At 39.9% G+C, this 55,320-nt stretch carries 68 protein-coding genes, 4 tRNA genes and 1 pseudogene (1 of these 73 only partly in view); 56 read left to right on the top strand and 17 right to left on the bottom strand.

The window, feature by feature from the left end:
• From AC1M84_RS09745 to AC1M84_RS09600, 30 genes and pseudogenes are all read left to right on the top strand, one after another.
• On the top strand, positions 1-478 hold the 3' portion of the coding sequence (locus AC1M84_RS09745) for a type 1 glutamine amidotransferase (protein ID WP_481593797.1). Its footprint begins 281 nt before the window's first position; only the last 478 of its 759 coding nucleotides appear in the window; the start codon falls outside the window, past its left edge; the stop codon is at positions 476-478.
• Positions 479-713: 235 nt separating this feature from the next.
• The gene (rpsJ, locus tag AC1M84_RS09740; RefSeq protein ID WP_004725677.1) at positions 714-1,025 is read left to right on the top strand and encodes a 30S ribosomal protein S10; all 312 of its coding nucleotides are present in this window, start codon (positions 714-716) and stop codon (positions 1,023-1,025) included.
• Between the two features lie 59 nt (positions 1,026-1,084).
• Positions 1,085-1,723, top strand: coding sequence for a 50S ribosomal protein L3 (gene rplC / locus AC1M84_RS09735; protein ID WP_035265091.1), 639 nt, complete (start codon positions 1,085-1,087; stop codon positions 1,721-1,723).
• An 11-nt stretch (positions 1,724-1,734) separates the two neighbouring features.
• Complete coding sequence (gene rplD, locus AC1M84_RS09730; RefSeq protein ID WP_035265093.1) at positions 1,735-2,337, top strand: 50S ribosomal protein L4; 603 nt, start codon at positions 1,735-1,737, stop codon at positions 2,335-2,337.
• Complete coding sequence (gene rplW, locus AC1M84_RS09725; protein ID WP_035265097.1) at positions 2,334-2,654, top strand: 50S ribosomal protein L23; 321 nt, start codon at positions 2,334-2,336, stop codon at positions 2,652-2,654. The genes rplD and rplW overlap by 4 nt, the downstream gene beginning before the upstream one ends.
• 11 nt (positions 2,655-2,665) lie before the next feature.
• Positions 2,666-3,490: a 50S ribosomal protein L2 gene (gene rplB / locus AC1M84_RS09720; protein ID WP_035265099.1), complete on the top strand. Its 825-nt coding sequence runs from the start codon at positions 2,666-2,668 to the stop codon at positions 3,488-3,490.
• A gap of 19 nt (positions 3,491-3,509) precedes the next feature.
• Positions 3,510-3,785 (top strand): 30S ribosomal protein S19, encoded by a 276-nt coding sequence (gene rpsS, locus AC1M84_RS09715; protein WP_004281508.1) that lies wholly within the window; start codon positions 3,510-3,512, stop codon positions 3,783-3,785.
• A gap of 11 nt (positions 3,786-3,796) precedes the next feature.
• Entirely contained in the window at positions 3,797-4,126 is a 330-nt protein-coding gene (rplV, locus tag AC1M84_RS09710) for a 50S ribosomal protein L22 (RefSeq protein ID WP_035265103.1), read from the top strand.
• A gap of 1 nt (position 4,127) precedes the next feature.
• Positions 4,128-4,944, top strand: a pseudogene (rpsC, locus tag AC1M84_RS09705) (30S ribosomal protein S3).
• A complete protein-coding gene (gene rplP, locus AC1M84_RS09700) occupies positions 4,884-5,297 on the top strand; it encodes a 50S ribosomal protein L16 (RefSeq protein ID WP_035265110.1) in 414 nt (137 codons plus the stop codon). The pseudogene rpsC and the gene rplP overlap by 61 nt, the downstream one beginning before the upstream one ends.
• The gene (rpmC, locus tag AC1M84_RS09695) at positions 5,297-5,494 is read left to right on the top strand and encodes a 50S ribosomal protein L29 (RefSeq protein WP_035265113.1); all 198 of its coding nucleotides are present in this window, start codon (positions 5,297-5,299) and stop codon (positions 5,492-5,494) included. Before rplP ends, rpmC begins: the two co-directional genes overlap by 1 nt.
• The gene (gene rpsQ / locus AC1M84_RS09690; RefSeq protein WP_004691314.1) at positions 5,491-5,748 is read left to right on the top strand and encodes a 30S ribosomal protein S17; all 258 of its coding nucleotides are present in this window, start codon (positions 5,491-5,493) and stop codon (positions 5,746-5,748) included. The genes rpmC and rpsQ overlap by 4 nt, the downstream gene beginning before the upstream one ends.
• Positions 5,749-5,839: 91 nt before the next feature.
• A complete protein-coding gene (rplN, locus tag AC1M84_RS09685; RefSeq protein WP_035265119.1) occupies positions 5,840-6,208 on the top strand; it encodes a 50S ribosomal protein L14 in 369 nt (122 codons plus the stop codon).
• A gap of 11 nt (positions 6,209-6,219) precedes the next feature.
• Positions 6,220-6,537 (top strand): 50S ribosomal protein L24, encoded by a 318-nt coding sequence (rplX, locus tag AC1M84_RS09680; RefSeq protein ID WP_035265122.1) that lies wholly within the window; start codon positions 6,220-6,222, stop codon positions 6,535-6,537.
• Positions 6,538-6,553: 16 nt separating this feature from the next.
• Entirely contained in the window at positions 6,554-7,090 is a 537-nt protein-coding gene (gene rplE / locus AC1M84_RS09675; protein WP_004809796.1) for a 50S ribosomal protein L5, read from the top strand.
• 9 nt (positions 7,091-7,099) lie between these two features.
• Complete coding sequence (gene rpsN / locus AC1M84_RS09670; RefSeq protein WP_067731180.1) at positions 7,100-7,405, top strand: 30S ribosomal protein S14; 306 nt, start codon at positions 7,100-7,102, stop codon at positions 7,403-7,405.
• A 12-nt stretch (positions 7,406-7,417) separates the two neighbouring features.
• Positions 7,418-7,813, top strand: coding sequence for a 30S ribosomal protein S8 (gene rpsH, locus AC1M84_RS09665; RefSeq protein ID WP_035265132.1), 396 nt, complete (start codon positions 7,418-7,420; stop codon positions 7,811-7,813).
• 13 nt (positions 7,814-7,826) lie between these two features.
• Positions 7,827-8,360, top strand: a complete 534-nt coding sequence (gene rplF, locus AC1M84_RS09660) for a 50S ribosomal protein L6 (RefSeq protein WP_035265135.1) — start codon at positions 7,827-7,829, stop codon at positions 8,358-8,360.
• Positions 8,361-8,374: 14 nt separating this feature from the next.
• Entirely contained in the window at positions 8,375-8,725 is a 351-nt protein-coding gene (rplR, locus tag AC1M84_RS09655) for a 50S ribosomal protein L18 (RefSeq protein ID WP_035265138.1), read from the top strand.
• 2 nt (positions 8,726-8,727) lie between these two features.
• On the top strand, positions 8,728-9,225 hold the full coding sequence (gene rpsE, locus AC1M84_RS09650; RefSeq protein WP_035265141.1) for a 30S ribosomal protein S5: 498 nt from the start codon (positions 8,728-8,730) through the stop codon (positions 9,223-9,225).
• A 6-nt stretch (positions 9,226-9,231) separates the two neighbouring features.
• Complete coding sequence (gene rpmD, locus AC1M84_RS09645) at positions 9,232-9,408, top strand: 50S ribosomal protein L30 (RefSeq protein ID WP_004786899.1); 177 nt, start codon at positions 9,232-9,234, stop codon at positions 9,406-9,408.
• 3 nt (positions 9,409-9,411) lie between these two features.
• Complete coding sequence (gene rplO / locus AC1M84_RS09640) at positions 9,412-9,852, top strand: 50S ribosomal protein L15 (RefSeq protein WP_035265144.1); 441 nt, start codon at positions 9,412-9,414, stop codon at positions 9,850-9,852.
• A gap of 45 nt (positions 9,853-9,897) precedes the next feature.
• Positions 9,898-11,217 carry a preprotein translocase subunit SecY gene (secY, locus tag AC1M84_RS09635; protein WP_171076742.1) on the top strand — a complete coding sequence of 440 codons (1,320 nt, stop codon included), beginning with the start codon at positions 9,898-9,900 and terminating at the stop codon, positions 11,215-11,217.
• 20 nt (positions 11,218-11,237) lie between these two features.
• Positions 11,238-11,354 carry a 50S ribosomal protein L36 gene (gene rpmJ, locus AC1M84_RS09630; RefSeq protein WP_000867907.1) on the top strand — a complete coding sequence of 39 codons (117 nt, stop codon included), beginning with the start codon at positions 11,238-11,240 and terminating at the stop codon, positions 11,352-11,354.
• Positions 11,355-11,460: 106 nt separating this feature from the next.
• On the top strand, positions 11,461-11,817 hold the full coding sequence (gene rpsM / locus AC1M84_RS09625; RefSeq protein WP_035265156.1) for a 30S ribosomal protein S13: 357 nt from the start codon (positions 11,461-11,463) through the stop codon (positions 11,815-11,817).
• 19 nt (positions 11,818-11,836) lie between these two features.
• Positions 11,837-12,223: a 30S ribosomal protein S11 gene (gene rpsK / locus AC1M84_RS09620; protein WP_001040166.1), complete on the top strand. Its 387-nt coding sequence runs from the start codon at positions 11,837-11,839 to the stop codon at positions 12,221-12,223.
• Positions 12,224-12,235: 12 nt separating this feature from the next.
• Complete coding sequence (gene rpsD, locus AC1M84_RS09615; RefSeq protein WP_035265160.1) at positions 12,236-12,862, top strand: 30S ribosomal protein S4; 627 nt, start codon at positions 12,236-12,238, stop codon at positions 12,860-12,862.
• Positions 12,863-12,879: 17 nt separating this feature from the next.
• On the top strand, positions 12,880-13,887 hold the full coding sequence (locus tag AC1M84_RS09610) for a DNA-directed RNA polymerase subunit alpha (protein WP_035265161.1): 1,008 nt from the start codon (positions 12,880-12,882) through the stop codon (positions 13,885-13,887).
• Positions 13,888-13,905: 18 nt separating this feature from the next.
• Positions 13,906-14,271, top strand: coding sequence for a 50S ribosomal protein L17 (gene rplQ / locus AC1M84_RS09605; RefSeq protein ID WP_034587447.1), 366 nt, complete (start codon positions 13,906-13,908; stop codon positions 14,269-14,271).
• 179 nt (positions 14,272-14,450) lie between these two features.
• A complete protein-coding gene (locus tag AC1M84_RS09600; RefSeq protein ID WP_481594922.1) occupies positions 14,451-15,950 on the top strand; it encodes a flavin-containing monooxygenase in 1,500 nt (499 codons plus the stop codon).
• A gap of 47 nt (positions 15,951-15,997) precedes the next feature.
• Here the strand turns inward: AC1M84_RS09600 and AC1M84_RS09595 are convergent, their stop codons facing one another.
• Complete coding sequence (locus AC1M84_RS09595) at positions 15,998-17,170, bottom strand: acyl-CoA dehydrogenase family protein (RefSeq protein WP_481593796.1); 1,173 nt, start codon at positions 17,168-17,170, stop codon at positions 15,998-16,000.
• A gap of 179 nt (positions 17,171-17,349) precedes the next feature.
• Between AC1M84_RS09595 and AC1M84_RS09590 the strand changes: the two genes are divergently transcribed.
• The 5 genes from AC1M84_RS09590 (at position 17,350) to AC1M84_RS09570 (ending at position 22,800) form a co-directional block, all read left to right on the top strand.
• Entirely contained in the window at positions 17,350-17,610 is a 261-nt protein-coding gene (locus AC1M84_RS09590; RefSeq protein WP_035265169.1) for an FAD assembly factor SdhE, read from the top strand.
• Between the two features lie 61 nt (positions 17,611-17,671).
• Complete coding sequence (locus AC1M84_RS09585; protein ID WP_481594890.1) at positions 17,672-17,986, top strand: hypothetical protein; 315 nt, start codon at positions 17,672-17,674, stop codon at positions 17,984-17,986.
• Between the two features lie 536 nt (positions 17,987-18,522).
• Entirely contained in the window at positions 18,523-19,566 is a 1,044-nt protein-coding gene (locus tag AC1M84_RS09580) for a hypothetical protein (RefSeq protein WP_035265182.1), read from the top strand.
• 87 nt (positions 19,567-19,653) lie between these two features.
• A complete protein-coding gene (gene rrtA, locus AC1M84_RS09575) occupies positions 19,654-20,241 on the top strand; it encodes a rhombosortase (protein ID WP_035265184.1) in 588 nt (195 codons plus the stop codon).
• 339 nt (positions 20,242-20,580) lie between these two features.
• Positions 20,581-22,800, top strand: a complete 2,220-nt coding sequence (locus AC1M84_RS09570; protein ID WP_481593794.1) for a TRAP transporter large permease subunit — start codon at positions 20,581-20,583, stop codon at positions 22,798-22,800.
• Positions 22,801-22,854: 54 nt separating this feature from the next.
• Here AC1M84_RS09570 and AC1M84_RS09565 read toward each other — a convergent pair whose 3' ends face one another.
• The 3 genes from AC1M84_RS09565 to rnr form a co-directional block, all read right to left on the bottom strand.
• Positions 22,855-23,064, bottom strand: a complete 210-nt coding sequence (locus tag AC1M84_RS09565) for a YheV family putative zinc ribbon protein (protein ID WP_171076743.1) — start codon at positions 23,062-23,064, stop codon at positions 22,855-22,857.
• A gap of 40 nt (positions 23,065-23,104) precedes the next feature.
• A complete protein-coding gene (locus AC1M84_RS09560; RefSeq protein WP_035265188.1) occupies positions 23,105-25,144 on the bottom strand; it encodes a M3 family metallopeptidase in 2,040 nt (679 codons plus the stop codon).
• Between the two features lie 172 nt (positions 25,145-25,316).
• On the bottom strand, positions 25,317-27,755 hold the full coding sequence (gene rnr / locus AC1M84_RS09555) for a ribonuclease R (protein ID WP_180028268.1): 2,439 nt from the start codon (positions 27,753-27,755) through the stop codon (positions 25,317-25,319).
• Positions 27,756-28,017: 262 nt separating this feature from the next.
• Here rnr and AC1M84_RS09550 point away from each other — a divergent pair.
• The 4 genes from AC1M84_RS09550 to AC1M84_RS09535 all read left to right on the top strand — a co-directional run bounded on the left by AC1M84_RS09550 (position 28,018) and on the right by AC1M84_RS09535 (position 28,759).
• Positions 28,018-28,108: transfer RNA gene (locus tag AC1M84_RS09550), tRNA-Ser, on the top strand.
• 16 nt (positions 28,109-28,124) lie between these two features.
• Positions 28,125-28,201, top strand: a tRNA-Arg gene (locus tag AC1M84_RS09545).
• A gap of 43 nt (positions 28,202-28,244) precedes the next feature.
• Positions 28,245-28,321, top strand: a tRNA-Arg gene (locus tag AC1M84_RS09540).
• Between the two features lie 361 nt (positions 28,322-28,682).
• Positions 28,683-28,759 (top strand) — tRNA-Arg (locus tag AC1M84_RS09535).
• A gap of 74 nt (positions 28,760-28,833) precedes the next feature.
• On the opposite strand, the gene AC1M84_RS09530 is transcribed toward AC1M84_RS09535, so the two are convergent.
• Complete coding sequence (locus AC1M84_RS09530) at positions 28,834-30,141, bottom strand: SRPBCC family protein (protein ID WP_481593793.1); 1,308 nt, start codon at positions 30,139-30,141, stop codon at positions 28,834-28,836.
• 171 nt (positions 30,142-30,312) lie between these two features.
• Between AC1M84_RS09530 and AC1M84_RS09525 the strand changes: the two genes are divergently transcribed.
• Together AC1M84_RS09525 and AC1M84_RS09520 are read left to right on the top strand one after the other, a co-directional pair.
• On the top strand, positions 30,313-30,816 hold the full coding sequence (locus AC1M84_RS09525; RefSeq protein ID WP_481593792.1) for a YcxB family protein: 504 nt from the start codon (positions 30,313-30,315) through the stop codon (positions 30,814-30,816).
• Positions 30,817-30,861: 45 nt separating this feature from the next.
• Positions 30,862-31,500 (top strand): fumarylacetoacetate hydrolase family protein, encoded by a 639-nt coding sequence (locus AC1M84_RS09520; protein WP_092768064.1) that lies wholly within the window; start codon positions 30,862-30,864, stop codon positions 31,498-31,500.
• A 51-nt stretch (positions 31,501-31,551) separates the two neighbouring features.
• On the opposite strand, the gene AC1M84_RS09515 is transcribed toward AC1M84_RS09520, so the two are convergent.
• Complete coding sequence (locus tag AC1M84_RS09515) at positions 31,552-32,355, bottom strand: AraC family transcriptional regulator (protein ID WP_092768062.1); 804 nt, start codon at positions 32,353-32,355, stop codon at positions 31,552-31,554.
• 102 nt (positions 32,356-32,457) lie between these two features.
• On the opposite strand from AC1M84_RS09515, the gene AC1M84_RS09510 reads away from it, so the two are divergent.
• Together AC1M84_RS09510 and yddG are read left to right on the top strand one after the other, a co-directional pair.
• On the top strand, positions 32,458-33,399 hold the full coding sequence (locus AC1M84_RS09510; RefSeq protein WP_481593791.1) for a DMT family transporter: 942 nt from the start codon (positions 32,458-32,460) through the stop codon (positions 33,397-33,399).
• Positions 33,396-34,283: an aromatic amino acid DMT transporter YddG gene (yddG, locus tag AC1M84_RS09505; RefSeq protein WP_481593790.1), complete on the top strand. Its 888-nt coding sequence runs from the start codon at positions 33,396-33,398 to the stop codon at positions 34,281-34,283. Before AC1M84_RS09510 ends, yddG begins: the two co-directional genes overlap by 4 nt.
• A 37-nt stretch (positions 34,284-34,320) precedes the next feature.
• On the opposite strand, the gene AC1M84_RS09500 is transcribed toward yddG, so the two are convergent.
• On the bottom strand, positions 34,321-35,565 hold the full coding sequence (locus AC1M84_RS09500; RefSeq protein ID WP_481586800.1) for a YihY family inner membrane protein: 1,245 nt from the start codon (positions 35,563-35,565) through the stop codon (positions 34,321-34,323).
• 114 nt (positions 35,566-35,679) lie between these two features.
• Between AC1M84_RS09500 and wrbA the strand changes: the two genes are divergently transcribed.
• On the top strand, positions 35,680-36,276 hold the full coding sequence (wrbA, locus tag AC1M84_RS09495) for an NAD(P)H:quinone oxidoreductase (RefSeq protein WP_035265209.1): 597 nt from the start codon (positions 35,680-35,682) through the stop codon (positions 36,274-36,276).
• 50 nt (positions 36,277-36,326) lie between these two features.
• Here wrbA and AC1M84_RS09490 read toward each other — a convergent pair whose 3' ends face one another.
• Positions 36,327-36,701, bottom strand: coding sequence for a hypothetical protein (locus AC1M84_RS09490; RefSeq protein ID WP_035265212.1), 375 nt, complete (start codon positions 36,699-36,701; stop codon positions 36,327-36,329).
• Positions 36,702-36,972: 271 nt separating this feature from the next.
• Here AC1M84_RS09490 and AC1M84_RS09485 point away from each other — a divergent pair, with 271 nt between their 5' ends.
• The 4 genes from AC1M84_RS09485 to AC1M84_RS09470 all read left to right on the top strand — a co-directional run bounded on the left by AC1M84_RS09485 (position 36,973) and on the right by AC1M84_RS09470 (position 39,967).
• Complete coding sequence (locus tag AC1M84_RS09485) at positions 36,973-37,953, top strand: aliphatic sulfonate ABC transporter substrate-binding protein (RefSeq protein WP_092768056.1); 981 nt, start codon at positions 36,973-36,975, stop codon at positions 37,951-37,953.
• Positions 37,954-38,068: 115 nt separating this feature from the next.
• Entirely contained in the window at positions 38,069-38,203 is a 135-nt protein-coding gene (locus tag AC1M84_RS09480) for a hypothetical protein (RefSeq protein ID WP_481593788.1), read from the top strand.
• A complete protein-coding gene (locus tag AC1M84_RS09475) occupies positions 38,200-38,946 on the top strand; it encodes an isopenicillin N synthase family dioxygenase (protein ID WP_481594889.1) in 747 nt (248 codons plus the stop codon). The genes AC1M84_RS09480 and AC1M84_RS09475 overlap by 4 nt, the downstream gene beginning before the upstream one ends.
• Positions 38,947-39,112: 166 nt before the next feature.
• Complete coding sequence (locus AC1M84_RS09470; protein WP_481594888.1) at positions 39,113-39,967, top strand: MetQ/NlpA family ABC transporter substrate-binding protein; 855 nt, start codon at positions 39,113-39,115, stop codon at positions 39,965-39,967.
• A 37-nt stretch (positions 39,968-40,004) separates the two neighbouring features.
• Here AC1M84_RS09470 and AC1M84_RS09465 read toward each other — a convergent pair whose 3' ends face one another.
• The 7 genes from AC1M84_RS09465 to miaB all read right to left on the bottom strand — a co-directional run bounded on the left by AC1M84_RS09465 (position 40,005) and on the right by miaB (position 45,925).
• Positions 40,005-40,580, bottom strand: a complete 576-nt coding sequence (locus AC1M84_RS09465) for a xanthine phosphoribosyltransferase (RefSeq protein ID WP_035265221.1) — start codon at positions 40,578-40,580, stop codon at positions 40,005-40,007.
• Positions 40,581-40,662: 82 nt separating this feature from the next.
• Positions 40,663-41,376 carry a DUF3108 domain-containing protein gene (locus AC1M84_RS09460; protein ID WP_035265223.1) on the bottom strand — a complete coding sequence of 238 codons (714 nt, stop codon included), beginning with the start codon at positions 41,374-41,376 and terminating at the stop codon, positions 40,663-40,665.
• Positions 41,377-41,517: 141 nt separating this feature from the next.
• Positions 41,518-42,198, bottom strand: coding sequence for a hypothetical protein (locus tag AC1M84_RS09455; protein WP_179999309.1), 681 nt, complete (start codon positions 42,196-42,198; stop codon positions 41,518-41,520).
• Positions 42,199-42,456: 258 nt separating this feature from the next.
• On the bottom strand, positions 42,457-42,750 hold the full coding sequence (locus tag AC1M84_RS09450) for an antibiotic biosynthesis monooxygenase family protein (protein WP_481593785.1): 294 nt from the start codon (positions 42,748-42,750) through the stop codon (positions 42,457-42,459).
• 74 nt (positions 42,751-42,824) lie between these two features.
• A complete protein-coding gene (gene ybeY / locus AC1M84_RS09445) occupies positions 42,825-43,313 on the bottom strand; it encodes an rRNA maturation RNase YbeY (RefSeq protein ID WP_179999313.1) in 489 nt (162 codons plus the stop codon).
• 30 nt (positions 43,314-43,343) lie between these two features.
• Positions 43,344-44,429, bottom strand: coding sequence for a PhoH family protein (locus tag AC1M84_RS09440; RefSeq protein WP_092768044.1), 1,086 nt, complete (start codon positions 44,427-44,429; stop codon positions 43,344-43,346).
• A 38-nt stretch (positions 44,430-44,467) separates the two neighbouring features.
• A complete protein-coding gene (gene miaB, locus AC1M84_RS09435; RefSeq protein ID WP_179999317.1) occupies positions 44,468-45,925 on the bottom strand; it encodes a tRNA (N6-isopentenyl adenosine(37)-C2)-methylthiotransferase MiaB in 1,458 nt (485 codons plus the stop codon).
• A gap of 360 nt (positions 45,926-46,285) precedes the next feature.
• Between miaB and AC1M84_RS09430 the strand changes: the two genes are divergently transcribed.
• The 5 genes from AC1M84_RS09430 (at position 46,286) to AC1M84_RS09410 (ending at position 50,807) form a co-directional block, all read left to right on the top strand.
• Positions 46,286-48,199 carry a lytic transglycosylase domain-containing protein gene (locus tag AC1M84_RS09430; protein ID WP_481594921.1) on the top strand — a complete coding sequence of 638 codons (1,914 nt, stop codon included), beginning with the start codon at positions 46,286-46,288 and terminating at the stop codon, positions 48,197-48,199.
• 26 nt (positions 48,200-48,225) lie between these two features.
• Positions 48,226-48,888 carry a ribonuclease T2 family protein gene (locus tag AC1M84_RS09425; RefSeq protein WP_481593784.1) on the top strand — a complete coding sequence of 221 codons (663 nt, stop codon included), beginning with the start codon at positions 48,226-48,228 and terminating at the stop codon, positions 48,886-48,888.
• A gap of 173 nt (positions 48,889-49,061) precedes the next feature.
• On the top strand, positions 49,062-50,048 hold the full coding sequence (locus AC1M84_RS09420) for a malate dehydrogenase (RefSeq protein WP_035269892.1): 987 nt from the start codon (positions 49,062-49,064) through the stop codon (positions 50,046-50,048).
• A 148-nt stretch (positions 50,049-50,196) separates the two neighbouring features.
• Complete coding sequence (locus AC1M84_RS09415; RefSeq protein WP_179999322.1) at positions 50,197-50,436, top strand: DUF2789 family protein; 240 nt, start codon at positions 50,197-50,199, stop codon at positions 50,434-50,436.
• Positions 50,437-50,555: 119 nt separating this feature from the next.
• A complete protein-coding gene (locus tag AC1M84_RS09410) occupies positions 50,556-50,807 on the top strand; it encodes a DUF2789 family protein (protein ID WP_035269894.1) in 252 nt (83 codons plus the stop codon).
• A 25-nt stretch (positions 50,808-50,832) separates the two neighbouring features.
• Here the strand turns inward: AC1M84_RS09410 and AC1M84_RS09405 are convergent, their stop codons facing one another.
• Positions 50,833-51,360, bottom strand: coding sequence for a hypothetical protein (locus AC1M84_RS09405; RefSeq protein WP_481590846.1), 528 nt, complete (start codon positions 51,358-51,360; stop codon positions 50,833-50,835).
• Positions 51,361-51,418: 58 nt separating this feature from the next.
• Positions 51,419-52,021 carry a 2OG-Fe(II) oxygenase gene (locus AC1M84_RS09400; protein WP_481594887.1) on the bottom strand — a complete coding sequence of 201 codons (603 nt, stop codon included), beginning with the start codon at positions 52,019-52,021 and terminating at the stop codon, positions 51,419-51,421.
• Between the two features lie 117 nt (positions 52,022-52,138).
• Between AC1M84_RS09400 and AC1M84_RS09395 the strand changes: the two genes are divergently transcribed.
• From AC1M84_RS09395 to AC1M84_RS09385, 3 genes are read left to right on the top strand one after another with little or no spacing between them, the layout of a single operon-like run.
• A complete protein-coding gene (locus AC1M84_RS09395) occupies positions 52,139-52,996 on the top strand; it encodes a 23S rRNA (adenine(2030)-N(6))-methyltransferase RlmJ (protein ID WP_481594886.1) in 858 nt (285 codons plus the stop codon).
• A gap of 39 nt (positions 52,997-53,035) precedes the next feature.
• Complete coding sequence (gene pssA / locus AC1M84_RS09390) at positions 53,036-53,860, top strand: CDP-diacylglycerol--serine O-phosphatidyltransferase (protein WP_035269898.1); 825 nt, start codon at positions 53,036-53,038, stop codon at positions 53,858-53,860.
• Positions 53,861-53,878: 18 nt separating this feature from the next.
• Entirely contained in the window at positions 53,879-54,946 is a 1,068-nt protein-coding gene (locus AC1M84_RS09385) for a DUF6670 family protein (protein ID WP_481594885.1), read from the top strand.
• The last annotated feature ends 374 nt before the right edge of the window (positions 54,947-55,320 follow it).

The following is a 55,320-nucleotide window of genomic DNA, read 5'->3' as shown; positions in this document are numbered from 1 at the left end:
AATTGGTTTGTGTCTCGGAGGTCAGCTTATAGCCAATGCTTTGGGAGCAAGTGTACGTTTAAATGAGCAACAAGAGTTAGGTTGGACTAAAGTCTTCAGAACTCAACATGGTTTATCAGATTACTTTGAAATACCTAAAGAATTGGAAATAATGCAATGGCACAGTGAGACTTTTGAGATTCCTAAAGGAGGCGTCAGACTGGCTGAAAATAATGTGTGTGCAAACCAAATGTACCAAATTGGAAAGAATGTGCTGGGTTTTCAGTTTCATCCAGAAATAACGCCGAAAGTTTTACAAATGTATATTGAGAATGAAGAGCATGAGAAGGTATTTTCTGGCGCTTATGTACAATCTTTAGATACCTTAAAACAAACAAAAAAAACTAAGTTCCAAAAAGGGAATGAATTGCTGATCGATGCAATTAATTATGTATTGGGGTTCGGGCAGGGTGTACAAAAGAAAGCCGCCAACGCTTAACCGTAAATTGAGAAAAAATGATAAATAGGTTTGCTTAACAGTTAAACAATCGTTATAATGGGCGACCCTTTGATATTAAGGGCTAAACAACGTTGATTGTTGTTTAGATCGTTACAGTCGTGGCATCGATCACGACCTTAGTGATTTTCACTGCCTCTGACACTTGCCTTGTTTTCGGACAGGGGGAGATGCGTCATGGGTGATTCTTTATATATTTGGCTTGGAGTTTACTGGTATGTCTAACCAGAGAATCCGTATCCGTTTGAAGTCTTTTGATCACCGTTTAATTGATCAATCTTCTCAAGAGATCGTAGAAACAGCAAAACGTACTGGTGCACAAGTTTGTGGTCCAATCCCGATGCCAACTCGCATCGAGCGTTTTAACGTTCTAACTTCACCGCACGTTAACAAAGACGCGCGTGATCAGTATGAAATCCGCACTTACAAGCGTTTGATCGACATCGTTCAACCTACAGACAAAACTGTAGATGCATTGATGAAATTAGATCTTGCAGCTGGTGTAGACGTTCAGATCGCATTGGGTTAAGGCTTTCGGTTAATTAACACTCTAAGTTAATTAAGCCGCTTTTTTAGAGGTTTATGCACATGGCTATTGGTTTAGTCGGTCGCAAGTGCGGTATGACACGTATCTTTACAGATGCTGGTGTTTCTGTACCTGTTACAGTGATTGAGGTTGATCCTAACCGCATCACTCAAATCAAAACGCTTGAAACTGATGGTTATCAAGCGATTCAAATCACTACTGGTGAACGTCGCGAATCTCGCGTTACTAATGCTCAGAAAGGTCACTTCGCTAAAGCGGGTGTTGCTGCTGGTCGTTTAGTTCAAGAGTTCCGTGTTACAGAAGCTGATCTTGAAGGTCGTGAAGTTGGCGGAACTATCGGTGTAGATTTGTTCACAGTGGGTCAAATCGTTGACGTAACTGGTCAGTCTAAAGGTAAAGGTTTCCAAGGTGGTGTTAAGCGTTGGAACTTCCGTACTCAAGACGCTACTCACGGTAACTCTGTTTCTCACCGTGTTCTAGGTTCTACAGGTCAAAACCAGACTCCTGGTCGCGTATTCAAAGGCAAAAAAATGGCTGGCCATTTAGGTGCTGAACGCGTAACTACACAGGGTCTTGAAATCGTTGCTATCGATACAGAGCGTTCAGTTCTTGTAGTTAAAGGCGCGGTTCCTGGTGCTACCGGTGGTGACGTAACTGTTCGTCCTACTATCAAGGCTTGAGGGGAAATAACGTGAATTTAAATACTGTTTCCGGCTCTGCTGTTGAATTATCAGAAGTTGCGTTCGGTCGTGAATTCAATGAAGCTCTTGTACACCAAGTTGTTACAGCTTATTTAGCTGGTGGTCGTCAAGGTTCAAAAGCTCAGAAATCACGTGCAGACGTTTCTGGCGGTGGTAAAAAACCATTCCGTCAAAAAGGTACTGGTCGCGCTCGTGCTGGTTCTATTCGTAGCCCAATCTGGGTTGGCGGTGGTAAAACTTTTGCTGCTCGTCCACAAGACTGGTCTCAAAAAGTAAACCGTAAAATGTATCGCGGTGCTATGCAATGCATCCTGGCTGAACTTGTTCGTCAAGATCGCTTAGTTTTAGTTGAAGAGTTTGCTGTAGCTGCTCCAAAAACTAAAGAATTGCTTGCAAAACTTAACGACTTGAATGCTACTCGTGCATTAATCGTTACTGATGCTGTTGATGAGAACTTGTATCTAGCTGCTCGTAACCTTCCACACGTTGATGTGGTTGATGCTGCTGCTATCGATCCTGTTAGCTTGATCGCGTTCGATAAAGTTGTTATGTCTGTAGCTGCTGCTAAGAAAATTGAGGTAGAACTCGGATGAACAACGAACGTATCTATCAAGTCCTAAAAGGACCTGTATTCTCAGAAAAAGCACAAGTTTTAGGTGAAACTGCTGGTGTTCAAGTGTTTAAAGTTGCTATCGATGCAAACAAACTTGAAATCAAAAAAGCAGTTGAACAATTATTTGGTGTAGAAGTTGTTAAAGTTAACACGACTATCACTAAAGGTAAGACTAAACGCTTTGGTAAAACTATCGGACGTCGTTCTGATGTTAAAAAAGCATACGTCACCCTGAAAGCTGGCCAAGATGTAGAAATGGCTGACTTGGGCGATACCGCTGAAAGCACAGCGGAATAAGGACGAGAATTATGCCTATTCAAAAATGTAAGCCAACGTCACCAGGACGTCGCTTTGTAGAGAAAGTCGTTCACGACCATCTTCACAAAGGTGCGCCTTATGCTCCGTTGGTAGAAGCTAAAAAACGTACTGGTGGTCGTAATAACAACGGTCACATTACTACACGTCACGTTGGTGGTGGTCACAAGCAACATTACCGTATTGTTGACTTTAAACGTAACAAAGATGGCATTCCTGCGACTGTAGAGCGTATCGAATACGATCCTAACCGTACTGCACACATTGCATTAGTTTTGTATGCTGACGGTGAGCGTCGTTATATCATTGCGCCTAAAGGTCTACGTGCTGGTGATAAAGTTCAATCTGGTAACGATGCTCCAATTCGTCCAGGTAACTGCTTACCACTTCGTAACATGCCTATCGGTTCTACTCTTCACAATATCGAGCTTAAAATCGGTAAAGGCGCTCAATTAGTGCGTTCTGCTGGTGCTTCTGCTCAGTTATTGGGTCGTGACGGTTCTTACGCAATTATTCGTCTGCGTTCTGGCGAAATGCGTAAAGTACACGTTGAATGTCGCGCAGTTCTTGGTGAAGTTTCTAACCAAGAAAGCAACTTACGTTCACTAGGTAAAGCTGGTGCTTCACGCTGGCGTGGTGTTCGTCCTACCGTTCGTGGTATGGCGATGAACCCGGTAGATCACCCACATGGTGGTGGTGAAGGGCGTAACAAAGGTATTCAACCTGTAAGCCCATGGGGTCAAAAAGCTAAAGGGTACAAGACACGTACCAATAAGCGTACGACTAAGATGATCATTCGCGACCGTCGCGTTAAGTAACAAGTAAAGGAATCTGACAATGCCTCGTTCTCTGAAAAAAGGCCCATTCGTCGATGCGCACTTGTTCGCTAAGGTTGAAGCGGCTATCGCGGCTAATAACCGTAAGCCGATCAAAACTTGGTCGCGTCGTTCGATGATCCTCCCGGATTTTGTTGGTTTAACAATTTCTGTACACAATGGTCGTAACCATGTTCCGGTAATCGTATCTGAGCATATGGTTGGTCACAAGCTTGGTGAATTTGCACCGACTCGTACTTACCGTGGTCACGGTGTTGACAAGAAATCTAAACGTTAATAGGTGCTATGATGGAAGTAACTGCTAAATTACGCGGTGCCGCTATCTCGGCACAAAAAGCTCGTTTGGTTGCAGACTTGATTCGCGGCAAATCTGTTGCGCACGCTCTTAACATACTAAACTTCAGCAACAAAAAAGCTGCAGTTTTAGTTAAGAAAGCGTTGGAATCTGCGATTGCAAACGCTGAACATAATAACAGTTTAGATGTAGACGATCTTAAAGTTTCTACGATCTACGTTGATGAAGGCATGAGCCTTAAACGTATTTTGCCACGTGCTAAAGGCCGTGCAGATCGTATTACTAAGCGTACTTGTCACATCACCGTTAAGGTAGGGGTTTGATATGGGTCAGAAGGTTCATCCAATCGGTATCCGCCTAGGTGTTGTGAAACGTCATAACGCTAACTGGTATGCGAATCCGAAACAATACGCTGAATACTTGCTTAAAGATCTTCAAGTTCGTGAGTTTTTAAACAAAAAACTTAAGAATGCGATGGTGAGCAATATTCTTATCGAACGTCCAACAGGCGCTGCTAAAGTAACAATTAGCACTGCTCGTCCTGGTATCGTGATCGGTAAAAAAGGCGAAGACATTGAAAAATTACAGCGCGAACTTACCAATATTATGGGTGTTCCAGCGCAAGTAAGCATCAACGAAATTGATCGTCCAGATTTAGACGCTCGTCTAGTTGGTGAAGCAATTGCTTCTCAATTAGAAAAACGTGTAATGTTCCGTCGTGCTATGAAGCGTGCGGTTCAAAACACTATGCGTGCTGGTGCGAAAGGTATCAAAGTTGAAGTTTCTGGTCGTTTAGGCGGTGCAGAGATTGCACGTACTGAATGGTATCGTGAGGGTCGTGTACCTCTACATACTCTTCGTGCTGACATCGACTATTCAGCGGTTCGCGCAGAAACTACTTACGGTACGATCGGCGTTAAAGTTTGGATCTTCCGTGGTGAGATCTTGGGCGGCATGAAACAAGTCATGAACCCAGCTCCAGCTGAAGAACGTCCAGCTAAACGTGGTCGCGGTCGTGGTGAAGGTCAAGAGCGTCGTGGTCGTCGCAATGATCGTTCTGCTGAAAAAGGAGAATAATCCATGTTGCAACCTAAACGTACTAAATTCCGTAAAGTGCAAAAAGGCCGTAACACTGGTCTAGCACATCGCGGTAGCACAGTATCTTTTGGTACTATCGCACTTAAATCAGTTGAACGTGGTCGCATGACTGCGCGTCAAATTGAAGCAGCGCGTCGTACAATCAGCCGTCGTGTAAAACGTGGTGGTAAGATCTTTATCCGTGTATTCCCGGACAAACCAATTACTGAAAAACCATTAGAAGTTCGTATGGGTAAAGGTAAAGGTTCTGTGGAATATTGGGTTTGTGAAATCAAACCAGGTAAGATCCTGTACGAAATGGAAGGTGTGAACGAAGAATTAGCGCGTGAAGCATTTACGCTTGCTGCTGCTAAACTTCCGTTTAAAACCACTATCGTGACTCGGACGGTAATGTAATGAAAACTAAAGATCTACGTGAAAAGTCGGTAGAAGAATTGACAGCTTTGCTTGATGAGCAACAGTTGAACCAATTCCGTCTTCGCATGGCTAAAGCAACTGGTCAATTGGGTAAATCGCACGAAGTGCAATTAACTCGTAAAACTATTGCTCGCATCAAGACCCTCCTTACCGAAAAACAGGGGAACGCACAATGAGTGAGCAAACAGTTCGCACGTTAACAGGCAAAGTAGTAAGCGACAAGATGGACAAGTCTATCGTTGTTCTTATCGAACGCCGCGTTCAACACCCGTTGTATGGCAAATCAATCCGCCGTTCAACAAAATTACACGCTCATGATGAGAACAACACTGCTAAAACTGGCGATGTTGTAACTATCAAAGAAAGCCGCCCAATTTCTAAAACTAAGTCTTGGACTTTAGTTGAAGTTGTTGAAGCAGCTGCTGAGTAAATAACGTTCTTGTTGCATCATCGGTCAATTTCGAGTACTCTTTGAGCCTTTCGAAATTGTGACCGGTGATGCTCGGTTTTGGAGTAGGGCAATGATTCAGACCGAAACTATGCTCGACGTAGCAGACAACAGTGGTGCTCGCCGCGTACAATGTATTAAAGTACTTGGTGGTTCACATCGTCGTTATGCTTCAGTTGGCGACATTATTAAAGTTACTGTAAAAGAAGCAATTCCACGTGGCCGTGTTAAAAAAGGCGACGTAATGAATGCAGTAGTTGTACGTACAAAATTCGGTATCCGTCGTCCAGATGGTTCTGTTATTCGTTTCGATGATAACGCTGCTGTTATTTTGAACAACAACAAAGCTCCGATTGCTACTCGTATTTTCGGACCAGTGACTCGTGAACTTCGTACTGAACAGTTCATGAAAATCATTTCATTGGCTCCTGAAGTTCTATAATAGAGGCAATCATGGCTAAGATTAAAAAAGGCGATCAAGTAATCGTGATCGCAGGTAAAGAAAAAGGCAAACAAGGTACTGTTTTGTCTGTTTCTAATGACCGAGTTAAGGTTGAAGGTCTTAACTTAGTTAAGAAGCATCAAAAGCCTAACCGTGCAACAGGTGCTGAAGGCGCTATCGTTACACAAGAAGCTTTGCTTCATATCTCTAACGTGGCAATTTTTAATGCTACAACCCAAAAGGCTGACCGTGTTGGTTACCAAGTGATTGACGGCGTGAAAACTCGCGTTTACAAATCAAATGGTGAATCAGTGGCGGTAGCGAAGTAATAGGTTGAAATAGGCAATGGCCAGACTTAAAGCGCGTTACAACGACGAACTTAAAGCTCAATTACAAGAACAATTGGGCGTTAAGAATGTGATGGAGATCCCTCGCATCACTAAAATCACGATCAATATGGGTGTTGGTGCAGCTGCTGCTGACAAAAAACTCCTTGATGGTGCTCTTTCTGATATGCAAGCTATCGCTGGTCAAAAACCAGTTCTTACGTTAGCTCGTAAATCTATCGCTGGTTTCAAAATCCGTGATGGTTGGCCGATTGGTTGTAAAGTTACTTTACGCGGCGAACGCATGTACGAATTCTTAGACCGTTTGATCTCTATCGCGATCCCTCGTATCCGTGACTTCCGTGGTTTCTCTGCGAAATCATTTGACGGTCGTGGTAACTACTCTATGGGTCTTAAAGAACAGATTATGTTCCCTGAGATCGATTTTGATAAGATTGACCGTATTCGTGGTATGGATATTACCATCACTACGACTGCTCGCACCGATGACGAAGGCCGTGCGCTTATGCGTGCATTCGGCTTCCCGTTCAAATAAGAGGTCGATATGGCTAAGAAAGGTATGATTAATCGCGAATTGAAACGCGAAGCTACTGTTGCTAAATACGCTGCAAAACGTGCTGAATTAAAAGCTGTTATTGCAAACGTAAATGCAAGCGACGAAGAGCGTTTCGAAGCGATGATGAAGTTACAAGCATTACCACGTAATGCATCTCCAGTACGTCTTCGTAACCGTTGTGGTTTAACTGGTCGTCCTCATGGTTACTTCCGTAAGTTCGGTTTAAGCCGTAACAAATTACGTGACACAGTAATGCAAGGTGATGTACCGGGCGTTGTTAAGGCAAGCTGGTAAGGAGCACTATAAATGAGTATGCAAGATACCGTTGCCGACATGTTAACACGTGTTCGTAACGCACAAATGGCGAAGAAACAAACTGTTTCTATGCCAAACTCAAAGTTAAAAGTTGCGATTGCTAACGTTCTTCAACAAGAAGGTTATATCGCTGATGTAGCTGTTGCAGATGCTGAAGGCAAACCAACACTTACTTTGACTTTAAAATATTTCGAAGGCAAACCAGTTATTGAGACTGTGAAGCGCGTTAGCCGTCCAGGTTTACGTCAATATCGCGGTAAAGATAACCTTCCAAGCGTTAAGCAAGGTTTAGGTATTGCAATTGTTTCTACAAGCAAAGGCATCATGACTGATCGCGCTGCACGTGCTGCAGGTATCGGTGGTGAAGTTATTGCTTTTGTTTCTTAATAGGTGATTCCTCATGTCTCGTGTGGCTAAAGCCCCAGTAACTGTACCTAACGGTGTAACAGTTACTCAGAACGGCCGGCAGGTCGAAGTGAAAGGCAGCAAGGGTACTTTGTCTTTCAACCTGCATGCGCTGGTCGAGCTAAAACAGGAAGACGGTATTCTAGCTGTTGCTCCTAAAGCTGAATCTAAAGATGCTTGGATGCAAGCTGGTACTGCTCGCGCTGTGCTTAACAACCTTGTTAAAGGTGTTAGCGAAGGTTTCGAACGTAAGTTACAACTTATCGGTGTTGGTTATAAAGCTGCGGTTAAAGGGAACACAGTTCACCTTAACCTAGGTTTCTCTCACCCGATCGATTACAACCTTCCTGAAGGTGTAACTGCTGAAACACCTACAGCTACTGAAATCGTGCTTAAATCTGCTGATAAAGCAGCTTTAGGTCAAGTTGCTGCAGATATCCGTGGTTACCGTCCGCCAGAGCCATATAAAGGTAAAGGTGTTCGTTATTCTGATGAAGTTGTACTTCGTAAAGAAGCTAAGAAGAAATAAGGCGCGAGGTTCTTATGAACGAAAAGAAACAAACCCGTTTGCGTCGTGCGAAAAGCACACGCTTGCACATCCGTGCATTGGGTGCGACTCGTTTGTGTGTAAACCGCACTCCGCGTCACATCTATGCTCAAGTAATCTCAGCAGATGGTGGCAAAGTATTAGCGCAAGCTTCTACTTTAGATGCTACGTTACGTAGTGGTACTACAGGTAACGTTGAAGCAGCTACTAAAGTTGGTGCTTTAATCGCTGAACGTGCTAAAGCAGCTGGCGTAACTAAAGTTGCATTTGACCGTTCTGGTTTCAAATATCATGGTCGTATCAAAGCCTTGGCTGATGCTGCTCGTGAAAACGGCTTGGAGTTCTAATCATGGCTAAAGTTGAACAAAACGAAGGTCTTGTTGAAAAGCTGGTTGCCGTTGATCGTGTAGCCAAAGTTGTTAAGGGTGGTCGTATCTTCTCTTTCACAGCATTAACTGTTGTGGGTGATGGTAATGGTCGCGTAGGTTTTGGTCGTGGTAAAGCTCGTGAAGTTCCAGCTGCTATTTCTAAAGCACTTGAAGCTGCTCGTCGCAACATGATTACTGTTGAACTTGTTGATGGTACTGTTCAGCACCCTATCAACGCTCGTCACGGTGCTAGCCGTGTTTACATGCAACCTGCTTCTGAAGGTACTGGTGTAATTGCTGGTGGCGCTATGCGTGCTGTTTTAGAAGCTGTTGGTGTACGTAACGTATTAACTAAATGTTATGGTTCTACTAACGCTGCGAACGTAGTAAACGCGACTTTTAATGGTCTGCGTGATATGACTTCTCCTGAGAAAGTTGCTGCGAAACGTGGTCTTTCAGTAGCACAAATTCAAGGGTAATCAATCATGAAAACGATTAAAGTTACCCAGACTAAATCTGCATCGCATCGCTTGAAAAATCACAAGCTTAGCCTTAAAGGTTTAGGTCTGCGTCGTATTGGTCACACTGTAGAAGTTCAAGATACTCCTTCTAACCGTGGTATGATCAATCAAGTTTACTATATGGTTAGTGTAGAGGAATAAGCCATGACTCTGCGTTTAAATACAATTGCACCTGCAGAAGGTGCTAAGCGTGAAAACCTTCGTTTAGGCCGTGGTATTGGTTCTGGCGTTGGTAAGACTGGTGGCCGTGGTGTCAAAGGTCAAAACTCACGTAAGAGCGGTGGTACTCGTCCAGGTTTCGAGGGTGGTCAAACTGCGTTATATCGTCGTCTACCTAAGTTCGGTTTCACTAGCCAATTGGCTTTGAAAACTGCTGAAGTACGTTTGTCTGAACTTAACAAAGTTGAAGGCGATATCGTTACTCTTGAAACTTTAAAAGCAGCGAACGTTGTACGTAAAGATATGATTCGTGCTCGTATCGTTCTTTCTGGTGAAATCACTCGTGCATTCACTGTTCAAGGTGTTGCATTGACTAAAGGCGCTAAAGCTGCTGTTGAAGCTGCTGGCGGTAAAGTCGAGGAGTAATCGCGAGTGTCTATGTCTCCTAGTTCTACAGGTCATGTTCACATGATGAAAGGTCAACCATTTCACGTGAAATATCGTGAAATTATTCGCCGATTAATGTTTTTAATTGGTGCTTTGGTGGTCTTTCGACTAGGAGCGCATATTCCGCTGCCAGGTATTGATAATGTCGCTTTAGAACGTTTCTTTAATGCAAACCAGGGTACTTTCCTTGGTTTGTTTAATATGTTCTCAGGCGGGGCATTGGAACGAATGTCCATTCTTGCGTTGGGGATCATGCCGTATATTTCTGCATCGATTATCGTGCAGTTAATGTCAACGGTTGTTCCTTCGCTGGAAGCATTGAAAAAAGAAGGCGAGCAGGGCAAGCGTAAGATTAACCAATATACGCGTTACGGCACATTATTCCTTGCAATTGTACAAGGTATTGGTATGTGTGCGGGTCTGATCAGTCAAGGGATTACCTTTACTTCAGGTTTAGCATTCTATATTCCTGCATTAACGTCTTTAGTTGCAGGTACCATGTTCTTAATGTGGTTGGGAGAGCAAATTACCGAACGTGGTGTTGGTAATGGGATCTCTATGATCATCTTTGCAGGTATTGTTGCTGGTTTACCAAGTATGGTTGTGCAATCATTTACCCTTGTGGAAAATGGTCAATCAAGCTTAATTGGTATTGCTATATTTGGCTTATTGTCTTTAGCTGTTTTAGCTGCGATTGTGTTTATTGAAAAAGCACAACGTCGTATACCTGTTAACTATGCTCAAAAGCAGCAAGGTCGCCGAGTATTTACTGCACAGCAGACTCACTTACCATTAAAAATAAATATGGCGGGTGTAATTCCAGCAATTTTCGCAAGTTCGTTATTGCTGTTTCCTGCAAGTTTAGGTCAATGGTTAGGTAGTTCTGATCCTAATGCAGGGATCGTTAAGCGTACACTACAAGATTTGGCATTAGTTTTATCGCCTGGACAACCATTATATTTGGTGCTATTCGGTGCGCTTATTATTTTCTTCTGTTATTTTTATACGGCACTAGTTTTCAGTCCTAAAGAAGTATCAGAAAACTTAAAGCGTAGTGGAGCTTATGTACCTGGTATCCGCCCAGGTGAGCAAACTGCTCGTTATTTAGATCATATTCTTAGTCGTTTAACATTTATCGGTTCGATTTATATCACTGTTGTATGTTTAATGCCGATGGTGCTTCAAAGTTCTTTTGGTATTCCATTCCATTTGGGTGGTACATCGCTGTTGATCGTGGTTGTTGTAGTTATGGACTTTATGGCTCAGCTACAGGCACACCTCACATCGCGCCAATATGATAATCAAACACTAATGAGTAAAACGACTGCTCATCCTAAGGGATAAGCGCACTTAGAGGTTTCATCATGAAAGTTCAAGCTTCTGTAAAGAAAATTTGTGGTAGCTGTAAAGTTATCCGTCGTAATGGGGTAATCCGCGTGATTTGTAGCGCTGAACCTCGTCATAAGCAGCGTCAAGGTTAATCTGATCAAGACCTGTTGATTTCAGTAGGCTAATTAGGTTATTATCCGCCCCTCAAAGATTTTGTGGGGCGGTTGATTATCTCTACTGCCTTTTTGGAGAAAGTGAATGGCTCGTATTGCCGGTGTAAACATTCCGGATAACAAGCATGCTGTTATCTCTCTTACGTATATCTTTGGTATTGGCCGCCATACTGCTAAGCAAATCTTAGCTGCAACTGGTATTGCACCAACTACTAAGATCCGTGAATTAGATGACGCTCAGCTTGATGCGATTCGTGCAGAAGTTGCTAAGGTTCCGACCGAAGGTGACTTACGTCGCGAAATTTCCATGAACATTAAACGTTTAATGGATTTAGGCTGCTACCGCGGTCTTCGTCATCGTCGCAGCTTGCCTGTCCGCGGACAACGCACCAAAACTAACGCACGTACCCGTAAAGGTCCGCGCAAACCTATTAAGAAATAAGATTTCTGGAAGCTAAAAGATGGCTAAAGATACTCGCACACGCAAGAAGGTCACTCGTACCGTCTCTGAAGGTGTTGCACACATTCACGCTTCTTTTAATAACACCATTGTGACTATTACCGATCGTCAAGGTAATGCACTGGCTTGGGCCACTTCAGGTGGACAAGGCTTCCGTGGATCACGTAAATCAACTCCGTTTGCTGCTCAGGTAGCTGCTGAAGTTGCTGGTAAAGCTGCTTTAGATTACGGTTTGAAAAACTTGGACGTCCTTGTTAAAGGTCCTGGTCCAGGTCGTGAATCTGCGGTTCGTGCTTTAGGTGCAGTGGGTTATAAAATTAATAGCATTACCGATGTGACTCCAATTCCTCACAACGGTTGCCGTCCACCTAAAAAACGTCGCGTGTAAGGAGAAACATTCATGGCTCGTTATATTGGTCCAAAATGCAAACTCTCTCGCCGCGAAGGGACAGACCTGCAACTTAAATCAGGCGTTAAACCGTTTGATGTTAAGACAAAAAAACATGCTAAAGCTCCTGGCCAACATGGTGGAGCTCGTGGTGGTAAACAATCAGAGTACTCACTACAATTACGTGAAAAACAAAAAGTACGTCGTATGTACGGTGTTTTAGAACGTCAATTTAGTAACTACTATAAAGAAGCTGCTCGTGTTAAAGGCGCAACAGGTGAAAACTTGTTGAAATTGCTTGAAAGCCGTTTAGATAACGTTGTTTATCGTATGGGCTTTGGTTCTACACGTGCAGAAGCTCGTCAGCTTGTATCTCACCGTTCAATCACTTTAAATGGTCGTCGTGTTAACATCGCGTCAATCCAAGTTAAAGCTGGTGACGTGATTGCAGTACACGAAGGCGCTAAACAACAATTACGTATTAAAAACGCAATTGAATTGGCTGCTCAACGTGGAACTCCTTCTTGGATGGAAGTTGACCATTCTAAATTAGAAGGTACATTCAAATCTGCACCTGATCGTTCTGATTTACCTGCTGAAATCAACGAAAGCTTGATTGTTGAATTGTATTCTAAATAATCCTTGAGGTAGCAATAATGACGCGTACTGCAAACGAGTTTCTAACTCCGCAAGCGATCAAGGTCGAAGCGGCAAGCGGGACCTCGGCAAAAGTGATTCTAGAACCTTTAGAGCGTGGCTTTGGTCATACTCTAGGTAATGCTTTACGTCGCATTCTTTTATCATCTTTACCTGGCGCTGCTGTGGTTGAAGTTGAGATTGAAGGCGTCGAGCACGAGTACAGTACTTTAGAAGGCTTGCAGCAGGACATCGTCGAGCTCTTGCTGAACCTTAAAGGATTGTCTATTAAGCTGTTCGATCAAAATGAAGCATATTTGACATTAGAGAAACAAGGTCCTGGCGATGTAACTGCCGCTGATCTTCGTTTACCTCACAATGTTGAAGTGGTTAACCCTGAACATTTGATCGGCACGTTAAGTGCTTCAGGCTCATTGAAAATGCGCTTGAAAGTTGTTCAAGGTCGTGGTTATGAGACTTCTGATTCTCGCTTCCCAGAAGGTGAAACTCGCCCAGTGGGACGTTTACAATTAGATGCGTCTTATAGCCCGATTAAACGTGTTTCTTACACAGTTGAAAATGCTCGTGTAGAACAACGTACAGACCTTGACAAGTTGGTCATTGATCTTGAAACAAACGGGACTGTTGACCCTGAAGAAGCGATCCGCAAAGCGGCAACAATCTTGCAACAACAAATTGCAATCTTTGTTGATCTTCAGAAAGATCAAGCTCCAGTTGCTCAAGAACCTCGTGAAGAAGTTGACCCAATCTTGCTTCGTCCAGTAGATGATCTAGAGCTTACTGTTCGTTCTGCTAACTGTTTGAAAGCAGAAAATATTTACTACATTGGTGATCTTGTTCAACGTACTGAAGTTGAGTTGTTAAAAACTCCTAACTTAGGTAAAAAATCGTTGACTGAGATCAAAGATGTTCTGGCTTCAAAAGGCTTACAACTCGGCATGCGTTTAGAAAACTGGCCACCAGCTAGTTTACGTATGGACGATCGTTTTGCCTATCGTAGTCGTTAATTAAGTAGGACTATCACCATGCGTCATCGTAATAGTGGTGTGAAATTAGGCCGTACAAGCAGTCATCGTAAAGCGATGTTCCAAAACATGGCTAATTCTTTGTTTGAACACGAGTTGATCAAAACAACTGTGCCTAAAGCAAAAGAGTTACGTCGTGTAGCTGAGCCTTTAATCACTTTAGCTAAAGTCGATACAGTAGCAAACCGTCGTTTAGCGTTTGCTCGTACTCGTTCAGCAGCAACTGTTGGTAAATTATTTACCGTTCTTGGCCCTCGTTACAAAGAACGTAACGGCGGTTATCTACGTGTTCTTAAAGCGGGCTTCCGTGCAGGTGATGCTGCACCGATGGCTTACGTTGAGCTAGTAGATCGCGAAGTTAAATAATTTCGTGTAGAACATCGCAAGTTGTTCAAAAAAGGTCGGTTGAATAAACCGGCCTTTTTTTGTCTAACAATTGGCATTACTTGACCTGAATTGACATGTTTTTTGCAACTTTTAGTCAAACTTGACATTGTGTATTGTCAAAAATATGTTTTAATAAAAATGTTCTTATAAAAAGGTTAATAAAAGAAATGGATAAGCAAGTCGATATTCTTATTGTTGGTGCTGGTATCTCTGGAATTGGAATTGCAGCACATTTAATTAAAAATAATCCGAACCGTAAATTTGAAATACTCGAACGTCGTAAAAGTTTCGGTGGAACGTGGGATTTGTTTAAATACCCAGGTATTCGCTCCGACTCAGATATGTCTACTTTTGGCTACAATTTTAAGCCATGGCGTAAAGCGAATGTGCTTGCAGATGGCGCTTCGATTAAAGGTTACTTGGGTGAAGTTGTTAGTGAGTACAATATTAAAGAAAAAATTCATTTTGAGCATCGTGTACTTTCTGCGAATTACGATACTTCAATAAAAAAATGGATTGTAGAAATCGAAGATCAAAATCAAAAGAAACAAACTTGGCAAGCTAATTTCGTCTTAGGCTGCACAGGTTATTATAACTATGACCAAGGTTTCCAACCTGATTTTCCAAATCAAGATAAATTTAAAGGTCAATTGATTCATCCACAATTTTGGCCTGAAAATTTAGATTATACCGGCAAGAAAGTAGTTATCATTGGTAGTGGAGCAACTGCAATCACTTTAGTACCAGCAATGGCAAAAGGTGGGGCTGGGCATGTAACAATGTTACAACGTTCACCAACTTATATTGCTTCAATTCCTTCGATTGATTTTGTTTATGACAAAACACGTAAATTTATGACAGAGGACATGGCATATAAGTTCACGCGTGCTCGTAATATCGGAATGCAACGTGCAATTTTTGCTTTGTCAAAAAAACAACCTCAACTGGTTCGCAAGTTACTTCTTAAATCTATTGAAATGCAGTTGAAAGGTAAAGTGGATATGAAACACTTTACCCCAAGTTACAATCCTTGGGATCAACGTTTATGTGTAGTGCCAGACGGTGATTTATTCAAAATTTTACGTAGTGGTAAAGCAAGTGTTGAAACAGATCATATTGAATCATTCACTGAAAATGGTATTCAATTGAAATCTGGTAAACACTTAGATGCAGATATCATTGTTTCTGCGACTGGTCTAGAAATTCAAATTATGGGCGGTATCAAAGCGACTGTTGATGGTCAGCCGATCAAGACTAGCGAACATATGCTTTATAATGGTGTGATGGTAAGTGATGTACCAAATATGGCGATGGTCATTGGTTATGTGAACGCATCATGGACATTAAAAGTAGATGTCATTGCTGATTATATTTGCCGTCTATTCAAATTTATGGATCAGAACGGTTATGATGAAGTTGTCGCACCAACTGACCATTCTGCAATGCTCGATGAAACAGTTATGGGTGAAATGTCATCAGGTTATATTGCGCGTGCGGCTGATCAACTTCCAAAACAAGGTACTAAGGCACCTTGGATGGCAACGCATAACTATTTAGCTGATCGTAAAGATCTCAAAAATGCGACTTTTAATGATGGTATTTTAAAATTTGCGAAGGCTCCTGCACAGTCAGTAAAAAAGCCTAAATTAGTATCTTAATGAATAGCTATTAAAATAAAAAGGAAGCGAAAGCTTCCTTTTTCTATTTATAAAGAACGTGATATGAGTTCTTTCATGATTTCATTGGTGCCGGCATATATACGATTTGCACGGTTATCGATATATGCGCGTGCAATAGGGTATTCAAGCATGAAGCCATAGCCACCATGTAACTGTAAGCACTCATCAACGACTTTAGAGAACATATCAGAAATTTTATATTTTGCAGCTGCGGCCGCATCTACACCTAACGTACCCTCAAGTTGTAATTCCATACAACGATCTAAATAAGAACGACAGAAGTCTATTTCAGTTCGAAGTTCTGCTAGCTTAAAACGTGTATTTTGAAATGTGCCAATTGGCTTGCCGAATGCTTTACGATCTTTTGTATATTGTACTGTGTGTGCAAAGGCAGCTTCTGCACCTGCTTGGCAGATAATCGCAACAAGCATACGTTCCCAAGCGAGTTCTTTCATAAGCATGATGAAGCCCATGCCTTCCATACCAATCAAATTTTCCTTTGGTACACGAACATTATCAAAGAACAATTCGCAAGTATCTTGTCCTTTCATACCAATTTTATTGAGTGGTTTACCTTTGGTGAATCCAGCTCGATCAGCTTCGACAATAATGAGAGATAAGTTGGCTGAACCTTTATCACTATTACCTGTTTTGCACACAACAATTGCCATATCACATAGATAACCGTTGGTAATAAAAATTTTAGAACCATTGATGACATATTCATCGCCATCTAAAACTGCAGAAGTTCGTACAGCTTGTAAGTCTGAACCTGTACCAGGCTCAGTCATCGCAATGGCAGTGACAACTTCGCCAGAAGCCATTTTAGGGAGCCATTTTTTCTTTTGCTCTTCGTTGGCAAAATTATTCAGGTAATTCGCAACAATATCCGAATGCAATGAAAAACCAGTTGATGAATCCATTGCATAAGCTTGTTCTTCAATGAGGATCATACTGTAGAGTCGATCTACACCATATCCACCATATTCTTCAGGCATTGTGGTGCACAATAGACCCATTTCACCCGCTTTATTCCATAAGTCACGATCTACATGTTGTTGTTCTTCATATTTTGCAATATTTGGAACGACTTCTTTTTCATAGAATTTTCGGACAGTATCACGAAACGCTTCATGCTCTGCATTGAATAATTTTCGAGGTAACATATTAGGAATTGGTCGAATTGCGCCTGATTGCATATTTATATTTCCATAAGTGTTATTAGATTAGCCACAACATAAGAGAGCCTGAACATTGGTGCAATGTGTTGAATGCTCAAATCGCAAGAATTGCTGATGAATTTGGTCAATTGATATTTTTAAAACACAAAGCTCATGGCTTCAGTTAAAATGGAATGAACACAGATTAGGGGATAAAAATGTACGATGAATTAACGCTTGAAGAGCGTAAAGTTATCTATCGCGCACGTCGTGGTTTAAAAGAAATTGACGTGTATTTTGATCCTTATGTAAAGCAATACTATTTGCAAGCTGAACCAGAAGAGAAAGCAATGTTTGCTGAACTGGTTGAACAAGAAGATCCTGATTTATTGGATTGGTTTATGGAGGTTTCTGAACCACCTCGACCTGAATTGCGCCAATTTATTCAAAAATTAAAAGATTATGTCCATAATCCATGAGCGTTATTCACTGAAACACAGCTCTTATTCGGCTGTGTTTCATGTTTTCTCTATTTTCATCATGAGTATTACTTTATTAATCAGTATTAAGCTCATTTATGCTTTGGGCAGTATTATATTTATACTGATTATCTGGTGGAATTTTAGAAAAAAACCACAATTAAAAGAATTACAAAAAATAGACAAAGATTTATGGTCGATTCAAATGACTTCAAATCCAAAAATATACCAAGCAAAACTGAATCGAGTTTTTCATTTTCATTACTTCGTAATACTCAGTTTTAACGAAAATAAATTCGATTCTTTGGTGATTTGGAGAGATCAAATAGATGAAAAACAATGGAAAAGCTTGATTACTCATGCAAGTTTTGGCTAATTGTTAGACAATAAGTCTTTTATTTTTAAATTTAAAACATGATAAAAAACAATTATTTAAAAATATATTATATGAATAAAAATGAATTGTTTGACGAAAATGAAAGAAAATCAAATTGTTAGACAAAAACACGATGAAATCTTAATTTCTAAAGTACATTAAACATACCAACAGCTAATGAGGAATTTCAAAATGAGCGAAATTCATATGTGGTTGTTTCTAGTGGTTGCTGCTGTTATGGCAATTATAATTGGAAGACTAGGAACTGTGCTGAAGGAACGAATTGAACACCACAACAACGAACAAAATAAACTCTCTTGAGTTTACCATTTAATAAGTAGCATGTGCCGAACCGTCGCAATGCTACTTTTTTTTGCCCAAAATTTTAACAATTCAAAAAATAAGTCAATCATTTCAATTCAGATCAATGACAGACTAATTGTTAATGAAGTGCATTGCTGCACTTTTATTCAGCGATTGCATCTGATATTTTAAATCGCAAGGATGACAAAATTATAAAATTGAGGACAGGAAGTATGTCTAAATTAAAGACTCAAGGTCTTTTCACGGCAATTGCGGTTGTAGCAGCTACAACTTTATCTGGATGTTCATACGTAATCAAAACTGGTGCGAATGCATCACTTGCGTTTAGTGAAAAACACATCTTACCGCCAGTACTCTCAATGGGTGATGTGGATATGGTGTGTAATCAGGGCACAGCTTTGACTCCTGTGATTATGGCGACTAAAGATATGGGTGCTGATCCGACCCGTATGGCAGTTCTTTTATATTCAGCTTCAGGGATGTGCGCAGAAAATCGTGCCTTAGATGCAGAATTAAGATACCTAAGAGCATCAAAAGCAGGTCAAGTGACAGAAGCACAAGATGCGCGTATTGAACAAAAGCGCTGGGCTGCTGTTGCTGCCGAACGTCAATATACGGGTTATCAATTGTTTGCGGAGCGTTGGCAGTCTAAATATAAATATAATTTAGGTGACTCATGTCCAACTATGCGTCGTAATCTTGACCAAACAGTATATCTGTTAGGGATGTTAAGTGGCTTACAAGCGATGACCAATGATATTGCTTCTGGTGGTCAAGTGCATGTTCCTAAAGATATCGCAGCAATTGTTGAACGTGGCATGGTCTGTCTTGATAACAACAAGTTTTGGGGTGTACCGAATGCTACTCGAGCAGTGATTTGGACATTATTACCTGGAGCTGATGCAGGCAAACCAGATCCATACCAAACGCTTAAACAATCTATGCAAATTGGTGAGCAAAAAGGAGTACGCTTATCGCATGCCTTGTATGCTGTTGCAGCACAAGCCAGTGGTGACGATGCAAAAATACGTGATGCATTACGTTCTTATGCCGCTTCACGTGCTGAAGAAGTTCCTGTAAATCCAGAGTTTAAGTTATTGGATAATATGGCAGGACAAATGATACAAGCGATCTCAGACCGTTATTGGACGGAGAATACAGGTGTACGAACTGAAGCTGATGGAATGTCGAGCTTCTGGGATGATCAAGCGACCAATGAAGCCGATGATCTTTTCGAGAACACATTAGGCGAATAAGATTTTTTTAATTTTGTTCAAAATTAAAAAATGGAGTTATTCAAGAAAAAGAGCTTTTAAGCTCTTTTTCTTTTAGGAATACGAAAGATGAAAGATACTATCCTGATTCGAAAAATACTGTTTATTGCATGCTGTATCAGTATTTCCGCTAGTCTGCAGATTTTTCAGGAGTATTTTTTCTATTGGCGTCCTGTATTGGATGAAGAAATTTGGCGAGTATGGACAGCTCACTATGTACATGTGGGATGGATACACTATGCATTGAATATGGTGGGTTTAGCCTGTCTGCCTTTCATCTTCCCATATGTCAAAATTAGGTACATGTTGTACTTGTTGATCGCACTCCCGCCATTAGTTAGTTTAAGTTTTTATTATGTTTATCCTCACGTTGAAGCTTATGCAGGTCTATCAGGGGTACTACATGGTATGTATATGGCTTTGGCAGTTTATTTTTTAAAATTTGAAAAAGAACGTAAATTCTCGCTGCTTGTATTAGCTTTAATCACGGGCAAAATTTTGTGGGAAAATATCTTTGGTTCTCTCGATACTGCGCAAATGATTGGTAGCCCAGTATTGGTTGAAGCACATTTAACAGGTGCAATATGGGGGGCATTACTCAGCATGCTCTTTTTAATTTATCAGCACATCTCCGTGAAGGACACACACATCTCTTAATTACTCTGATACTTAATTATCACTTATTTTAATGTGTGATCAGATTCGAATCTTTTGCATTTATTTTTTTAAGGTCATATTTGTTTAAAAAAAGAAATACAGTATGGTATAGCCTACTGATTTAGTTGGTTTTTATCTCGCTCTTAAGAGGTGAATTGATGAAAATTGGCATAAATTTAAAAAAAATGGAAAAGTCAGTCATTCTTTTTTAAAAAAAAATCAGTCAGATTCATGTGATAAAAGAGGTAAGGAAATTAGGTAAAGGATTTTGCCTAAGCCCGAATTAGAAAAGATGAGCTGTACAGGCAATGTATAGCAGTATTAAATAATGGAATAACAATGCAAGAGCCTTCTAAAAAGAGATCTGGGTTAGGTCTACTTAGTTATATATGGACTGAGTGGATATCTGCGTTTACGATTTTGCTTCTACTGTTACTGACGCTCATCATCGGGACAGGAGAAATGATTCACGGGCAGATGTTACGTTTAGGTGAAAGTCTATACGGTGACGAAAAAATTGGTATGCAGTATTCATTCTTGCGTGCTGAACCTGAAAAGCCAGTCTGTGATCGAAATCCAAATATTGACCTTCTGGTTCAAAACCAAATGCAAGCCAATGCAAAGGATGAATTTGCAGATATTTTTGGCACAACATCTGAAGAAGATGTTCGTGCCTCTGTGTTGGCTGGTCAACAGTTATGTGAAGAAAAATATGCCTTCTACGATAAGTCAATTCAGTATTTAGAAGATAACCCTTCAATACGAACTTACCGAACCATGGAAACAACTTTCTTTGGTATTTTCCAATTTGGTACGGAAAATAAGGCAGTTCTATTGATTATCATGGTGGTACTTGCAGCGATCACTGCAACACTTAAAATCCACCACATTGGTCTACGCGGTCCAAGTTCTGTTTTAGATTATAGGGTTTACGCTGTCGCAATGATACTTGCGAACAGTTTCTTAACCAGTTCAGCGATCAGTCAGTATAGATCTGTATTGAACTCTGGTGTTCCGCCAACCAGTGAGATGACAATCATCTACTGGTTATGGATAATCTTGTTCAGTACACTGACATTAATTAGTTTGTACCAATTGTTCCGTGTACCAGAAAATGCGAAGCCAGGTGGTACGATTGGCATGGCATTATTGTCAGTCCCACTTTATGCCTATATGGCGATCACAACAGGATTTAACTTTACCTTTGTGATGGACTATCCAATGGGTCAAGGGATTTATTTAGGGCAGCTGGTTGAGTTCTCTACTATTTTCCTTAATTTATCACTGTTCATTTGGGCAGGTATGCTGTTAAAGCAGACATTAATTGTTGATAAATTCCTAAACATTTTACGTCCATGGAATCTAGCGCCTGAAACGCTTACCTGGTTAATCTTACTTGCTGCTGCATTACCTACAGCTTATACAGGTGCATCAGGTATTTTTGTAATCGCTGCAGGTGCGATCATTTATAAAGAAGTTTGGAATGCGGGCGGACGCCGTCAATTCGCTTTGGCTACGGCTGCAATGTCAGGTTCGCTTGGTGTGGTACTCCGTCCATGTCTATTGATTGTTGTTGTTGCATCGCTGAACAAAGAAGTGACGACTGACTTGTTATACCAATATGGTATTGGTGTTTTCCTCATCACTTCAACTTTGTTCTTATTAATTTCACTGTTCTTTGCTGAGCAAAAATTCCGTATTGCAGCGCCATCAGTTGCATTCCCGAATTCCGCTAAGGCATTAGTGGCAGTAGTTCCTTATGTGATCGTATTCCTGATTGTGTGGGCATTCTACAAGTATGCGTTAAATACCAACTTGAATGAGTTTACTGCACCAGTCATGATGCCAATCATCTTACTTGTCATGGTGCTTTATGAAAAATTACGTCATGAACCAGCACCGCTCGCACCAGTAGGACATTGGGATACGACATTAAGCCATACTTCGGTTGAACAAGAAGCAGCTAAGGCGCGAGTGTCAGCATCTGAAATTGCAGCACAGGATAGTCCAGACAATCCTGCACGTAAAGTGAGTTTCTGGAAGTCAATTCATGTATCTGCAAGTGAAACAGTCGGACATATCGGGGCGCTTGTGATCTTAATGGCATTGTCTGTCAGCGTTGGTGGATACTTAGAGCGTATCGAGTTGATGGAACACTTCCCAACGGATATTGAAAATATCTATATCGTGATTACCTTGATCGTATGTCTCATGGTATTCGTCGGGATGATTATGGATCCGTTTGGTGCTGTCATCTTAATTTCAGCAACAGTTGCGCCTGTCGCCTACGCTTATGGTATAGATCCTGTTCACTTCTGGATGATTGCTTTAATTGGTTTCGAATTGGGTTATGTATCACCTCCAGTTGCACTCAATCACTTGCTCGCAAGGCAGTCGATTGGTGATGAAGAGGTGGCTGCTGCCGATGCAGAAGTGAAAGATAAAACGTTCTACTACAAATACGAACGTTGGATTCTTCCTCTGATTGTGATGATTCCAGCTATGTTAATTATCGCCTATGTACCTTATATCTTTAAGTTATTCGGTTGGTATCAATAATTAAATAAAATAAGCACCTTCGGGTGCTTATTTTTTGTTGATTTTTAAAACATCTTAATTTCTTGGGCGCGGCTTAAATTGAATAACACCAATTTCGTCTGCAACCTCAGGCATTTGAGGTTCATCTATATGTGTCGGACGATTTTCAGAATAGTTACATTCAATACATTCGATCCATTCTGAATCACCTGAAGTGAGCATGACAATACGATCCATAGCTTCACATTTCGGACATTTTGCACCTGCAATGAAACGACGTTTGATCGACATAATGACACTCACCTTCAAAAATTAGTAGCGTAGTTTAAGCAGTTTTAGTGTCATTCGTCCAACCTTGATGGCGTAATAATGCATCAATTTTAGGCTCACGACCTCTAAATTTAACAAAGGCATCAAGCGCTGTATCTTTACCGCCTACAGCAAGCACTGCTTTGCGGAAAGCAAGTCCAGTCTCTTGGTTGAAGATGCCTTCTTGTTCAAAGCGATCGAATGCATCACTTGCCAAAACTTCAGCCCATTTGTAAGAGTAGTAGCCTGCGGCATAACCCCCTGCGAAAATATGGCTAAAACTATTTTGGAATCGGTTGTAAGGTGCTGTAGGGAGAACAGCATATTGTTCACGAATTTCGTTTAGAGTGTGTTGAATAGCTATTGCATCTAAAGCAGGAGATTGTTTATGTATATTCAAATCAAACATGGCAAACTCTAGTTGACGAAGGGTTTGCATGCCTGATTGGAAAAATCTCGCATCCAAAAGCGACTTAAGGAGTTCTTCAGGTAAGGGTGTTTTGGTCTCAATGTGTTGGCTGATTAAAGCCAAGCTTTCATTATCCCAAGTCCAGAATTCCATAAACTGACTTGGCAGCTCGACGGCATCCCAAGCGACACCATGTGTGCCTGCTACAGAGATATGATCTACTTCTGTGAGCATATGATGCAGACCATGTCCAAACTCATGGAAAAGAGTAACGACTTCATCATGTGTTAAAAGCGCAGGCTGTTGACCAATTGGTGGTGTAAAATTACCGACCATGTAACAAATCGGTTTCTGCATGCCATTGTTGGTTTGCATACGTGAGCGGAATCCGCTCATCCATGCTCCACCACGTTTCCCACTTCTAGCGTACAAGTCAAAATAGAATCCACCTATGACACTGCCTTGATCTTCAAGCTCATAATATCGTGCATCTGGATGCCATACAGGTGCTTCACGTTCAATGACTTGAATACCATATAAACGCTCCACAATTTTAAATAAACCTTGAACGACGACAGGGGTAGGGAAGTATGGCTTAAGTGCTTCCTGAGACAGATTAAACTGTTGAACTTTGAGTTTTTCCGAGAAATACGTCGTGTCCCAAGGTTGTAGTTCATCTACACCATGAGATTGAGCAATTGCTTTTAATGCCTCAATTTCTTGTAGGGCAGGTTTACGAGCATGTTCTGCCAACTCAATCAGGAATTGATCTACAGCTTCAACACTTGGAGCCATCTTACTTGCCAGTGAATATGCTGCATAATGATCAAAACCTAAAAGTTGAGCCATTTCTTGGCGCAATTTGAGAATTTCTTCCATCACCGCAGTATTGTCATATTCAGGGTGATCTGACTGATCCGACGCTCGCGTGGTATATGCTTTATATAAGGCTTCGCGAAGCTCTCGATTATCTGCGTAAGTCATGATCGCAAGATAAGAAGGGAAATCCAATGTCGCCACGGCTTGATCGAGTTCACGTTGTTGACCGTATTGCTTTAGCAGTTCGATACTGCTCGCAGGTAAACCAGCAAGTTCATCTTCAGTTAATGGTTTGAAATATGATTGTGTGGCATCAAGAACGTGGTTAGAAAAATCTGAAGAAAGCTGCGATAAACGAGCTGATATTTCTGCGTAGCGTTTTTTTGCTTCGCCTTCTAGAGCCACGCCTGAGAGTTTAAAGTCTCTAAGTGCAAGTTTAATCGCACTCTGTTGAGCTTCTGGTAAATCCGAAAAAATAGGTGCATCATGCACATATTGGTAGGTTTGATAGAGCGCAGTATGTTGCCCTAATTGTGTGTAGTATTCACTTAAGCTAGGTAAAAGAGACTGATAAATCTCGCGGGTTTCAGGATTGTTCATCACAGCATTTAAGTGAGACAAAATACCCCAAGATTCGCTCATTTGGTTTTCTAATTGATCGATTTGATCGAGCACATTTAATTGTAATTGTACCGTGTCTGGGACTTTCTCGAGTTGGTTTATAAAGTGTTGACCATTTTGAATCGCTTGTTCAATCTGTGCTTTAAGTTGATCAAGTGTAATTTGAGAAAAATCGGGTACAGGCAAAGTTGCCTTTTCTAAAGTCATTCAAGGACCTAATTGATTCATTTACTTCATTTAGATGTAGGGGTTTATGGACTTTAAATCAAGTGATACATTCAATTATTTACGTAAGTGCTAAATAAAGAATCGGTGCACTTGATTATAAATTAAAAAAATAAAGCTTAAAAAAAAGAGCGCCGTAGCGCTCTTTAAAGATTTAGTCTAATTTAGCTTTCGCATTCGACTTTTTCTTTTTTACTTTAGCTTTCTTTTTCGCTTTGTCTTTTACTTTTCCATCAGATTTTTTGTCTGATTTTTTAGTATAAGAGCTTGGTTTTGCCTTGGACTTTTTCTTACGAACAGGGCGTTCACCGCTTTCATCTTTATCTTTTAGGAGTTCGACAGGCTCATTCAACATGCGATTTAACGCTTCTTGCTTGGTGACCGGGTTTTCCTTCACGACACGTGGTGCTCGACTACGAATAGCGCGACCTGCATGGCTGAGTTGTTGAATCAATTCAAAATCAATCTTACGTTCTTCTAAATTGACACCTGCAACCTTGATGCGTACTTCATCACCCAAACCGAAGGTCTGACCACGATTTTGCCCAACTAAACTTTGACTCGCTTGATCGAAGACAAAGAAGTCATCGCCAAGCTGGCTTACATGGACCATACCATCGACATATAAATCTTTTAAAGTGACAAATAGACCAAACTCAGCCGTAGCACTAATGACGCCAACAAACTCTTCACCAAGATGCTGTTGCATATAATGGCATTTTAACCAAGTGGTCACTGAGCGAGAAGCTTCATCAGCTCGACGTTCTGTTGCCGAGAAATGATTACCGGCTTCTTCTAGTGCGCCACCTGAGACTGGTGCAGGTTTATTTTTGAGGTGTGCTTTGATAGCACGATGTAATAATAAATCTGGATAACGACGAATTGGAGAGGTGAAATGAGTGTATGCCTCATACGCCAAACCATAGTGACCAGCGTTATTTGGCCCATAATAAGCTTGCATCATGGAGCGAAGAAGCACAGCATGAATACTTGGCGCATCAATACGGTCTTTAGTGGCTTCAATGACCGCTTGGTAGTCCGCTTGCGTAGGTTGATCAGGGAATTTCAAACCTAATAACTTAACAAAGTCGCGAACTTTTTGAATGCGTGAGAATTCAGGTGGCTCATGCACACGATACAACATTGGAATTTCGTGTTTTAAAGCAAATTCAGCAGCAGCGACATTGGCTAACAACATACATTCTTCAATGAGTTTATGAGCATCGTTACGTGATCTTGGTAGAATTTCTTTAATTCCACCAAGTTCATCAAAGGTCATGTACGTTTCAACGGTTTCAAATTCCATTGCATGGCGTTCTGCACGTAAACCTTTTAATACTTGGTAAAGTTGGAATAATGTATTCAGTGATTTACGCACTGTACGATCTTCAGGTACAGCTTGACTATCACCTTCAAAATATTTTGCAACTTGGTCATAGGTGAGTCGTGCTTTAGAGTGCATCACCGACGGATAGAATTCAAATTTTGTGACTTTACCTGCGCGACTTAAATTCAAATCACAGACCATACATAGACGATCGACATTTGGATTGAGTGAGCATAAGCCATTTGAAAGTGCTTCAGGCAACATCGGTAAGACAAAGTGAGGGAAGTACACAGACGTACCGCGTTCTTGTGCTTCATCATCTAAAGGTTTACCAATACGAACATAATGACTGACATCTGCAATCGCAACCACGACACGATAGCCGCCACCAGGACGTTTTTCTGCATAGACAGCATCGTCGAAGTCACGAGCATCTTCACCGTCAATTGTGACTAAGGGTAAATCTCTTAAATCAATGCGTCCTTGACGATCTCGTGCTGTCGGTTCTTTAAAACTTTCAGCTTCTTGAACTACTGCTTCTGGAAATTCGTAAGGTAAACCATATTCTAAAATGGTTTGAGGAATAATAATTTCAGTATCAGATTTGTCGGCCATAGATTGAATAATATGGCCTGTAGCAAACTCTTCACGATTTGGAAAATCATCAATTTCAACTCGAAGAGAATCACCAACTTTAGCTTTCGCATGCGCAATGAGTTCTTTTTCTAAGGTAATCGGTTGATGCGCATTTGGATTTGCTGGTTGAATGAAGTATTCACCTTCATATTCTGCGAGTTTCCCAATGATTTGTTTGACGCGTCGTTGGGTAATTTCAGTAATGAAACCCCATGGTTTACCTTTACGGTCAACAGAGGTCTGTTGAACTTTAACTCGGTCACCATGGAAGACTTGACGTAATTCACGCTCAGGTAACAAATATTCTTCTTTCTTACCATCTATACTCGCAACCCCTAAACCTTTGCTATTGATATAGATGGTCGCATCATGAACAGGTTGATCTGCCATAAGCTGGAACTTATAACCTTCTTTCGTCAATTGACCATCACGAACCATCGCACTTAAACGGTGACTAAGTGCTTCAATACTTTTTTGATCCGCAATTTCGAAGTGTTCCACAAGGTCTGCATGAGACAATGCTTTTTTCTTATTCTCAATCGTTTCTAGAATCAGAACACGGCTTGGAATAGGATTATCGTAACGTTCAGCTTCCGCTTTGGCTTCAGGGTCGACCCAATTTTTCATAATGTCTTTGGCTTCATATCAGAAGATAAGTTTAGCATAAGACATGATAAGAAATACTGCACGTAAATGATTGCAATAAAGTGTTTTTAGTTCATAAATTATAAAAGAGATGCAGAATAGACAGTATTAAAGTGAAATTAATGCAGATTAAAGGTAAAAAACCTGAAAATTGTTTAAAAAATATATGATTGAACAAAAAACATAGAATTTTTTAAATTCTCACTTGAAGAGTAGGGACGAAGTTTGTATTATGGCGTCTCGTTACGGTGAGGTGGATGAGTGGCTGAAATCACTTCCCTGCTAAGGAAGCATACCTATTACTGGTATCGAGGGTTCGAATCCCTCTCTCACCGCCAACGATAAACTTGAAATGCGCTCATAGCTCAGCTGGATAGAGCACTTGGCTACGAACTAAGGGGTCGGGAGTTCGAATCTCTCTGAGCGCACCAATCAAGTTAATCGATGTAACGAAGTCGTAAAACACTCAAGTACGCGCTCATAGCTCAGCTGGATAGAGCACTTGGCTACGAACTAAGGGGTCGGGAGTTCGAATCTCTCTGAGCGCACCAACTTGATCATCTATAAAGATGTAAAAAAGAGAAGAAACCGCTTAATTGCGGTTTTTTTGTTTCTAGAATGAAGTGATGCTATAAATCATCATATTTTATTAGCTACTTAAGAAAGAAATAAATTTTAAAATTTCTACACATATTATTTTTAATTAATAGATATTAGCTCTTATAAAAACATCATCAATCCAACTCAGGATTGTTTGGAATTTGGATTGATCTTGTTGATCATCTCTTAAGTTGTTGATTATCTAGCCATAATTTACATTTACGTATAAATACTGTTCGCTTGATTTAAATTTTATTAAAAAGTACTTAACAAATAATAATATTCATATATAATGCACTCCATCAAGACGTCGCGCTCATAGCTCAGCTGGATAGAGCACTTGGCTACGAACTAAGGGGTCGGGAGTTCGAATCTCTCTGAGCGCACCAACTTGATCATCTATAAGATGTAAAAAAGAGAAGAAACCGCTTAATTGCGGTTTTTTTGTGTCTATTTTTTTATCTTATTTCTTCTGCTCTTCGTTTTTGACTTTCAATGCAAAGACGACATTCGCCCCAACTGTAGGGAGCACATCATGATAAGGCAAGCTCCGTGCTGCACGAATCAGGAACGGTGCTTTTTCATCTATTTTTCCAGCATTCGTCATTTTCAATAAAGTACCTTGTTGAAACTTATCAAATTGCATTTTTCCTTTAATGTATTTCAGATCACCGCCTTGAGCATAAAAACTATTCTGATTCGACTGAGGAAAGCTAAAATTTAGTTTAAATCGGAATGGAATTTGAATAACTCCTAACCCGAGTTCAACTTTAAAATCTGCCAATTGTGTTTGGTCTTTTAGGGTTTCGATATCAATAGATTTGAGTTGGCGGGGAAACAACTTTTTATAATGTACAGGCTGTGTCCATTTTTGTAATTGTTGCACTGGTTGGGAATAATACTGATACGTCGTCACAAAACGCATTGATTCTGCACCGTGTTGATAAGGCACGGTTGTCGGTGTATGGACAAAACTTACAGGGTGTTCGGTGATACGACTGATTTGTGCGATTTTGGCTATTTGATTTGTCGTTAATTGGTCGGATGGAAATTGTTCTGGTTTGAGCGCACTCGAAGAAGGCGCTGTTAATTTTTTTCGAATTGATTCAAGTAAAAATGCATGTGTACCACTTGGAATTCCCATTTTTGCTTCAGGCACTGCATTCAGAACTTTGCTAAATAGAAAACCTTTAGGTTGGTTCAAATCTCCCCATTGCGTTAGGGTCAGAAGAGTATGATTTTGATCCAATTTGAACCATTCAAATTTGCCTAGACCATAAGGAACAGGTGCATCCACAATCAAACTCGAAATACTATTGGCTTCAATATGATGCTGAAACACTATGGTCTCATTAAAGTTGAGCACTGGTATTGGTGTTGGAATGGAAATTTTATATTGAACCTGAGTGATATTTTTTTCTTGATTTAATATTTTAGCTGATTTCAATGTCGGGAATAATCCAACAAAATTTTCAAACTGTGAAAGCGTTTTGGCGACCTTTTCTTCATTAACAGGCAATACGATGGCAGATGATGTGAACTTCACATTTGGATTGGGTTGTTTTTTGCGTGTCGGAATAGATGTTTGGGTATTTGTGTGCGCATAGATGAGAATCTGATCTTTGGCGATGCTGGCGAGTTCGGTACTATTATTTTGAAATGGTTTTAACGCACTGGGTATATTTTCTTTCCATTCAATAATCGCGCTGTACGACAAGCTGGGTATAAAAATAAGGCTTAAGCACAATGCTCGATAGTTAAAGTATTTCATTTTCATCCTGAACTATGAATTTAGACTTTTTATTTTGTGTCATTGTAAATCGTGTGATGCTTTCATCAATAGTGCGATGATGTAATCAACAGTATTCATTAAAACGACAATTCGATTTCAGGTAAAGTGGTGTAATATCTTTGCTTAAGAAAATCGATTGTTGAATCCCCTATGTCTGATACTCAACCAGTTTTATCTGTCCGTTACTTCTTAAATTTACAAGAGTCTCAGGATGGTTTTGCATTAGCTACTTTTGGCAAAAAACAATTTACGCGTTTTTTAACGCCACTTGTCAGTATTGCGATCGTGATTTGGGGGCTTTATCTTGGATTAGAGGGAGTAGGGCGCTATTACATGGCTTTAGGCACGTTCTTTATCTTTTTACAAATCGTTATGCGTTACTGGTTCTTACCTATGATGTTCAAGCGTCAGTTTGAAAAATATCAATTTGGTAAGACTGAACAAGGTATTGATTTGTTTCAAAACTCTGCCGAGCTTTTTTCAAGTGGTCGTCCTAAACAAGCATTTGCCTACAGTGAAGTACAAAAATTTGTAGTGGGTAAATTGACCTATATGCTTGAACTCAAAAATCATACAGTGGTCATTATTCCAAAACGTGCATTTGAGTCTGATGTAGACAGAACACTGTTTGAAAATACATTCCAAAAACGTTAAGTTTTGATGAGTTCATTACTCAAACTATAAATAAGAGAGATTTTCATGAGTGCAGTTCCATCAAAAATTGTATGTGTCGGTCGCAGTTATGCTGCGCATGCTCAAGAATTAGGTAATGCGATTCCTGATCAACCTGTCTTATTTATCAAGCCGCCGAGTAGCTTGGTGTCCTTAGCAGAAGGGATTGATTGGAATCGTGCATTGGGACAGTGTCATCATGAATGTGAACTTTCATTGCGAATAGATCGACCGCTCAAAAACGTTACGGATCCTCAAGAGGCATTAGCAGCAGTAGGTGCAGTCACCCTTGGTTTGGATTTGACTTTAAGAGATCAACAAGATCAGCTTAAAAAGAAAGGACAACCTTGGGAACGTGCGAAAGCATTTGATGGATCTTGTATTTTGGCAGGTTGGATTTCGCTTGATCAGGTCCCAGCATTAGATCAAGTCCAGTTTAAGCTCGAAATTAATGATCAACTTAGGCAACATGGTGATACGGGGTTACTGATTTTTAAATTAGGAGCGCTTTTGGCAGAAATCAGTCAAAACTTTAGCTTAATGTCTGGTGATGTTGTCATGACGGGTACGCCTGCAGGTGTGGGACCATTAGAATCGGGTGATCAGCTCAAAATGACTTTGACTGGCTTAAAACAAGATTTTGTGTGGACTACGCAAGTGCATTAATGATGCATCAAGCTCAATTAAAAAGGATGATGGTTCATCCTTTTTTTATGGTTAGAGATTGTCTGAATTGATGTTTTTACGAAACTGTTGGGGCGTGATGTGCATCCAGCGTTTAAACATATTGATAAAGGCTGAGGCGTTGGCATAGCCCAAATCTAGAGCAATATGTTCAACGGTTTTATTTTCAGACAATAAGCTTAATGCTCGTGTAATTTTAAAGCGTTGACGCCATTCATTGAGCGACATCGAAATTTCAGCTTCACATAGGCGCGATAAAGTGCGCTCACTCATATTCACCATTTGAGCATAATCTCTCAGTGGACGCTGATCACTGAGATGCTCATGCATGTAGGTAAATATCGTTTGTAATGCAGGATGATCAGAATGGGGTAAGTAGCTTTTGAGCAGTGGTGAACTTTTTAATTGATCCAGCAAAACCATTAAGAGTCGTTGATATTCGGGTTGATCATATTTGAAATAAGTTTTTCTGAGTTCATTGAGTAGCGCCGTCACTAAGGGGGAGCTTAGTAAAATACCTGATTGTTTGGGCAGTGCATCACACAGGCTTTCATGCACGTATAAGGTGGCATGAGAAACAGCTGTGAGATTAATACTGCTGTGATGCAGATGCGGTGGTAGCCAAATTCCGTAGGGCGGAGGTGTTAAATATTGATTTTGATCAATATGAACTTCCATTACACCATCAAATGCATAGATAAATTCGCCCCATGCATGACCGTGTTTAGGATATTCCGAATGGGCTGGATCATTACGGAATGTTAGCCAAAGATTCTCTTGGATATGATCATAATTATCTAACTGAACGAATGATTCATGTGGATGGCGTTTTGGCATATTAAATTGCCTGAATAAATGTATTTGTTGTCTATTTTGAATTATATATTCTAATTCAGTCAGCAGTATAGTGACGACTTGTTTGTGTGAAGAGTGCCACTCATGGGTGAGCGAAGAGGTCTTGACCTTCAGGCGTCAAGCTTAATGATCGTATTGTGTTTAGTCTGGGGTTTACAGCAAATTGTCTTGAAACTTGCAGCTACTGATATTAGTCCTCTGATGCAAATCGCATTGCGCTGTGGTTTGGCAACCTTGCTTGTCGTTCCATTATTGTATCGACAACGAGTGCAACAACTGTTCAATTACCGTTATGTTGTTCCTGGAATTTGGTTAGCCTTTTTATTTTCTGCAGAATTTTATTTGGTTGCTGAGGCACTCAGGTACACCAGTGCTGCGCACACTGTTGTTCTGCTCTATACCGCGCCTATTTTTGTGGCTTTAGGCTTACATTGGAAAGTCAAAGCTGAAAAATTGAATAATCTGCAGTGGTTTGGTATTTGTTTCGCATTTCTTGGCATCGCTTATACTTTTTTAGTGCGTGATCAAGCTCAGAGCCAACTCAGCCTTATTTTATGGGGAGATTTTCTTGCTCTAATGGCGGGGATGATGTGGGCATTGACTACGATTTCTTTAAAATTTTCAACGCTTTCAGAGGCACCGCCTACTCAAACATTATTTTATCAATTGCTTGGGGGCTTTATTTTTTTATTACCCTTAGCTTTTTGGACTGGACAAGCAGATGTGCGCTGGTCACAACTGACGTTTCTGAGCTTAACATTTCATGCGGTGGTAATGTCTTTTTTAAGTTTGCTGCTATGGTTTTGGTTGTTACGAACTTATTTAGCAAATGGCTTAGGTGTGTTTTCATTTTTGACCCCCATGTTCGGCATGTTGTTTGGTGTATGGCTGTTAGATGAGGAGATCGAAACGAGTTTCTTGGTCGGTTCTTGTATGGTTCTTGCAGGGATTATGATTGTATCTTTGCACCGCTATTTGAGAATTTATTTTGATCGAATCAGCGCAAGAATTGGAGCATTCCATTGAATCAGTATACATGGCTGGGATTAAGCTCGATTTTAATTTGGGCCTCGTTGGTTGCGGTGGTGAAACTTGTAACTGAATCATTAAGCCCGGTACAGGCGGTGGCACTGATCTATAGTTTTAGTGCATTGTTCATGTTATGGAAAAATGGTTTTCCCAAGCTTTCACTCATGCCTAAAAAATACTTATGGGGCTGTGGTGCTCTTTTTGTGGGCTATGAGATCCTGTTTTTAATTTCGATTGCACTTTCAACGCATCGAGAACAGGTATTAATCATTGCAATGATTAATTATCTTTGGCCTCCTTTGCTGATAGTATTTTCGATTCTTGCACGGCAATTGAGCGCGAATATTTGGGTGATTGCTGGCTTTGCATGTGCCATTCTTGGGTTAATGATGGTTGTTAATCCAAATATTCTCGAGCCGAAACGCATATTGGTGGCTGTGCTTGAAAATCCATTCGCGTACTCATTTGCTTTTATTGGCGCCGTGCTATGGCCTTTGTACAGTATATTTACCAAGAAATATGCAGAAGGTCATAATGCTGTTCCGTTTCTTTTTCTAATGACTGCAGTTGGGTTGTGGGCTGTACATTTTGTGATGCGAGAACCCTTTGTTGAGCTGAATTTGATGACATGGCTGATGGTTGTAGTCATTGGCAGCTTAATTGGCTTGGCTTATAGCAATTGGAACCAAAGCATGCAATATGGACATCTCAAAATTTTAATTTTGGCAACGTATTTTATGCCCATTTTTTCAAGTCTGATGTCGATGCTGATTCTAGATGTGCAACCTCTAATGAGCTTTTGGATCGGTTGTGTCTTAGTGACCTTAGGCGCACTTATTTGTTGGCAATCTACACGTCCATATAATCCGTCTACGAAATAAGAAAAGACCTATAGAGGTCTTTTCTTATTGCAAGAGCTTACTTTTCTTCAAGTATGGTCGATAGCGGAACGGAGAGCTTCGCAGCAAGATAATCATCAGCTTCAATCAGTGCAGGGCCAATACGGTTCATCCATACGTCATCTTCATGGATTTGTCCGATATCATTTTTATCAGGTAGCGTATAAGGCAATGATTTATAAAATGACCAAAAATCAAGATGATCTAAATTTCTAACCAAAACATATTCATTATTATCTGTACGTTTAATAATATTCTGCTGTTCCAATAGATTGACATATTTAGGCCAGCGGCCAATTTCACCGCGTCCTAAAATATCAAGTGCCTCCAGATCGGTTACGGTTTTACCTTGTTTTTGTTTTTTATAGAATAACTCAAGCATATCTAGAAGCATGAGAATTGGATGGCGCGTTTCGGTCTTACCTGTATGAAATGCTGTGAGGGCATAACTTATCTCAACACCAAGCAGTACGATGTTCCAAGAGAGATAAATCCACAACAGGAAAATTGGAACTGCTGCAAAAGCACCGTAAACCAACTGATAACTGGTAAAGTTAGTCATCACGAAGCCGAATAAATTTTTCAGTAACTCGAAGGTAACAGCACTAAAAATCGCAGCAATCATGGCTGCTTTTATTGGAACAGAGCGGTTTGGAATCGTCCAATACAAGGCGAAAAAACCAAATGCGGTGAGTGCAAATGAGATGACCCATAAAATAAACGTGCCATTCAATTCATAACCTGCAAAATTATTGCTTAGGATGTTCATAGACGCTAAAGTCGATGAAATCACAAAAGCCGAACCCAGCAGGATTGGTCCCAGTGAAATGATGGTCCAATAGCGCATAAAACCAATAATGCCATTACGCGTTTCTGTCACACGCCAAATACGATTGAATGCTGTCTCAATGCTAGTGAGCATCATTACTGTGGTAAAGAATAAAAACAGCACACCAATAATGGTTAAGTTGCTCGAATTGTCAGTAAATGCATTCAATGCTTTGTCAAACGCGATACTGGTTTTAGGCAGAAAATTACTGTAGATCAATTGTTGTAATTGTTGCCGAGCAGGTTCTAATGCTTTAATCGATGAAATGATAACCAAGAATACGGTCAACATCGGCACGACAGCGAAAAGTGTGGTGTAAGTTAAAGAGCCTGCTTGCTCACGACAATTGTTAGCTTCAAAGCGTCGTAGTACAAACAAAATAAACTGAAACCATGTTTTATTGTAGAAAGGTAACTTTTTTAAGATTTCCGCCATAAATAATGAGTCTCGAGTATTTTTTAGTTAAAATTCTGTACGTTCGTTGCACAGCTTAACCAAATTTTAAAAAAAATACCGTATAGTTTTCTTTTTTCATTGGATGATCTTTTTATGCAAGCATATGTTCTGGTTCTGTATTACAGCAAATATGGTTCAACCAAGGAAATGGCACATTTAATTGCTCAAGGAATTGAATCTACTGGAATGCTTGCGAAAATTAGAACAGTCCCACAGTTGGCAACAGTGGTGACCGAAGCAGCACCGAGTATTCCAGAGGAGGGCGATATTTATGCGACTTTGGATGATCTTCAACATTGTTCGGGACTTGCATTAGGATCACCAACTCGATTTGGCAATATGGCATCAGAAATGAAATATTTTTGGGACCAAACAACGAGCTTATGGCTCAATGGTGCATTGCATAATAAACCTGCTTGTGTGTTTGGTTCATCGGGGTCTATGCACGGCGGGCAGGAAAGTACATTACTGACCATGTTGCCACCTTTGTTTCATCATGGAATGCTGATTTTGGGTTTAACCAATGCCAATCCAGCTTTATCAAATACAAAATCAGGTGGGACACCTTATGGTGCTACACATGTCAGTGGTCCTAGACACGATCAATCTCTAAGCCAAGATGAAAAATCACTATGTATCGAGCAAGGGAAACGATTAGGTGAAGTGGCGTTGCAAATGTTAAAGAAATAATTTTAAAGATTATTTTATCAGGCATAAAAAAGTGAGCTTCTCGCTCACTTTTATTTTGAAATATGTTTTTGTTCAAACCGGTGTTTGCACTTTTTGCATTGGTAATCGAGGAAAACATTCTTATCGACGATTTCACCCGCTTTTTTTCCAAAACGATGACCTAAAAAGCCACCAGTCACACCCACACTGATTGCACCAACAAAAGTGCCTATTGTGCCACCCATGATTACACCTAAAGGGCCCGCAACAGCACCAATGGAAGCACCAATAGAAGCACCTGATGCAGCACCACCCACAGTACCCGCAGTCGTACCCGCTGCGGAAAGAAGAACACCACCTGTTTTTTGCAGTAATTGTTCATGGTTGCGTTTTTCAATATCAGTTGAACCGCATTTTGGGCAGTGTATTTCTAAGTTTTCAGTCATTTAGGATTGCTCTAATCTATACATCCATTTATTTCAAAGATTCTAGCATTGCACTTAAAGTTGCAACATGGCCGAATGTAGAAAAACTGTAATGCCAGATAAAATAAAAAATTGATTTCAAAATAGATTAATTTAATTTTTAAGGATAAAACCGTATTTTATGAGCAGGATGGCTTAGATCTTGAACTGAATAACTAAGCGCAAATAGTGATTTAATTTTTTTCGAAGTTTGGCTTATTTTTTTATTCCAATCAAAAAAATTACCAAGACAATGAAAAAATTATTTGTACTAAGTACTATTGTGACATTGAGTTTTAGCCTCATTGCATGCTCAAAAGAAAAGCCTACTGATCTTAAGGGGCAAGATGAATCAAATGAAAAATTAACAACCTTGAATATTGGCTATCAAAAAGCGGCGCTTAAATTCATCGTTGCAAAACAAAATAAAACTTTTGAGCAGGCATTTCCTGGTGTGAAAATTCAATGGAAAGAATTCCCGGCAGGTCCTCAAACACTAGAAGCATTAAATGTCGGTGCTATAGATGTGGGGTATACAGGGGATACACCTGTAATTTTCGCACTTTCGGCAGGTAAACCAATTCAATATTTAGCTTATGAAAATGGATCTAAAAACTCACATAGCTTGCTGTTACCCAAAGACAGTACGATTCAAAGCTTAAAGGATCTAAAAGGTAAGCGCATTGGTGTTACACAAGGTTCAAGTGCGCATTACTTTCTCTCACAAATATTAGATCAAGCTCAATTGAGCTGGTCTGATATTCAACCCGTCTGGTTAACGCCTGCAGATGCACGAGCTGCTATTGATAAAAAATCACTCGATGCTTGGGCGATTTGGGATCCTTATGCAAGTGCTGCTTCGCTTAAAGGTGATACACGTGTTCTTATTGATTCAAAAGCTTTGCCATTGGCATATAGCTTCTATTTGTCTTCACCAAAATTTTTAAAACAACATGCGGTTGAAGCCCAAAAATTTGTGCAAACATTAAATCAAGTAGATGATTGGATCAATCAACACCCAGATCAAGCCGCAAAAATTTTGGCGCAAAGTACAAGCTTGGACGAAAATATTACCAAACTGGTTTTAGAAAAAAGAAATATTCCTGCTTATGCCAAACTGGTCGATACAGATACAGTCACGGCGCAACAAAAAATTGCAGATTTGTTTTATCAACTTAAACTCATTCCGAATGCCGTGTCTTTAAAAGATCATGTGTGGACTGGGCAAGACTAAGTGATTGAACGTGAATCATATTTTTATAGACGCATAAGTATCCAATTTAAATGATTTCAAAAGCATTCATCTTTCAGTCATTAATACAATGAAGTATTAGAAAGATGAGTGCATCATGACTCAACCATTAAAACAAAGCTTAAACGCATTTCCTATTCTGAATTTAAGTCAATTTGATCAATCATCAACTCAAGCAGATTTTCTGCAACGACTTGCACATATCGCCAAGGATATTGGTTTTTTTATTTGACGGGTCATGGCATTCCAACTGAAAAAATTTCAGAGATTCAGCGTATTACTCGGCAGTTTTTTTCGCTGCCACAAGAACAAAAAGATGAAATCGCTATGATTCATTCCCCGCATTTTCGAGGGTATAGTCGAGTAAATGCCGAAGTTACACGTCTGCACCCTGATTTTAGAGAACAAATAGACATTGGTTTTGAACTGGCAGCATTAGAACCTGAAACTGGACCGACATGGAGACGTTTACAGGGACCAAATCAGTGGCCTTCGAATTGGCCTGAGTTTCAACGCGTAGTCACCGCATGGCAACGAGATCTCAGACAAGTTGCAATTAAATTATTAAAAGCCTTGTTGCTTTCATTGGGGCAGCAGGCCACAGCACTTGATCAATTGATTACAGGTAGTCCACATGAACTACTCAAGCTGATTCATTATCCTCCAATTGATCAAATGAATCATCAGGGTGTAGGCCCTCATAAAGACTCCAATATTTTAACTTTACTTTTACAAGACCAGATCGGAGGACTTCAGGTCTTAAGTCAAGGCAAATGGATTGAAGTACCATTTGTTGAACACGCATTTGTCGTCAATATCGGTGAGGTTTTAGAGCTTGCCACAAATGGATATTTGATTGCGAATCTACATCGAGTCATATCTCCAACCAATGCAGAACGGTACTCGGTTGCTTATTTTCTTTCTCCAAATTTATTTGCTGGTGAAATTCCGCTTTTAAATCTTGCAATGATTTAAAAGCACTTGCACAAGGACCAGAGACAGATCCGCTGAATCCTTTACTGAGAAATGTAGGAGAAAACTGTATCAAAGGTCGACTTAGATCTCATCTAGACGTTACAGAAAAATATTATCCAGCGCAATTTAAACAACTCAAACAATCAACAACAATATCGAGTAAATCATGAAGTCAAAATATGCCCAATTTTTATTTATTATTTTTGCAATTCTCATTATCAGTGCATGTAGTGCTCAACCTGAACCTCAAAAAACAAAGCAAACACAACAAACAATCGTGATCGGATCACATGGATCGGATGTTGATATTTGGAGACATATCGCGGATTCTGATCAGGCGAAAACAGCAAAAGTTGACATTGAGGTGAAAGAAATTAATGACGGTGTGGCTTTGAATCAAGCTTTGCTCGATGGTGATATTGACGTTAATGCATTTCAATCTTGGGCATATTTCAAAGAATTTAATGACTTGAATCATCAGAAGCTTGCTGTCTTGGCGACCACTTATTTAGAGCCTATGGGTTTATATTCTCAAAACTACAAGTCATTAATTGCTTTGCCTGATCGGGCCTTAATTGCAATTCCAAATGATGTGGCGAATACAGCACGTGCATTAAGGTTATTAGAGCGTGCTCAGCTAATTATACTTAAGCCTGATTTTAATACGATTTCTGCAACTCTTGAAAGTATCCAGTCAAATCCGAAATCACTTCAATTTAAATTGGTCAAAGGTGCACAACTCCCACGTGTCTTGTCTGAGGTGGATTTAGCCGCAATTGGAAATACTATTGCTCTGGAAAGTGGACTAAATGTAATAACAAATGCGATATTTAAAGAAGAGGTCACTGATAAAGCTTTAGAAAATGTCAATATACTTGCAGTGCGTAAAGACCGATTGAATGATCCAAAATTTCAAAAACTTTCAAATCTTTACCATCAGCCTTACGTTGAGGATTATATTCAAAAGCATTTTGGTGGTACAAAATTGGGCATTCAACTAGATCCTGCCACATTAAAATAAAAAAAGCGCCGTTAGGCGCTTTTTTTAATGTTCAAAATTATTCTTGAACAAAAGTCACTGTCCCATTTGCAAGTGATTCAACACGAGCAAGTGACTCAACTCGGTAACCTTTTTCAAGTAAAAGATCACGGCCAGGTTGGAACGACTTTTCAATCACGATACCAATCCCGACAACCTCAGCTTCAGCTTGGTGAATCAAATCAGCTAAACCTAAAGCTGCTTGTCCATTCGCAAGAAAGTCATCGATCACAAGAACCTTATCTGTTGCTGCAATGTGCTTCTTAGAAATAGCAATTGTGCTTTCTACTTGCTTTGTAAAAGAGAATACTTTTGAACGATATAAATCATCTTTTAAAGTTAAAGATTGATACTTACGTGCAAAAATTACCGGTACACCAAGTTCCAAGCCAGCCATCACAGCAGGTGCGATACCTGAAGCTTCAATTGTGATGATTTTGGTGATGCCTGCATCTTTGAATAGACGAGCAAATTCTTGACCAATTTGTTGCATCATCACTGGGTCGATTTGGTGGTTTAGAAAAGAATCAACTTTTAAAACCTGATCAGATAGAACGATACCTTCGTTTAAGATTTTCTGTTCTAGTGCGTACACGGGAGAATCCTCTAGGGCAGGTGCCTTTTTAAGCAAAGACGTATTTTAAAAAGCATCTGCAAAAAAGCAAGTAAAAAATGCCTTAATTTTGTGGACCGTTATACCCTGTCAGTAAGAGCCCGTATGAAGATTTCTTATCTTGGTGTGTGACTTTCACTGGTAAATAGTCCAATTTCGGAGACAGCCAAAAAATCGTTTCACGACCTGGTTTATCATGCTTCATCACTACTTTGATGGTATCAAACGTACCGTACTTGGTTTCTACTTTTTCAGTGCCTTGTTTGACGAAACGACGTGATTCAACTTCTTTAGCATCTGCAATCCAATATTGCGATTTTAAACCGTTATTTTTTAAGTCTTCACGAATTTGCAATTCTGCATTTAACTCATCCAGTACACCAGATTTCCAAGCAAATGAACGTTGCTCTTTATCTTTAGTGGTGTTAATGGTTTTGGCACTTGGATTAAATTTAATGCTCATTGTATTGTTATGAACCAAAATTTTACTGGTGCGACTGAAATTGGATGATTGAATCTGATTATTGTTGAATGTGAAGTTACTGGTTTCAGTCGCTGAAGCAATACCACCTGCTTTAGCTGCAAAAACGTAATTCCATGTGTTACCTGATTTTTTCAAGGTTCGTGTTGCTGACCCCAAGTTTTTACCATTGTATGCAAACTGATAAGAGGCTTGGAAGGGCGTCATGGCAAGCGCTTGACTTGAATAGCCTGTGAAAAGCACGGCTGTACCTACACTTGCAATCACACTCAAAGTTTTAAACGATTTAAATGCCATAAATATTTTCCTTTACCTTCGTATCGAAGGATCACTTGAAGTTTTATTATCTCTGATAAATAAGGAGAAATAATCAATAATCACAGTGAAAATGTATTTTTCTGTAGCTTAAGCTTTATGACGACATCAAAACGCTGCGCTCTAGTCGTCCTTTTGTTTAATTGGTGTAATGTGATCACTTTCCACTTCATCAGATTTAGATTTGAATCGATCAGTATTCATTTTGCTGAATAAAGCCATCAAATTTACATTACCAATCACCACCAATTCTGTTTCACGAAGTTCTGCATGGTTGACGTGTACTTTGCCCAATGTTTCAATGATCGAGCGATTTTTTCCGAGCCACTGATTTAGATCGAGATGTAAGAGATCGTCTTTGACTTTAATGACATTAAACCGCTCTAAAATCATACCAAGTGGATCTTTACGAAGAATTTTTTGATAGAAAAATAGGGCAGAGCGGAATGCAATTTTCATCCAGAAGGTTTGAAATTTTGCTTCAATGACTTCGGTTTCACTAATTTGTTCAAATACAATCAGTTGTACATCTTTATTCAATTCCATTTGAATCAGCTTTAAATCTACAGAGAGAATGGTATAAAGCCCTTTCACATTCAAAGTGGCATAGAGTCGAAGCCAATCATCATGTAAATCTGCATGTAAGTCTTCAAGGATGCTGACATTGTCGGTCACAAAGCGCTTGAAAGTCGCATTTAAAAAAACTTGAGAGACAGGAAATTCACGTTCTTCTTCAATAAACCCTTCAGCCTTTTGATAGACTTTACGAAATTTGTTCGCGATATTTGAAATAATCGTTGGCATAAGTGAAGTTCCATTACCTCTAAATCTTGTGAGATGTCAGCTAGTATATATCTTGTAGGTGATTACTGCCGAAGGATAACAGCTTATCCAATTGCGATGTAATGTTTACAAAGACGTTTATTATGGTTTTGATGGTCAGGCGTTATTTAAGTTTAATCTATTGGTTTCGCATGACTTTATCTTATTTTATCTGAAGAACTTGCTCAATATTTAACTCATTTGTCTAAAATATGTCATCAATATAAAGATCAACTCGATTTATTCAGATTGATAAGCGCGCTGAATCTGACAGACCTCAATCGAATACGTGTCATACCATGATAGGCGACCTTTTTGTTGCGCATAAAGATGCTCAGTGTCCTGACGCCAAGCTTGAATATCTTCTAACCGACTCCAATAAGAAAGACTGACATCATTATCTTTCTCTTGATAGCTTTCAAACTTTGTACAATGATAATCATGCATCGCTTTATGCCGCATTTGGCTAGCCAATATTACATATTCATCATCAATATTTTTTATTTTAGCTTTGAAGATGACAACGAAGTTCATTTTTGAATACTCATTTATTATTTTAATTTGCTTCCCGAATAACGGGAAGCATAGACCGAAGTCATTGAGGAATGTTATTCGTCATCCAAAAGCAGGTAAGGATTTTCAAAACCTAGTTTTTGTAAAATCTCAATCTCAATAGCTTCCATTTCCTCAGCATCTTGTTCAGAAGTTTCATGATCATAGCCCATCAGATGTAAAGTACCGTGAACCAACATATGAGTGAAATGTGTTAATGGTGCTTTAGATTGTTCTTCTGCTTCACGAAGCACAACGGGAATACAAATCACCAGATCTCCGATAGGGAAACTGTCTAGAATTTCAGCCATTTCATCTGGTAAGTCGCTTGGAAAAGATAAAACATTGGTTGGCTTATCTTTACCACGATATTCAAGGTTAAGTTTGTGACTTTCTTCGACATCTACGCAAGCTATACCAATTTCACAATCGCTTTGTGTATCAATATGACGAAGTGTGGTTTCAATAATTTTTTTAACATACGCACGTTTGAGCACCAAGCTTGATGCTTCAAACGATTGTTGTAATGAGAGACTGAGTTTCAAAATCTTGCCTTGAGCGTGATTAGATTTAAATTACTCTGCATCTTGATGCTGAGCATCAGCAGCAGAATCATTTTCTGATATGAGTGCTTCTTGACGCGCTTTACGTTCCGCACGTGCTTCAGCGGTTAAACGATGTTGTTCACTGTCCCAACCTTCGTATGCTTCTACAATTTTTTGTACAAGCTGATGTCTTACAACATCACGTGAGTGAAAACGTGTGATATGGATTTCTTTAATCTTTTCAAGCACACGTAATGAATGTGCCAAACCAGACTGTTGTCCACGTGGTAAATCTACTTGGGTAATGTCACCTGTAATGACTGCACGCGAACCAAAACCAAGACGAGTTAAGAACATTTTCATCTGTTCTGGCGTTGTATTTTGAGCTTCATCTAAAATGACAAAGGAGTGATTGAGTGTACGACCACGCATATATGCAAGTGGCGCTACTTCAATAATTTGACGCTCAATTAATTTTGCCACTTTTTCAAAGCCAAGCATTTCATACAGGGCATCATAGAGTGGGCGTAAATAAGGATCAATTTTCTGTGATAAGTCACCTGGCAAGAAGCCAAGTTTTTCACCAGCTTCCACAGCAGGGCGAACTAAAAGAATACGTTGAATTTCATTGCGTTCAAGCATATCAACGGCAGCAGCTACAGCCAAATACGTCTTACCTGTACCCGCTGGACCAATCCCGAAAGAAATATCACTTTGAAGAATACGTTGTACATAGCGTTTTTGGTTGGCCCCCCGCGGATTAATACGGCCCTTGCGAGTTTGGAGCCAGACCTCGTCAAGTCCTGTGTGTTCTTGATTAGGATCCAATTGTAATTCATGATCAGTCTGGCTGCCTTGAATCATTAAATGAATCAAATCAGAGCTGATTTGTTGAGAAACTTCAGCTTCGGCGTATAAGCGCTGAAGTAAGCTTTCAACTCTCTCGACTTCATCAATTCCACCGTCAATAAAAAAACTATCACCACGCTGACTGATTTTTACATCTAAACGTTGTTCAATTTGTTTCATATGACCGTTGTACGCGCCAAGCATGGTTTGTAAACGGTCCATTGAAACACCGGGAAAAGCCACTGTACGTCGAATCGCTGCAGTCAAGAGATTTCCTTTAGAGTCTATTAATCTATACCTCTACATTACGCCACGTCAGGTTCAAGATTCAAGAGTTCACCGTAAACTAAATTCAAGGTTTTAATCTCTGTAATCTCAATCTCTGCAAAGCGTCCAAGCCAAGAGGCATCACCAATAAATGTTACTAAACGTGTATTGTCTGCGGTTCCTACCAATAAGTTTGGATCGTGCTTTGAAACGCTCTCAATGAGCACACGTTGGACAGTACCAAGCATAGCATCAGTTTTTTGGATACTTGACTGCTTAATCCATTGTTGAACTTTAGCCAAGCGCTCTTTTTTAACATCTTCAGGTGTTAAATCTTCCAGCTCTGATGCTGGTGTACCAGGACGTTTCGAGTAGATGAAACTATAAGAATGATCAAAATCTAAGTCTTGAATAAATTGATATGTCTCTTCAAAGTTAGCATCAGTTTCACCAGGGAAGCCAATAATAAAGTCTGAAGACAAATGCATATCAGGGCGTACCTGGCGTAATTTAGCAATCTTATCGATATAAACGTCAATCGTGTGGTTACGCTTCATCGCCTTCAATACATCATTTGAACCACTTTGAACTGGTAAATGAAGGTGAGAAACCATCTGTGGTAGGTCACGATAGCATTGGATAAGGTCATCATTGAATTCTAATGGATGAGATGTCGTATAGCGAATACGACCAATGCCTGGAATTTCCGCCACTAGACGAAGAAGATCAGCAAACGTACAGATTTCACCTTCGAATGTTTCTCCGCGGTAACCATTTACGTTTTGACCGAGTAAAGAAACCTCACGTACGCCCTTTTCCGCAAGACCAGCAATTTCAGCAAGTACATCATCTAGGGGACGAGAGACTTCCTCACCACGAGTGTATGGCACCACGCAGAATGAACAGTATTTTGAACAACCTTCCATAATCGATACGAAAGCTTTATAACCTTCAACGCGAGGTTCAGGTAAGAAGTCGAACTTTTCGATATCTGGAAATGAGATGTCTACCAGTTTGATTTTCTCTTTTTTCGGCTTTTCAATTTGATCCGTATGCTGATCAAGCATTTGTGGCAAACGGTGAAGTGTTTGTGGACCAAATACCATGTCGACATAAGGTGCACGTTTTTGGATATTGTCACCTTCTTGAGATGCAACACATCCACCTACACCAATCACCAAATCAGGATTTTTTTCTTTCAGCTTGCGCCAGCGACCTAATTCTGAAAATACTTTTTCTTGCGCTTTTTCACGAATTGAACAGGTATTCATTAAAAGAATATCTGCATCAGCAGGGTCTGTTGTTAATACATAACCGTGTGAATCACCTAGCAAGTCGGCCATACGATGACTGTCATACTCATTCATCTGACACCCTTGCGTTTCGATATACAGTTTTTTGACTGCACCATCGATGGCTGGGGTGTGCTGTGGCTGGGTAACAGTGTTTTCTGAGGCAGCTGGGGCACTATTCGGAATGAAGGTTTGAACCGTCATGAAGGCTCCTATCCTATAAAAAGGGATAAATATGTTCCGGTGAAGTATGGGGGAATCCCACACTCGATAAAAGCGAGCTATTTTACAGTATTTGTACTACGGGTTGAACAAATATATAAATCAGATCAAGTTTATGGATTTACAGTAAAAATACTTTAAAATAATAGTGGTTAATCAGCGCTTTACATAACAGAACAGTACTTGATCATTAGAGTATTTAAAATACATTTTAAAATTGCCAAGCGCTGCAAAAGAGTTGATCATGAAAAAAAGCATGTCCAAATGTAGCGACGAGTTAAAGTTGAGAAGAGAAGCGTGTTAAAAAAAGCAGTGAAGCAAAAACAGTTAAAACAATATTTAATGGGGCTGATAACACTAGGTTGTTTGCCCGTTGCTCATGCGGCTGAAGAGCAATTTAATGAGGCGATTAAATTTGCGAACTCGGGTAATACAGCTCAGCTCGAATATTATCGTTCTGCAATGCAAAATGATGCGCTTGGATATTATCCAGAATATTGGATGTTGAATAATAATTTAGGCTTCCAACCTGCAACGAATATTATCAGCTTTGCACAGCGCTATCCTCAATCTGCAATGGCTGAAAAATTAGCTGCTGATTATGTCGAAGAAAAGGTAAAACAAGCAGATTTCAAGACAGCTCAACCTGTTTTACCTTATGTCACCAATCCTGATCAAGCTGAAAGCTGTGCGGTTGCGCAAGTAAGAGCAAAAAATGGCGATACACTGGTATACGCTGAATATAAAGATGTCTGGCTTAAAACAGAATCACAGCCGGAATCGTGTAATGGTTTAGGTCGCTTAATGCTAAGTAGTCCCTTACTCACGACTACGGATCGTCAACAGCGCTTGTATGCGCAACTTAGAGCGGGCCAGTCTGGTCCAGCAATCGCAACAGCACAAACTCTGGGTTTAAACTTGTCATTAGCACAATTAAATCAAATTCAGGCAGATCCTTTGAATTATTTATGGTCTGCGACCAAAGGAACAACAGTAGATTATGCTTATTTGGTGTTTGCTTTAGGTCGTGCTGCAGATGCTGACTTGAACACGGCGCTTCAAAATCTTCCTCGTGTCGTGCAAGGTGTTCCTGCAGATGTTCAAAAGTATATGTACCGCACGGTGGCGTATATTGGAGGTACGACAGTGATGAAAAATAATTTTAATCCTGAAGTGCTGAAGAACTTTGATTACAGTTATGGCGTGCCTTTTACACCAGAAGAGGCTGAAATTTACGCGCGTCAAGCGATTCGTTTTGGTGATTGGGAAAGTGTGTTGCGCGCCATAGATAGTATGAGCGTTACGCAAAAACAAGAAGATCGCTGGCAATATTGGATGGCGAGAGCATATGAAAATCGTAAAGACCAAACTTCCAAGCAAGCTGCAAAAAGTATTTATCAACGATTAGCTGCCGCTGGCGATGATTATCACAATCTGTTGGCAAAAGACCATTTAGGTATTCGTTATAATGAAGCACATGATCGTGCTCAACCAAGCGCACAGGATATTCAACGTTTAGATCAAGATATTCACTTTAGACGTGCTTTTGCATTACGCAATATCAATGCTTCAGCAACTTACACAAATCGTGAATGGAATTGGGCTGTCCGCCAAGCTTATCTTAAGCAAGATGATGGTCTATTACTGGCTGCGGCAAAACGTGCCACAGAAATGGGGTGGTATGACCGTGCTATTTATGCGGCGGAAAGAACACTTAAACGTCATAACTATGCATATCGTTATGCGACACCACATCAAAATCTAGTGGTGACGCATAGTAAAAATGCAGGGATTGATCCTTCGTGGGCTTATGGTTTAATGCGTCAAGAAAGTCGCTTTGTAACCACGGCCCGTTCACATGTAGGTGCTGGTGGATTGATGCAAATTATGCCTGCTACAGCAAAAGATGTGGCACGAAAAATGGGTGAAACGTATAATCCTGCTGCATTATCAGATCCGAATACCAATATTCGTTATGGGACATATTACCTGTCAATGATTCAAGGTATGCTGAGTAACAGTCCAGTTCTAGCTACGGCTGGCTATAATGCAGGGCTGACTAGAGCACGTCGTTGGCAACCAGAGTTTAAAAGCATTGCGGCGGATCAATACACAGAGTCAATACCACTTCATGAAACACGTGACTATGTGAAGAAAGTTATGACCAATGCTGCTCATTATGGTGTTTTGCTTGGACAGGGGCCGCAAGCGATCGAAAGTCGTATGCCGCCTATTCCAGTAAGAAATACGCAATAGCATTTCAACTATTTTTGTGAGCTTTGATGAATCACACAAAACTGCTGTTTAGTCGTCAACACACTTACCTCCTCAGTAGTTTGAGCGTAGGGGCTTTGTTGTGTTCAGCAGATGTGATGGCATCAGGGAAAGGTTTACAAGGATATGTGCTTCAAGTACAGATGACACCTGCCATTTGTGCATTAGATCGAACAAAAGCGAAACACCGTAAATGCCTAGAAGGATATTCACTGACGATAAAGGGTCTTATCCCAGAAACCAGTCGTCATGATTGCCAAACGAGTTCATCTGCCACCTTGGCACCGCTACAGAAGAAGGTTGTTGCTAGGGTGATGCCTGATGAGCAGGCTAGAATTAGGCTGTGGGCCAACTATGGTGGTTGCGTTCCAATGAATGCCAGTCAGTATTTTCGTACCATTATTAATCATGCAGACCAATTAAAAGTTCCTGATTACTTAACAGGAGTGGATCGTAAAACAGTCTCTATCGCGACATTACGATCGCAATTCATCAAACTCAACCCAAAATTACCCAGCCAAGGTATTGAATTTCAATGCCAAAGTTTAAATGGTCGCCCGGTGTTAACGGGGGTTGAAATCTGTTATCGCACGAATGGTCAATTCAAGTCATGTGCGTCTGATATTGTCTCGACCTGCCCAAATACATTTGACATAGAGGGCGCCTACTAATTTATTTCCGCGAAGTTAATTTATATTTCCTATCAGACTTTTGTTGAAATTCATTCTCTTTTCAATGCATCTGTCAAAGTATTGGAGTACAATCTTCGCCGTTTATGATTATTAAGATTAGATAGAACAGCTATTTAATCGCATTGACTATCCTCTCAACTGGAGATAATTACATGAAGCAACCTGTTCGCGTTGCCGTTACTGGCGCTGCTGGTCAAATTGGTTACAGCCTTTTATTCCGTATCGCTAGCGGTGAAATGTTGGGTAAAGACCAACCAGTTATTCTTCAATTATTAGAAATTCCTGTTGAGAAAGCTCAACAAGCGCTTAAAGGCGTGATGATGGAACTTGACGACTGTGCTTTCCCATTGTTGGCTGGCATGATCGGTACTGATGATCCTAAAGTTGCATTCAAAGATGCTGACTACGCGCTTCTTGTTGGTTCACGTCCACGTGGTCCTGGTATGGAGCGTGCTGACCTTCTTAAAGTCAACGGTGAAATCTTCATCGGTCAAGGTCAAGCGCTTAACGAAGTTGCTAGTCGTGACGTTAAAGTTCTTGTTGTAGGTAACCCTGCTAACACTAACGCTTATATCGCAATGAAATCTGCTCCAGATCTTCCAGCGAAAAACTTCACAGCAATGTTACGTCTTGACCACAACCGTGCGTTAACTCAACTTGCTCAAAAAGCAGGTGTTGCAGTTTCTGACATCAAAAACATGACAGTTTGGGGTAACCACTCTCCAACAATGTATGCTGACTACCGTTTTGCTAACGTAAACGGCGAAAGCTTAAAAGACAAAATCAACGATGCTGCATGGAATAAAGACGTATTCCTTCCAACTGTTGGTAAGCGTGGTGCTGCGATCATCGAAGCGCGTGGTCTTTCTTCTGCTGCTTCTGCTGCAAACGCTGCAATCGACCATATGCGCGATTGGGCTCTTGGCACAAACGGCGAATGGGTAACTATGGGTATTCCTTCTGATGGTTCTTACGGTATCCCTGAAGGCGTAATGTTCGGTTTCCCTGTAACTTGTGAAAATGGCGAGTACAAAATCGTTCAAGGTCTTGAAATTGACGAATTCAGCCGTGAGCGTATCAACTTCACGCTTAATGAGTTAGAAGAAGAACGTGCAGCGATTGCTGACATGGTTAAATAATTTAGTTTTCAACTAAATTAAAAAAGCACTCCATTGGGAGTGCTTTTTTTATGCACAAAACTTAACAATGCTTAAGAAATCCTTCTACATTGAACTTAGTATTGACATGTTATCTTGAACAAAATCATGAAAATTCAAGGAGCAATCCATGTTAGATATGGAAGTAAATCAAGAATTACTTTTTGAGCAATTGGGCTTAGATAGCTCACCTGAAGGGATTGATCAATTTATACAAACACATCGGCTTGATCCCAATACGCCGATGCATGAAGCTGATTTTTGGAACCCATCGCAACGCGATTTTATTATTAGTCATTGGAAAAAAGATAATGAATGGGCCATTGTCATTGACCAATTGAGTGAGCAGCTCACAAACGATACAAAGTGATGAAAATATAATCACAAATTGAAACAATAAACCCAGACCAAAAGCTGGGTTTTTTCATGGATTTCTTATAAGTTATTTAAATAATAATTTTATTAAAATCTGATAAGGGGAGTCTCTTGATGGAACATAAACCTTCCTTAGCGTTATTGTTTTCTCAATTGGGGTTGGCAAATAGTCCAGCGGCAATTGAACTCTATATCCGTACACATCAGCTTTCCGCTCAACAAAATTTACATGATGCACCATTTTGGAATAAAGGTCAGCGCGACTTCTTAATTAGTCATTTAGTACAAGATGATGATTGGGCAATATGGATAGATGAACTTAATCAACAGTTACATATGGATGCATATAAATTAAAAATGGCCTAAAAAAGCCCCTTTCATGGGGCTTTTTTTAATGCATCTTAGGTTTGGTTAACTGGATAAACCACTCTTGGTCATGAAATTGTTTGAAAGCAGGGTGAGTTCTTATCACCTCTAAATCATGATCAATAGTTTTAAAATATTTATTTAGCCAATGGCGTGTAAGTGCTGACTCTTTACGAGAAGCGCAAGCATAAGCCAGATTAAAATAAACATCACTATGATTGGTCGATGTTAATGATTTTAAAATTTGCTGAGTGATGATCGCAAATTTTTCATCTTGAGTAATCTCAAAATACATCATGTAGGCTCTAGCTAACATCAGGGTAAGATTAATATACAAATGCATTGGCATTTCTTCGAAATCTACTCGACCTTGTTCAAGAAGAACAATCGCTTCTTGAAGAAAATGAATTTGTTCCTGACGAAGCTTACTCATACTGACCAGCTCTAAACGCAATTCGGCACGTTCAAAGGCAAGCTCAGGCGTATTTTTTTGTAAGTAAAGTTGGTCTGTTTCACCAATGCGTTGAATAATTAGCTTGGTATTTGATTGCATGGATGAGTCCTCATCAGGTTTAAAACCTATATGGAGGCAACTTCGAAAAAATAAAGCGCTAAATTAAAGTTCGTGCGGTCCTTAACCAAGCTGTAATCGAAAGACGTTGATGGTGTGCAACAAGAACTTCATGTAATAAATCGCTTTGAAACAGAGCGATGCGATTAGGTCTGGGTTCAATAATATGCCATTGATTATTCTTATCTTGTAGTCTTAATTGGCCACCCCAATGCTGATGCCATTCCTCATGCAGATAAAAAACTGTCGACATCACACGACCATTTTTGCCTTGAGGGTTGTCTCGATGTAAAGCATAGAAATCACCAGGATTATAACAAGCGAAGTGGGCTTCGACTTCTTGAATGCCTAAATAAAATGCACGATTTAATTCCTGAGAGAGTAAATGTAAGGTTTTTATATGTTGATGGGAAATTGATAGTTTTGGATCTAACCACAAAATGTGATCGCTGCGGATTGTGCTGACAATGCCATTTTGAATTGCTGCATTTCGAAAATCATCGAGATGGATTTGGCATTCATTTACAACGTTTTTTAAATAGTTTGGTGGGTATGCATGATCGATGATACTGAAGCCATGTTGATCTAAATCATCAAGGATTTGATCAACATTCCAATCCCCTGGGATGACAACTGCTTCCATATTTATCTCGCTATTTACTGTATAAAAAAAAGGTCAGCTATTTTAGAGTAATAATCGATTCTGAATGAAACACTTTTTCATGTTAAAATGATTGTTGATCTTAGGAATAATTGAAACATGAATTACCGTCACCATTTCCATGCTGGAAACTTTGCCGATGTCATGAAGCATGTATTGTTGCTTCAGATTTTGTCACGTCTTAATCAAAAAGATAAGCCGTATCGTTACATTGATACACATGGTGGTGCAGGTAAATACGATTTATCAACGGCTGCAGCACAGAAGTCGGGAGAGTTTTTAAATGGTATTCACCGTTTAGTTAAACTCGATGACTCAATTAAGCGTAATGCCCCTGAAGGTGTTAAGCAATATCTTAAAGTTGTAGAAGATATGCGTGCAGGTGCCGGAAAAGGCGCTTATCCGGGTTCGCCATGGTTCGCTTTGGAAGGAATGCGCGAAACAGATAAAGCAACAATTTTTGAGATGCAACGAGATGTATTTCAGCAACTTTATATGAATGTGCGTGATCGTCGTGCAGGTTTGCATGAGCGTGATGCTTATGAAGGTTTGCTCGGTGTGATTCCTCCTAAAGAAAAACGTGGATTGGTCATGATTGATCCACCATATGAGGTGGAGCGAAAGGATTTTCCACAGTTGGTTGAACTCATCGCTACGGCATATAAGAAATGGCCTACAGGCGTATTTGCAATTTGGTACCCAATTAAAGATCGCGCAATGATTGATCGTTTTGAGAAAAAAATGATTAAGACTGGTATTCGCCGTCAATTGGTTTGTGAAGTATGTGTATGGCCAGACGATACACCTGTAGGATTAAACGGTTGTGGTTTATTGGTGATTAATCCACCTTGGAAGTTTTCTGAAGATGCAGATGAAGCATTGCAATGGCTTTTCCCGCACTTAAGAATGAGTGAAAATGGTGGTCATGCTGCCGTTCGTTGGTTGGTCGGCGAATAAGAATATTGAGAGATAAGGCTACAGTTAGGACGAATGACAATGACAAATATAAATAAACCTGAAACTGAATCTTCTCCAAGAAATGTTCCGGGCTTTGATGGTATTACTTTCGAAGTTGAAGAAGAGGAACATACACAAGAAGGGCAAAAGGTTAAGCGTCGTGGGATTTATCTGTGGCCAAATCTGATTACTACTGCGGCATTGTTGTCAGGGTTTTACTCAATTATTGCAAGTATGAATGGCGAATTCACACAAGCCATTTATGCCATTTTTATCGCTGCTTTATTTGATGGTTTAGATGGTCGGGTCGCACGAGCAATTGGAGCGCAAAGCCCTTTTGGTGAGCAGTTTGATTCATTATCAGATATGTTGGCATTTGGTGTTGCGCCTGCAATTTTGATGTATAGCTGGAGCCTCCATGATCTAGGTCGAATCGGTTTGGCTGCATGTTTTGTCTATACTGCTTGTGCTGCATTCCGATTGGCACGTTTCAATGTGCAAATAGGTGTGGTTGATAAACGCTATTTTATTGGTGTAGCTAGTCCTCTAGCCGCAGTAATGATCATTTCTTTGGTTTGGGTGGGGCGTGATTTCCCTGAAATTTTTGTCCTATCTGATCCAATGATTCAGACGATAAATGCAGTCATTATTATTGCAGTTGGCTTGCTGATGATTTCGAATATTAAATACTATTCGTTTAAAACCGTAGATCGTAAACGTGTGCCGTTCGCAGTCTTGCCTATTGTTGTGTTTATCTTTGCTGCGATTACATACAATATTCCTGTCGGTATTTTAGTGCTCTCGATAATTTATGCACTTTCAGGTTTCGTCACTACATTTTTGGCTCGAGAAAAAACAATATAAATAAAAAAGGAGTTTGGTATGCAGTTGTTGATGAGTTTAGCGGACGATTCAAAACAGCTGAATCAGGCTCCTTTTCCTCTTCGGTTGGATTATCACGGTCCACGAGGAATCTATAAAATTATTCATCAAGGATTGATGATTCCAGGATTACCATCTCCACTTCATTATTTTAATTTTTTAACCATTATCGGACAGCCGAATGTTCCAATGCTGCGTAATGATTATGCAATTAAAACAAAAGCCTTGGATACTGTTTCACTCATTACGAGCATTAGTCCACATATGGTTGGACATTTTAATGGCTATTCAATCATCAATGATTGCGAGATTAAAGAGAATAAATTTGTATTTGGACAAAAAGAACAACTAGAAGGCTCAATTCCAAACTTCAAATTAATAAGAAAGGACAATGAACTTTCCGTTGATCTGAATATTCAAACTCAACCAATTATTTCGCACTTTACCAAACTAAAATTAGGTTTATTTGATCACTGGTCATTAGTGTGTCAATGCAAAGGAACAGTAACCTATAAAGAACAAACATATAAAATTGACCAGTTAGGATCATTTGAATTTGCCAGAGCGATCAATATTCCTTATCTACCGCTTCATTTTTTTACCTATCAAATAATTAACTTAATCGACCAAAGACAGTTACTTCTTGCTCATATACGCAATGGTTTAAATCAAATTGTGCAATCAAGGATGTATTTAAGAGATTTAAAAGCTCAGACATCTGAAATGTTTGATGATGTTTATTTCAAAGTTCATCGGGTATACCCAAAAGTAAAAACCCCTAATGGGCATGAAATGTATTTAGCGCGCGTATTTGAATGGTCATTTGAAAATAAAAAAAGAAAAATAATCGTGAAAGGTGAAAGTCGTGGAGATTTTAAATTCGGTCTTGCCGCAGGTTATGTAGGTAGTTTTAGTTATCAGGTGCAGATTGATGGAATTAAAGAAGTGGGACAATCTGGGTATTGTGAATATATAGATTGCCGTAGTTTAAAGTGGCAAGAAATTAATAAAGATGAAAAATTAATGGATAATTTTGCAAGTATTGTGCCATGCACGCTTAAAAAATAGCTCAAAAAGCATAAAAATCACGTAAATTGAACAATAAATATTCAGTTAATCATATTTTTTTTAAATATTTAAAAAACATGGTTGCATTGGGGGAGGAATGCTGTAGAATGCACATCCATCGGCGGTGATGTTGATTAAAACTTGTTGAAAAACAAGGATTTAGCTGAATAGGTTGGATCTAGGTTTTGAGAATGAGTTAGAAAATAAATTAACATTGCTAGTTGACTTTCTGAAAAGAAAGGGTAATATAGCCGACCTAGCTTGATGCTGACGAAGCATTGAGAAGATCATTAAGAGATTATGAAGAACAACTTGTGTGGATTTTTACTGGTTGATTGATCGATATATATTATCATTGATAATTGGTAGAAATT

The sequence above is a fragment of the Acinetobacter sp. 24-47-66 genome (assembly GCF_056779755.1).
This window is presented reverse-complemented; position numbering and strand designations above follow the sequence as displayed.

What these genes read in the sequence shown, in the direction of transcription:
- rpsJ (WP_004725677.1), top strand. Translation starts at nt 714, where the DNA reads ATGTCTAACCAGAGAATCCGTATCCGTTTGAAGTCTTTTGATCACCGT.
- rplC (WP_035265091.1), top strand. Translation starts at nt 1,085, where the DNA reads ATGGCTATTGGTTTAGTCGGTCGCAAGTGCGGTATGACACGTATCTTT.
- rplW (WP_035265097.1), top strand. Translation starts at nt 2,334, where the DNA reads ATGAACAACGAACGTATCTATCAAGTCCTAAAAGGACCTGTATTCTCA.
- rplB (WP_035265099.1), top strand. Translation starts at nt 2,666, where the DNA reads ATGCCTATTCAAAAATGTAAGCCAACGTCACCAGGACGTCGCTTTGTA.
- rpsS (WP_004281508.1), top strand. Translation starts at nt 3,510, where the DNA reads ATGCCTCGTTCTCTGAAAAAAGGCCCATTCGTCGATGCGCACTTGTTC.
- rplV (WP_035265103.1), top strand. Translation starts at nt 3,797, where the DNA reads ATGGAAGTAACTGCTAAATTACGCGGTGCCGCTATCTCGGCACAAAAA.
- rplP (WP_035265110.1), top strand. Translation starts at nt 4,884, where the DNA reads ATGTTGCAACCTAAACGTACTAAATTCCGTAAAGTGCAAAAAGGCCGT.
- rpmC (WP_035265113.1), top strand. Translation starts at nt 5,297, where the DNA reads ATGAAAACTAAAGATCTACGTGAAAAGTCGGTAGAAGAATTGACAGCT.
- rpsQ (WP_004691314.1), top strand. Translation starts at nt 5,491, where the DNA reads ATGAGTGAGCAAACAGTTCGCACGTTAACAGGCAAAGTAGTAAGCGAC.
- rplN (WP_035265119.1), top strand. Translation starts at nt 5,840, where the DNA reads ATGATTCAGACCGAAACTATGCTCGACGTAGCAGACAACAGTGGTGCT.
- rplX (WP_035265122.1), top strand. Translation starts at nt 6,220, where the DNA reads ATGGCTAAGATTAAAAAAGGCGATCAAGTAATCGTGATCGCAGGTAAA.
- rplE (WP_004809796.1), top strand. Translation starts at nt 6,554, where the DNA reads ATGGCCAGACTTAAAGCGCGTTACAACGACGAACTTAAAGCTCAATTA.
- rpsN (WP_067731180.1), top strand. Translation starts at nt 7,100, where the DNA reads ATGGCTAAGAAAGGTATGATTAATCGCGAATTGAAACGCGAAGCTACT.
- rpsH (WP_035265132.1), top strand. Translation starts at nt 7,418, where the DNA reads ATGAGTATGCAAGATACCGTTGCCGACATGTTAACACGTGTTCGTAAC.
- rplF (WP_035265135.1), top strand. Translation starts at nt 7,827, where the DNA reads ATGTCTCGTGTGGCTAAAGCCCCAGTAACTGTACCTAACGGTGTAACA.
- rplR (WP_035265138.1), top strand. Translation starts at nt 8,375, where the DNA reads ATGAACGAAAAGAAACAAACCCGTTTGCGTCGTGCGAAAAGCACACGC.
- rpsE (WP_035265141.1), top strand. Translation starts at nt 8,728, where the DNA reads ATGGCTAAAGTTGAACAAAACGAAGGTCTTGTTGAAAAGCTGGTTGCC.
- rpmD (WP_004786899.1), top strand. Translation starts at nt 9,232, where the DNA reads ATGAAAACGATTAAAGTTACCCAGACTAAATCTGCATCGCATCGCTTG.
- rplO (WP_035265144.1), top strand. Translation starts at nt 9,412, where the DNA reads ATGACTCTGCGTTTAAATACAATTGCACCTGCAGAAGGTGCTAAGCGT.
- secY (WP_171076742.1), top strand. Translation starts at nt 9,898, where the DNA reads ATGAAAGGTCAACCATTTCACGTGAAATATCGTGAAATTATTCGCCGA.
- rpmJ (WP_000867907.1), top strand. Translation starts at nt 11,238, where the DNA reads ATGAAAGTTCAAGCTTCTGTAAAGAAAATTTGTGGTAGCTGTAAAGTT.
- rpsM (WP_035265156.1), top strand. Translation starts at nt 11,461, where the DNA reads ATGGCTCGTATTGCCGGTGTAAACATTCCGGATAACAAGCATGCTGTT.
- rpsK (WP_001040166.1), top strand. Translation starts at nt 11,837, where the DNA reads ATGGCTAAAGATACTCGCACACGCAAGAAGGTCACTCGTACCGTCTCT.
- rpsD (WP_035265160.1), top strand. Translation starts at nt 12,236, where the DNA reads ATGGCTCGTTATATTGGTCCAAAATGCAAACTCTCTCGCCGCGAAGGG.
- AC1M84_RS09610 (WP_035265161.1), top strand. Translation starts at nt 12,880, where the DNA reads ATGACGCGTACTGCAAACGAGTTTCTAACTCCGCAAGCGATCAAGGTC.
- rplQ (WP_034587447.1), top strand. Translation starts at nt 13,906, where the DNA reads ATGCGTCATCGTAATAGTGGTGTGAAATTAGGCCGTACAAGCAGTCAT.
- AC1M84_RS09595 (WP_481593796.1), bottom strand. Translation starts at nt 17,170, where the DNA reads ATGCAATCAGGCGCAATTCGACCAATTCCTAATATGTTACCTCGAAAA.
- AC1M84_RS09590 (WP_035265169.1), top strand. Translation starts at nt 17,350, where the DNA reads ATGTACGATGAATTAACGCTTGAAGAGCGTAAAGTTATCTATCGCGCA.
- AC1M84_RS09585 (WP_481594890.1), top strand. Translation starts at nt 17,672, where the DNA reads ATGAGTATTACTTTATTAATCAGTATTAAGCTCATTTATGCTTTGGGC.
- AC1M84_RS09580 (WP_035265182.1), top strand. Translation starts at nt 18,523, where the DNA reads ATGTCTAAATTAAAGACTCAAGGTCTTTTCACGGCAATTGCGGTTGTA.
- rrtA (WP_035265184.1), top strand. Translation starts at nt 19,654, where the DNA reads ATGAAAGATACTATCCTGATTCGAAAAATACTGTTTATTGCATGCTGT.
- AC1M84_RS09570 (WP_481593794.1), top strand. Translation starts at nt 20,581, where the DNA reads ATGCAAGAGCCTTCTAAAAAGAGATCTGGGTTAGGTCTACTTAGTTAT.
- AC1M84_RS09560 (WP_035265188.1), bottom strand. Translation starts at nt 25,144, where the DNA reads ATGACTTTAGAAAAGGCAACTTTGCCTGTACCCGATTTTTCTCAAATT.
- AC1M84_RS09530 (WP_481593793.1), bottom strand. Translation starts at nt 30,141, where the DNA reads ATGAAATACTTTAACTATCGAGCATTGTGCTTAAGCCTTATTTTTATA.
- AC1M84_RS09525 (WP_481593792.1), top strand. Translation starts at nt 30,313, where the DNA reads ATGTCTGATACTCAACCAGTTTTATCTGTCCGTTACTTCTTAAATTTA.
- AC1M84_RS09520 (WP_092768064.1), top strand. Translation starts at nt 30,862, where the DNA reads ATGAGTGCAGTTCCATCAAAAATTGTATGTGTCGGTCGCAGTTATGCT.
- AC1M84_RS09515 (WP_092768062.1), bottom strand. Translation starts at nt 32,355, where the DNA reads ATGCCAAAACGCCATCCACATGAATCATTCGTTCAGTTAGATAATTAT.
- AC1M84_RS09510 (WP_481593791.1), top strand. Translation starts at nt 32,458, where the DNA reads ATGGGTGAGCGAAGAGGTCTTGACCTTCAGGCGTCAAGCTTAATGATC.
- AC1M84_RS09500 (WP_481586800.1), bottom strand. Translation starts at nt 35,565, where the DNA reads ATGGCGGAAATCTTAAAAAAGTTACCTTTCTACAATAAAACATGGTTT.
- wrbA (WP_035265209.1), top strand. Translation starts at nt 35,680, where the DNA reads ATGCAAGCATATGTTCTGGTTCTGTATTACAGCAAATATGGTTCAACC.
- AC1M84_RS09490 (WP_035265212.1), bottom strand. Translation starts at nt 36,701, where the DNA reads ATGACTGAAAACTTAGAAATACACTGCCCAAAATGCGGTTCAACTGAT.
- AC1M84_RS09485 (WP_092768056.1), top strand. Translation starts at nt 36,973, where the DNA reads ATGAAAAAATTATTTGTACTAAGTACTATTGTGACATTGAGTTTTAGC.
- AC1M84_RS09480 (WP_481593788.1), top strand. Translation starts at nt 38,069, where the DNA reads ATGACTCAACCATTAAAACAAAGCTTAAACGCATTTCCTATTCTGAAT.
- AC1M84_RS09470 (WP_481594888.1), top strand. Translation starts at nt 39,113, where the DNA reads ATGAAGTCAAAATATGCCCAATTTTTATTTATTATTTTTGCAATTCTC.
- AC1M84_RS09460 (WP_035265223.1), bottom strand. Translation starts at nt 41,376, where the DNA reads ATGGCATTTAAATCGTTTAAAACTTTGAGTGTGATTGCAAGTGTAGGT.
- AC1M84_RS09455 (WP_179999309.1), bottom strand. Translation starts at nt 42,198, where the DNA reads ATGCCAACGATTATTTCAAATATCGCGAACAAATTTCGTAAAGTCTAT.
- AC1M84_RS09450 (WP_481593785.1), bottom strand. Translation starts at nt 42,750, where the DNA reads ATGAACTTCGTTGTCATCTTCAAAGCTAAAATAAAAAATATTGATGAT.
- miaB (WP_179999317.1), bottom strand. Translation starts at nt 45,925, where the DNA reads ATGACGGTTCAAACCTTCATTCCGAATAGTGCCCCAGCTGCCTCAGAA.
- AC1M84_RS09430 (WP_481594921.1), top strand. Translation starts at nt 46,286, where the DNA reads ATGGGGCTGATAACACTAGGTTGTTTGCCCGTTGCTCATGCGGCTGAA.
- AC1M84_RS09425 (WP_481593784.1), top strand. Translation starts at nt 48,226, where the DNA reads ATGAATCACACAAAACTGCTGTTTAGTCGTCAACACACTTACCTCCTC.
- AC1M84_RS09420 (WP_035269892.1), top strand. Translation starts at nt 49,062, where the DNA reads ATGAAGCAACCTGTTCGCGTTGCCGTTACTGGCGCTGCTGGTCAAATT.
- AC1M84_RS09415 (WP_179999322.1), top strand. Translation starts at nt 50,197, where the DNA reads ATGTTAGATATGGAAGTAAATCAAGAATTACTTTTTGAGCAATTGGGC.
- AC1M84_RS09410 (WP_035269894.1), top strand. Translation starts at nt 50,556, where the DNA reads ATGGAACATAAACCTTCCTTAGCGTTATTGTTTTCTCAATTGGGGTTG.
- AC1M84_RS09405 (WP_481590846.1), bottom strand. Translation starts at nt 51,360, where the DNA reads ATGCAATCAAATACCAAGCTAATTATTCAACGCATTGGTGAAACAGAC.
- AC1M84_RS09400 (WP_481594887.1), bottom strand. Translation starts at nt 52,021, where the DNA reads ATGGAAGCAGTTGTCATCCCAGGGGATTGGAATGTTGATCAAATCCTT.
- AC1M84_RS09395 (WP_481594886.1), top strand. Translation starts at nt 52,139, where the DNA reads ATGAATTACCGTCACCATTTCCATGCTGGAAACTTTGCCGATGTCATG.
- pssA (WP_035269898.1), top strand. Translation starts at nt 53,036, where the DNA reads ATGACAAATATAAATAAACCTGAAACTGAATCTTCTCCAAGAAATGTT.
- AC1M84_RS09385 (WP_481594885.1), top strand. Translation starts at nt 53,879, where the DNA reads ATGCAGTTGTTGATGAGTTTAGCGGACGATTCAAAACAGCTGAATCAG.